Raw genomic sequence first — 52,920 nt, forward strand, 5'->3', positions numbered from 1 at the left:
GTCGAGGCAATGGCGCTGGTCAACGCAGCAGCAGGTGCGGATAAGGCGCTGATCAAGAACGTACGCGTTTTTGACGAATTCATCGGAGGATCGCTCGGAGAGGGTAAGAAATCGCTTGCCATTACAGTGCGTTTGCAACCCGTCAAAGCCACGCTGAAAGAGGCAGAGATTGAAGCCGTTAGCTCAAAGATCATCCAGAAAGTAAGCAAAGCAACCGGCGGCGTATTACGAGGATAGCTGACTAGAGACGGACCACGCCCTAACCTCATGTGGCCGTTGCGGTACTTTGATCTGCGTATTTTGTGAATAAACGAAGGGACAGGTTATGACATTGAAGGTCTACTTATCGGGCGAAATTCATACAGATTGGCGTGAACAGATCACGGACGGCGCCGCCGGTTTGGATGTGTCCTTCGGCGCCCCTGTCACGGATCATGCGGCCAGCGACGATTGCGGTGTTGCCATCCTAGGGGCAGAGCCCGACAAAAACTGGCATGACCGTAAAGGCGCGATGGTGAATGCGATCCGTACCCGTAAGGGAATTGAGGATGCAGATGTTGTGGTAGTGCGCTTTGGCGACCAGTATAAACAATGGAATGCAGCGTTTGATGCGGGATACGCCGCAGCACTGGGTAAATCATTGATTATCTTGCATGGGCCGGATCATGCCCATCCGCTCAAGGAAGTTGACGCCGCAGCGTTGGCGGTGGCGGAACATCCCGCGCAGGTGGTGCAGATACTACAGTATGTTCTGACGGGTCAGTTGCCGGACTAGACGAGCGAAACTTGCACTGCCAACTGTGACCTCCTGTATCTTTCAGGCCTTAGACGCTCTTTTGTGCATTGGACTGCCGCCAGTAAGCTCCAGCGGCTTGAGATTCTGAGATCACTCAATGAAGTGCAATCAGAAGTTGTTCTGATGGATTGCAAAATCGAGCTTGCCGAACGGGAGATATTCAGATCTGTTTGATCAGCATATTTCTTGACAGACGGCGCCACGGGGCAATTGTTTGGAGCGTCGGTTCAATTCAGCCACCCTTCTGAACGAAAAAAGCGCTGGAACTTTGGCTCGGGTGTGAATATTCAAGCCAAAGGTAATTGTGCGATACTGTTTTGCATTCGCCGACGACCGATAAAGTAGTTTATTCTTGAAAAATTATGGATCGCACCAAATTGGGGGTCCATTGGCATAAAGTAGAGGAAATCCATATGCACAAACTCATGCTGACTGCAGGCGCCGCGATCATCGCGGCAGGTACGCTTGTGACCACCGAAGCGAGAGCTGACACTTTTGAAAAATTCGGCGACGTTGAAGGCTGGAATGTCTTCATCGACAAAGAAAAGATGTCTTGCCTGATCGAAAAATCTGATGATGTCGGCAACGTTGTCCAGATGGGCCTGACGACCGATCGCGCCGTCGCATATGTTGGTGTGTTCACCAATCAGGAAACCGACGTTAAGAAAGGCGACAAAGAAGCTGTTGCTATTCTTCTTGATGACCAGCTTTATGTTGGCGAGGCAACCGGAATGCGCGGCAATATCACCAAAGGATATAGCGGTGGTTACGTCTTGTCGGACGACCCTCAATTTGTTGACGATGTGGCTCAAAAATACACAATGACTGTGTTTCCGGAAAAGGAATACGCTTTCGTCGTGGATCTGGCCGGTACAAAAAAGGCCATCGAAATGGCACGTGAATGTAATAGCGGGCTGTAGAACTGCATATTCGTCGGTTAAGACGTTATTTGGGCCGATCAATTCACCGTGAATTGATCGGCCCATTTTTTTTGTGACGCTAAACTCCTGCACCCCGGAATAGCCTGCCAACATCGGGCTGGGGTGGGCCATCATGTTAACCGGACCTCGTCCGAGCCTCGAATGTGGCTTGCGAGGCCGGGGTTGAACGCGCTTGGCCAAGCCTGCTTGTTGACCAAACCGAAATAAGTTACACTTTTGTTTCTGGTTATTATTATTCAATAATACCAATTATATACCCTCCGAGAGTCGGAGCGCAAAGGGAGATATTATGAAACAATTCCATGACAATACCATTATGAGAAATAGTCGACTTCGCTTCGCTGGAGCGCTTTTCGCTGCTGTGGCGCTGGTTGCTGGATCAGCCAATGCACAGGACGCGGACAAACCAAATATTCTGGTGATCTGGGGTGATGACATCGGCCAGTTCAACGTTAGCGCATACAACCGTGGCATGATGGGTTATCGAACGCCCAACATCGACCGACTGGCGGCAGAAGGTGCGTTGTTTACGGACTGGTATGGCCAGCAAAGTTGCACCGCTGGTCGCGCTGCCTTTATTACCGGCCAGTCTCCAATCCGCACCGGCCTCACTAAGGTTGGCTTGCCGGGCGCGCCAGAAGGCATGAAAATCGAGGACCCGACAATTGCGGGCCTTCTCAAGCCGCTTGGGTATATGACTGCACAGTACGGCAAGAACCACTTGGGCGATCGAGACGAGATGCTGCCAACGAATAACGGGTTCGACGAATTTTACGGCAATCTCTATCATCTCAACGCCGAGGAAGAGCCTGAAAACGTCGACTATCCCAAAAGCGAAGAATTTCGTGCAAACTTTGGTCCGCGCGGCGTGATCAAGTCGTCGGCTGACGGCTCTATCGAAGATACCGGACCGCTCAGCAAAAAGCGCATGGAAACGGTGGACGAGGAAGTAACGGCCGCCGCACTCGATTTTATGGACAGAGCCCACGAACAGGGAAAGCCTTTCTTTCTGTGGTGGAACTCAACACGGATGCACATTTTTACGCATCTCAAGCCTGAATCCGTCGGAGTGACCGGACAGGGCGTCTATGCTGACGGCATGGTTGAACATGATGGTATGGTTGGGCAGTTGCTCGACAAGATTGACGATCTTGGCATCGCCGACAATACAATCGTGATGTATTCCACGGATAACGGCGCCGAAACCTTCACATGGCCAGACGGAGGCACAACGATGTTCAAAGGCGAGAAGAACACCCAATGGGAGGGTGGTTTTCGCGTTCCAACGGTGATCCGCTGGCCGGGCACAATTGCACCGGGAACAGTGATCAATGATATCGGCGCGCATGAAGACATGTTGCCGACATTGCTAGCGGCCGCCGGTGCGCCGGATATCAAAGAGCAGCTTTTGCAAGGTGGCGTTCAGGCAATTGGTCGTGAGTACAAAGTGCATCTTGATGGCTATGATCTGGCACCAGCGTTGAAAGGCGAGGCCGATTGGCCGCGCAATGATTTCTTCTACTGGACTGACGACGGTTCGGTCGCAGCCTTGCGCTATAACGATTGGAAGATCACATTCCTGCGTCAGAATGCAGAGGGTATGAGAGTCTGGACCACGCCGTTCGAGGTTTTGCGGGCTCCGTCCATCACGAACTTGCGGATGGATCCTTTCGAGCGTGCCGAGGCCGAAGATGCAATGGGATATCAACGTTGGTGGGCCGAGCGCATGTTCGTTTTCGCCCCTGCAGGGGCCTATGTTGCCAACTGGCTACAAAGCTTTGCCGAATTCCCGCCGCGCCAAAAGCCGGGGAGCTTCAATCTTGATCGGGTGATGGAATCGGTGATGACTGGATCGCAGGGCAACCAGTAAAAGCCCATTCAGGCATAAATGAACAACGGAAGGCGGGTTTTGATAGCGAAATCCGCCTTCCTTTTGACTGCCCTGTTTGGGTTTGTTGTCGTGTGGGATCATCGAGCGCTCTACCGATCCACAGAGAGCGCATTTGATTGTTAGATTTAGCTGGAAGGGCCTGATCTTGACCTTTATTGCACAGGCATTTGCCATAGGGCGCATCGTGTCTACGATGGTTTTTGTCGCAGCCCCTACTTTCGCCCAAGGACAGAATACCCCGGCTTATGTCGGGTCGCAGGCCTGCGCAGATTGTCACACGGACGCAACCGAGAACTGGACCGGATCTGACCATGCCCTTGCATGGACGACGCCGACTGCCGAGAACATTGTCGCAGATTTCGACGGAACCGAATTCAGTCATGATGGCATGTTGGCCCAGTTTCGCATCGAGGACGGTCGCCATTTTGCAACGGTGACCGAGAAGGATGGCGCAACCACAGATTATCCGGTGCACTCTGTCGCTGGCATCAAGCCGTTGCAGCAGTATCTTCTGGAAACTGAACCGGGCCGTTTGCAGAGCTTTGATGTGGTTTGGGATACAGAGCAGAAAACCTGGTTTCATCTCTACCCGGACCAGGATCTGCCACCAGATGACGGGTTGCATTGGACTGGCCCTTACAAAACTTGGAATGCGCGCTGCGCCGAGTGTCACGCCACTGGTTTTGAAAAGAACTATGACCCTGAAAACCACACTTATTCCTCCACACAAGCCGAAATGGGTGTGGGATGCGAATCCTGCCACGGCCCAGCTGCGGCGCACCTTGCATGGACCAAAGATCAGGACATTTCGGGATGGGATGGACAGGTCAACGCAGTTGGTCTGACGATGGCCTTTGATGGCGCCGAGAGCACGATGCAGCAATGCGCCGGTTGTCATTCGCGGCGCGAGGCGCAGGGGCAAGGCAATCCGCTGCCCGGCACGCCATATCATGACGCCTACAATCTGGCGCAGCTCCGACCCGGGCTTTACCATGCGGATGGGCAAATCCTCGACGAGGTTTATGTTTACGGATCGTTCCTGCAGTCAAAAATGTATGCGAAAGGTGTCGGATGCACGAACTGCCACAACGCCCATTCGACGGACCTGAAAGCCGAAGGTAACGCGGTCTGCACACAGTGCCATTCTCAGGCGGGAAATGCAGAGTTTACCACCCTGAAACCAGCGCTTTATGACAGCCCGGAGCACCATTTTCACGCGGAAGGTTCTGAGGGGGCCCAGTGCAAGAACTGCCATATGATTGAGCAGTTCTACATGGGTGTGGACGGGCGACGCGACCATAGTTTCCGGATCCCGCGGCCCGATCTGGCAGCCGAGATCGGCAGCCCGGATGCCTGCACAAGTTGCCATCAGGACCAATCTGCCGACTGGGCCGCCGCCCAGATCGCTGACTGGTATCCGACTTCGCAAAACCGGGGTCCGCATTATGGGCAGACCCTCGCCAAAGGTCGGGCCAACCCGGTCGCGGCGGCAGGGGCGCTCTCGGATCTGGCGGCAGATGCCGACCAGTCGGGAATCGTCCGGGCCACCGCCTTGTGGCTGCTTGAGCAATCCGGCGATCCGGCGGTTGCCGAAAGATTTGTGCCGCTCCTGTCAGACCCGGATCCGGTTATCCGAACCGCGGCCATTGGTCTGCAGCGGCTGGCGCCGGATCAGGACAGGGTTCTTCGGTTGGTTGATTTGCTTGCTGACCCAATCAAAACCGTGCGTATCGTTGCAGCACGCCAGTTGGTGGATGCGCCGATCGCGCGGCTGCCCAAGAGAATGGCGGCAAATCTTAAAGGTGCGACGTCTGAGTGGAGACAGTCACTGGCCAACCGGTTTGATTTTCCTGAGACTCATCTGCAACTTGGCGGTATCGCACTGGCCATGCGTAACCCACCGGCGGCAACCACTGCTTTCAGAGAAGTCGTTCGTCTTGATCCTCAGCGCGTTGATGCGTGGGTGATGCTTGTGCGTATCGCCGCCGCAACTGAAGGTCTGGAGGCAACACGCTCGGTGCTGGCCGACGCACTTGAGATCAACCCCAATGATCCGAATCTGCTGCAGTTTGCCGAGGAAATTGGTACGGTTCCCGACAGTTCATCACCCTGAAAACACCCAGTTATGCGACCGCCAGCACAATCTTCCCGATATGGCTGCCGCCTACCATGCGCTCATGGGCCTCAATCGCCTCGGCCAGATCAAACTCGCTGTCGATGACGGGCGCAATCTGCCCCGCTTCCAGCAACGGCCAGACCGCCTCTCGCAGATCTGATGCGATCCGGGCCTTGGCCAGAGAGCTTTGCGGGCGCAAAGTGCTGCCGGTGACAGTCAGTCGCCGCATCATGATTTGGGCAAAGTTCAGTTTGACTTCTGGGCCTTGCAGGAATGCGATCTGAACCAGACGTCCGTCATCTGCAAGGGCACTGATATTCCGGGGGAGGTAGTCGCCGCCGACCATGTCCAGAATCAGATTGGCGCCGCCTTCGGCCTTCAGTATCGCAACAAAATCACTTTCTCGATAATTGATGGCCTGTTCGGCCCCCAAAGAAAGACAGACCTCACATTTCGTCGCGGACCCGGCAGTTGCAAACACTCGCGCGCCAAATGCATTGGCCAGTTGAATCGCGGTGGTCCCGATGCCGGACGAGCCGCCATGCACCAGGAACCGTTCCCCTGCTACAAGCTGGCCGCGAATGAAGACATTGGAAAAAACGGTAAAATATGTTTCAGGCAGGCACGCTGCCTGCTTTAGGTCCATGCCCTTGGGAATCGGCAAACAATGCGCTGCAGGGGTCGTCACGTATTCGGCATATCCACCACCGGGAAGCAGGGCACAGACCTCGTCGCCCAAGTTCCAGCCCGAAACGCCTGGTCCGATGCCGGCGATAACACCTGAGGCCTCCAGGCCCGGCAGGTCGCTGGCGGTTGGGGGCGGGGCATATGCGCCCGCACGTTGCAGTACATCTGGGCGATTGACCCCGGCATAAGCAACTTGGATCAACACGTCTTGATATCCCGGCGCAGGCACCGGTCGGCTGGTCATCTGCAAAACGTTGGGCCCTCCGGGCTCGGTGATCTCAATTGCGCGCATGGTTCGGATCATCAGAGCAGGCTCCTCGTTGTTACGCCTTGCTTAGCAGTTTGCGGGCCTGCGCGAAACTACAGATCACGCGTGCAAGTCAACCTGCAAATCGGACGCTCTGCCGGCAAAAGAAGATCGGCCGCGCTGTTCAGAGGAGTGCTTTCAAGGGTCGCCCCGATCTGGGTTCAATCATGAGGTCTGTTCCAGCGGCCCGGCAGGTCCTCATAGGGTGTTTTTGACGGGGCTTTGACTTTGCCGAGTGCCCAGATTGGCCCGGACAGAGCACGTTTCAAAAAGGGGTTTTCGTTCACCTGCGCCTTGAATTTCTCAAACTGCATCACGTTCTCGATGCGGCGATCAAGGAAGGCCCATGTGGCCTGATGGTCGATCGAATCGTCGCCAAGCCAATACAGCACTGTCGAACTGTAGACAGCGCTCAGGGTCGCTCGTTTTGTGTACCAGTTCACATCGTCCGAGGTATCACCCAACGCGTCCCAAATTTTGTCACAGGTGCCCCAAATTGCCTTGGCCCCGTCTGCGGCGTGATGTGGCAAAGCAAACAAGGAAGTGCCACGGCGCACAACCTCTTTGTCGTCCACTGCTTCGAGACGGAATCGCACGGCCGCGGCGATTTTTTCGCGAAACTTCAGGGCACTCATGTCGGTCGCCTTGATCCGCTCCAGCATGGCTTTGTCGCCCGCAGAATGAAAGGCCACCGCCAGATCAACGGCACCACGAGGACAGGCGGTACGGGCAAGTGCTGCGTCCAAGCCGCTGTCCGAAATTGCGGCCCTAAACGTCGCCTCAGACCACCCATCAAACGGGACGTGGGTCAACGCAGCCTTTAGCAAAACGGCAACTGGATCATCGTTTGGTGAGGTGGACATGGCTGTCTCCTACTGTGTCTTGTTGATACTAGACAACATAACGGGGCTTTGCTATATGGCCAATTCCTGCAAATCATTGCAACTCATACTAGAAAGGTGGTGAAAACCACATGCAGGTTAGTGTTCGTGACAACAATGTCGATCAGGCGCTCCGCGCTCTGAAGAAAAAGCTGCAGCGTGAAGGCGTCTTCCGCGAAATGAAGCTCAAGCAACATTTCGAAAAGCCGTCCGAGAAAAAAGCGCGCGAGAAAGCTGAAGCGATCCGCCGTGCCCGTAAACTGGCGCGTAAGAAAGCACAGCGCGAAGGTATGCTCTAAGCTCCTTCTATCGGCCTTTTTGGCTTCCAGTTCTTTTCTGGACACAAAGTTGATGACCCCCGCGCCATGGCTCGGGGGTTTGTCATTTCTAGCCCCCTTATCCAGACCGCCAGCTATCCCGTCTACCGCCCCTCCGCGCAGGCCGCTTAGCACCATGGAGGCACCCGCTTTGCTTGCTGAGCAAAGTCGTGACGGCCTGTCTTTTCAGCCTGTAGGCAAAAAACCCCCCACAACTAAACTTAAGCGTGTATTTTTTTCACACAGGTTCTATACTGGATGCATTGGGCGACACCTCTGGGTTTCCCCGCCCATGTGCTTGCAGCCGGATTTGGAACACCCGGCTCTACCCGAGGTGACATAGCGCACCCCCTAGTTATTAGGCGCGCCTTGCCCCCCTGCGCTCAAGGCATATGTCACCTCGGGACCTTTTCCTTCTTTCCCCAGGCCTTGCCCGTATGCTCCCCGCGACTGCCGGGTTTCAAATTGCTTACCTCTCCCCCTTGCCCGGATCCGCTCACCAGCTGGGCGCTCAGTTTGGCGGGACGGACCAGGTAACCGGAACTGAGATTGGTCCTCGAAAGGCCCAGCCGCCGAACTGGGTATCTCCTGAAAGGCGCAGATCCTGCGTCGCCTCGAACAGCATCGGCAGCGCCACTTGGCTGATGAGCGCCTTGGACAGCCAGGCCCCGGCACAGAAATGCGGCCCGGCCCCAAAAGAAATCGCGGCAGCGCAATCGCGGTGCAGATCAAAGACATCCGGCCGTTCAAAGATGCGTTCATCCCGATTGCCCGAGCCATACATCAAAAACACCCGATCCTCTGGCAGCAGGGTCGCCCCCTGCAGTTGGTATTCTTGTGCCACCCGGCGCGGCGACATCCCAATGGGAGAGATCCATCGCGCGTATTCCTCAAAGGCCTGCATCCAGGAAATCTGCCCCGACAGAACCTGTTGCAGCTGGTCGCGGTGGCGCAACAGGGCCCAGACCGTGCCGGCAATGGCATCGCGTGGTTCATTCTGACCGCCAGAGATGGCAAGCTTGATATTGGCCCGTATCGCCGCATCCTTGAGCCCTGCCCGTTGCTGCACCGCCAAAAGAGAGCGATCTTCGGGATCCAAAGGTTGCGCCAGCCTGGCGCTGATGCAGGCATCAATCCTGTCGGTGGCGGCGTGGCAGCGGCGTTCAATATCGGTATCGCCTGCATAATTGGCACAGCCATCAATCATATGCTGACTGACCTGATCCATCTCAAAAGCTGTCAAATTGGTCAGCCCGGTGATCCGCTTCAGCGCCTCACCCGAGACAACCATGGCGTAGTCGCGCACCAGATCACAACCGCCCTTGGGCACCAGCTGTTCAAGTACATCCTGCGTCAGAGCCTGAAACTGCACCAACCAGTGATCACGCACCGTTTTGGGAGAGACCGTGGGAAAAATCGCCCGGCGCTCTTGCATATGCGCGTCGCCATCTTTGCGCATCATGTTCTCACCCATCAACTGGACCATCAACCCATCCGGCTGCTCAGAGGAGAAAACCGCCACTTTCTTTTCTTGGTGAAAAATGTCGTCGCGGCGTGTGATCAAATAGGCCTGCAGCTGCGGCACATAGACCACCGCAGCCCGCTTTCGCATCTGGGCAAGGTCGGGATAGGGGTCCTTCCAAAACCGATCAAGGTCAATATCATACCGTTCAGCCCGCTCCATCTCCGCCCCCCTTGTTGTGCATGTCTTCACTGAAAGGTGAATGAGTTGTCATGTCAACACGTGAGCTCTAAGATGGGGTCATGAGTGAGAGACAATCCCTGCCTGACGATATGTTCCTGGTCACCGCCACCGGCAGCGCGGAAGATCCAGCCGCGCCAACGCTGAGCCTGCGCAACAGCCCTGTTGTGCTGGTGACCTTTGCTGGCAACCGGCTGACCCGGGAAGCCACCCGCGCCTATCAGGCCGAATTTGGCATCGGCGTGATGGACTGGCGTATGCTGGTGATGCTGACCCGCAGCCCCGGCTGCTCTGTCGCCCAGGCGGCCCGCCTTACAGGCATCGACAAGGCCGCCGTCAGCCGGTCTTTGCAGCGGCTCGAAAGCACCGGGCTGGCACAGTCTGAGGCCCAGGGCGGAGATGAGCGGCGCAAGTCCTGGAGCCTCACCCCAAAAGGCCAGGATCTTCACGGCAAAATCCTGCCCCGCGCGCTCGAACGTCAGCAGGATTTGTTAAAAGGATTCACCCCCGAAGAGACCGCCCAGTTTATCACCTACATGCAACGGTTTCTGGCCAATATCGAAACCTCACCTTAGGCGCCCCTGCGCTGTGCCCTCAGGCACAGCGCCAGGCCCAACAGTGTGGGGCCTTCGTCAGAAGGTCGCTAAGCTGGCGGGAGCCCCCCCTTTGCCTTTATGACCTTAGACCTTAGTAGATTTTTGGCACATACAGCTCATCCGGCAGCACCCGGCGTTCATAATCAGGATTATACTCCCGATCCGGCAAAGACACTTTTTCGCTGCTCACCTCTTTATAGGGGATCTTGCTCAAAAGATGCTCGATGCAGTTCAGGCGTTCGCGCTTTTTGTCGTTGCCTTCAACGATATACCAAGGCGCCTCGGGGATGTTGGTGCGCTCAAACATCTCTTCTTTGGAGGTGGTATACTGTTCCCAGCGGATGCGGCTTTCCAGATCCATCGGAGACAGTTTCCACTGTTTCATCGGGTCGTGAATGCGCATCATGAACCGCAGCTGCTGCTCTTCATCGGTGATCGAGAACCAGTATTTCAACACGATGGTGTTTGAACGCACCAACATACGTTCAAATTCCGGCACATCTCGAAAGAAGGTTTCCACCTGGTCGTCGTCGGCAAAGCCCATCACCCGTTCCACTCCGGCGCGGTTGTACCAGGAGCGGTCAAACAACACGATCTCACCGCCCGCAGGCAGATGTGGCACATAGCGCTGGAAATACCATTGGCTTTGCTCCCGTCGGCTGGGGGCCGGCAGCGCCACTACCCGCGCCACCCGCGGATTGAGCCGCTGGGTGATCCGCTTGATCACCCCGCCCTTGCCGGCACTGTCGCGCCCTTCCATGATCACCAGCACCTTGGCACCAGTCTCCACCACCCAATCCTGCAACTTGATCAGCTCTGCCTGAAGCCGCAGCAGGTTGCGGAAATAGACTTTGCGATCCAACATCTCCGGGTGCTGTTCGCGGTAGATCTTGCGCAGCTCCATGGACAACATCGGTTCGGCAAATTCAATTTCGATATCCTCGTCCAAAGTGTCCTGCAGCTCAGCCTCAAGCCAATCATAGGAGTCGGAGTCGATATCGCTGGTCACAGGCGTATTCCTTATATTGTGTTGTCTTTTGTCGATCCCACTACCAAGCCAGTGTGATCCTTTGATGTCACGCGCAAAAAAACTGCGGGATCGCGACTGTTGAGCAAAGCCGCGTCTGGTCAGTCAAATCGGGACCCGTCACGGCACTCTGCCATGGGTCAATGGAACCGCGTTTCCCCCTGGGGTGCAACCGTAATTTCTGCGGTTGCGACATCCCGGCACCACTGCATCGCCTCTCTGCTCAAAGGATCAGCAGCGCTATCCGCGCGCAGCCGCAAGGATCAGATCCGCAGCCTTTTCGCCGATCATGATACTGGGGGCATTGGTATTGCCGCTGGGAATGGTGGGCATGGCGCTGGCATCCGCCACCCGCAGCCCTGTGACCCCTCGCAGGCGCAGCTCTGCATCCAGCGGCGCCGTGTCCTCTGCCCCCATATGCACGGTGCAGGTGGGGTGAAAAATCGTGGTGCCAATTTCCCCGGCGGCCTTTACCAGATCCTCCACCGCATCCGAAGCCCCTCCGGGCTTCATCTCCTGCGGGCCATAGCCCTGCATGGCCGGCTGCGCCATAATCTGGCGCGCCTGACGGATTGCCGCCACCGCCACCTGACGATCGCCCTCGGTGGACAGGTAATTTGGCGCAATCTCAGGCGCCTGATGGGGATCGTCCGACGTGATCTGAACCGTGCCCCGGCTTTCAGGCCGCAGGTTGCAGACACTGGCGGTCAGCCCGGGGAAATCATGCAGCGGCTGGCCAAAGGCCTCCAGTGTCAGGGGCTGCACGTGATATTCCAGATCCGGAGTTGCCAGATCAGGACGCGAGCGCGAAAACGCCCCCAGCTGACTGGGCGCCATCGACATCGGCCCCGAGCGCTTCAGCGCATATTCCAAGCCAATCTTGGCCTTGCCCAGTGTTGAGTTCGCCAGAGTGTTCAGGGTCTTTCCCCGCTCCAGCCGCCAGGCACAGCGCAGTTGCAAATGGTCCTGCAGGTTGGCGCCCACCGCTGGCATATCCCGCTGCACCGCAATGCCGTGGCGCTGCAACAGCTCCCCCGGCCCCAGCCCGGACAGTTGCAGGATCTGCGGCGAGTTCACCGCCCCGGCAGACAACACCACCTCAGCACGCGCCCGCACCTGATGAGTGCTGCCGCCCTTGTCATATTCCACGCCAACCGCGCGGCCATCCTCGATCAGGATGCGACGGGTATGGGCCTTGGTCTCAACCTTCAGGGTGCTGCCAGTGACCGTGCGCAAAAAGGCCTTGGCGGTGTTCATCCGCCAGCCGCCGCTCTGATTGACCCGGAAATAGCCGACGCCTTCGTTATTGCCGGTGTTGAAATCGGTGACTTTGGGCAGGCCCCAGCTGGCGGCGGCCTGCATCCAGTCGTCCAGGACATCCCAGTGCAGCCGCTGGTTTTCCACCCGCCATTCGCCGCCAGCGCCATGCATTTCAGACGCGCCGTCCACATAGTCTTCGGACTTTTTGAAATAGGGCAGCACATCGTCCCAGCCCCAGCCCGCCAGCCCACGCTGGCGCCAGCCGTCATAATCCGCCGCCTGCCCGCGCAGATAAAGCATGCCGTTGATCGACGAACATCCCCCCAGAACCTTGCCACGGGGATACAGCAGGCTGCGCCCATTCAGCCCTGCCTCGGCAGCGGTGCGATACATCCAATCGGTGCGGGGATTGTCGATACAATAGAGATAGCCCATGGGGATATGGACCCAGTGATAATTGTCTTTGCCGCCCGCCTCCAGCAGCAGAACCTTATGGCCAGCTTCGCTCAGCCGCTTGGCGACAACACAGCCAGCGCTGCCCGCGCCCACCACGATATAGTCCCACTCCATCGCCCGTCTCCTGCCTCAGTTTTTCCGCAACAGACCACAGATGCCCCCAGCGCGACAGTGGGAAATCTGCAAAATCCACTGTCATCAAAGCCCTGGCCATTAGAGCCTTGTCCGCTGCCCCTAGACCGGCAGCGCGGTGGTTTTGAACACGGTCCGCAGGGCAAAGCTCGACTGCATCTGCGCCACCCCCGGCAGCCGGGTCAGGTGCTGGCGGTGGATGCGGGCAAAATCATCGGTATTTTCGGCAACAACCTTAAGCAGGTAGTCTGCGGTTCCGGCCATCAGATGGCACTCCAGCACGTCCGGAATACGCGCCACCGCCCGTTCAAATGCATCCAGCAGCTCATCCGCCTGGCTTTGTAATGTAATCTCGACAAAAACCGTGGTAGGCACCGCCATCTTGCGAGCATCCAGCAGGGCAACGTAGCTTTTGATATAGGCATCGCTTTCCAGCCGCTGCACCCGCCGATGGCAGGCGGAGGCCGACAGGTTGACCCGCTCGCTCAGCTCGGCATTGGAGATCCGCCCCTGCCGTTGCAGAACCTGTAGAATCCGACGATCCGTGTTATCAAGAGACATTTCTTCAAAGATCCTTGCTAGGTTCCGCCCGTTTAGGTGAAGATTCTTCGAATGTCATGTTTTTATTCCGCCCAAAAAAGCAGCATCTGTTGCCAGACCTGCGTCAGACTGACGCTAAGGAAACGGAGGATAGATAATGAAAATCGGCTGCCCCACAGAGATCAAGCCACAGGAATTCCGGGTTGGCATGACGCCTGACGCGGCCCGCGAAGCGGTCAATCATGGCCATCAGGCCCTTATTCAAAAGGGTGCCGGTCTGGGTGCCGGCTTTACCGATGAGGATTACATCGCCGCCGGGGCTATAATCCTCGACACCGCCGAAGAAATCTTTGCCAATGCCGACATGATCGTGAAGGTAAAAGAGCCACAAGCGGTTGAGCGCAAGATGCTTCGCGAAGGTCAACTGCTGTTCACCTATCTGCACCTGGCCCCCGATCCAGCGCAAACCCAGGACCTGCTGGCAAGCGGCTGCACCGCCATCGCCTATGAAACCGTCACCGACGCCTCCGGCGGCCTGCCCCTGCTGGCGCCCATGTCCGAAGTCGCGGGCCGCCTGGCGCCGCAGGTCGGCGCCTGGACGCTGCAAAAGGCCAACGGCGGTCGCGGCATTCTGATGGGCGGCGTGCCCGGCGTGGCCCCGGCCAGGGTAGTGGTCATTGGCGGCGGCGTTGTCGGCACCCACGCGGCCAAGATCGCTGCTGGCATGGGCGCGGATGTCACCATTCTGGACCGCTCTCTGCCCCGGCTGAAAAATCTTGATGATGTCTTTGGCCGCGACTTCAAAAACCAGTATGCTACCGCCGGTGCCACCGCCGAGCTGGTCCGCGAGGCCGACATGGTTATTGGCGCTGTGCTGATCCCGGGCGCCGAAGCCCCCAAGCTGGTATCGCGCGCCATGCTCAGCGATATGAAGCCCGGCGCGGCCTTGGTGGATGTGGCCATCGACCAAGGCGGCTGTTTTGAGACCTCCCGCGCCACCACCCATGCAGATCCGATTTATGAGGTCGATGGCATCATGCACTACTGTGTCGCCAATATGCCCGGCGCGGTTGCCCGCACCTCGACCCAGGCGCTTGGCAATGCGACCCTGCCCTTCATGCTGAGCCTGGCAGATAAAGGCTGGCGTCAAGCCTGCGAGGATGACCCGCATCTGTTGAACGGTCTCAATGTCCATGCCGGCAAGCTGACCTACTATGCCGTTGGTAAGGCCCTGGGGCTGGATGTGATCTCGCCGACCCTGGCGCTCAAATCCTAAAGCTCCCCGCCAAACTGATGGCCCGCCAGTTTCCACCAACCGGCGGGCCGTTTTGTGCTCAGACGGTAACACGCAGATACTGTTGCCGGGCGCGGATCATAGGCATAATTTACAGACGCAGGCCCCCAGATCACTTTGGGGGCCTTTTCTTATGGATCTCCCCTTGTCTGGATCCGCCCACCTGTGCTTCATCCGCAAAACCACATAACCGGAAGAGTGAGACTGATATGGACGACATGATTGAAAAGGGCTTTGCCTACTGGCCCATGGTGCTGAATGGCGGCAAGGCCCTGGCTGTTCTCATCATTGGTTGGATCGCTGCCGGAATGGTGAGCAGCGCCCTGCGCAAACGCATCAATGCCACCCCAGAAATCGACGCCACCCTGGGCAATTTTGTTGCCAGCATGGTGCGTTGGGTACTGATTGCCGTGGTGATGATTGCCGTACTGGGCATCTTTGGCATCGAAGCCACCAGCCTGGTGGCAATGATGGGCGCGGCCACTCTGGCGATTGGTCTGGCGCTGCAGGGCACGCTGAGCGATCTGGCCGCCGGTTTCATGCTGGTGTTGTTTCGCCCCTACAAGATTGGCCAATACGTCGATATTGGCGGCACCGCAGGCACGGTAAAAGATCTCAACCTGTTTGTGACAGAGCTGGCGACACCGGACAATGTGCAGATCATTATTCCCAATGGCCAGGCCTGGGGCGCGGTGATCACCAATTTCTCGCACCACGCAACCCGCCGGGTTGATATGGTCTTTGGCATCGACTACGGCGACAGCGCCGATGCGGCCAAAGCGATCATTCTGCAACAGGCCGCCGCAGACAGCCGTATCAAACAGGACCCCGAGCCATGGGTGCGGGTGACCAATCTGGGCGATAGCTCGGTTGATCTGACCACCCGCGTCTGGGTGGATGCAGCCGATTACTGGGAAGTGAAATTTGCCATGACCCAGGCGGTGAAAGAAGCCTTTGACACCAAGGGTATCTCGATCCCCTATCCCCACACTGTGGAAATCAAACGCGACTCCTAATTCTCCCGCCCGTCATCGGGATTTTGAAAAACCCTCTTCCCGTTGGGACCAGCACCCCGCCTTTGGCGGGGTGTTTTTACGAAAACGGAGGGCGACCACCCAGATTTGTCATGCCGTCAGCATCTGAAAAGGCCCAACGAGAGGCCAGCAGCTGGAAGCTTCTGTGGTCCCAGCCGGAAACATCCCGCTGAAACCGCGACCGCCAAGAGCCTTCGACATGTATCGGCAGCCGGATTGCATTGACCTCTGGTGGCTTGCGGCCTGCTTTTGCAGCTGCTTGGCTGGCCTGGACAAACATGGCTTTCACCCGGCTCTCGATTGGCAGGGCCTCTTTGGCACGGCGCCCCGCAAAGATCACAAAGACCTCTCTGGTGTTGTCGAGGTAGCCACGCACCACAAGGTCGCCGCGACTGCTGCGTTTGATGTGCGGCACCAAAGCAACCCGAAACTGACCCAGGTCCTTTTTGAACAGGCCCTGGTCTTCACTTGTGGCTGTAATCTCTTTCGGCGCGCGTCGTCGGTTCTGCATAGGTATCGTCCGTTGGAGCCTCAGAGCGGGGCTCACCAAGTGGTGGGATAAGAATGTGCTGCGCCACAGTCTAGACAACGCCCGTTAACGAGTGGTTTTTGCCGAGGCCAAACGCCTTAAAGAGCCGCAGGTTTTTGACGGGACATGATCAGGATCCTGTCGCCAAAATATGTGGCCTCTCCGGAGGTTTGATACCCTTGCTTTGCCGCAACCTGCTGCGAAGCCGCATGTTCAGGTGCAAAAATTGCCACCGTCTGTGCCCAGTCCTGCGTCTGGTCGGCCCAGTTGTGGATGCAGGCCACCGCTTCGCTGGCAATTCCGCGCCCATGGGCCTGTGTCGCCAGAACCCAGCCCGCCTCGGGGACATCCGGCAGCGGTGGCGCCACCGCGCGGCGATAATTGGCAAAGCCAACCTCCCCTAGGAACGCGCCGCTGTCACGATCGCAAACCACCCAATAGCCATAGCCCAAAGCCTGCCAATGGCCCATGTAGCGCAGCAGTCGCGCCCAGGACTGTTCAGGGCTGTTGGGCGTGCTGCCGATGTATTTCACCACGACCGGGTCGGTCCAGAGCGCCGCCACATCGTCAAAATCCTGCACCCCATGTGGGCGCAGGATCAGCCGCTCGGTCCACAAGGTTGGTGCGCTCATTTGGGCAGCGTGCCCTGCAACACATAGGTCAGGATCTCTACCACCTGGCGTGGCTCATCCGTCACCGCCAGGGCTGCGGCATGGACCTCTTTCAGGGCGTGCTGATGCTCAGGCTGGCTCAGCACGATGATGGATTTCCCCAGCGCCGCCGCATAACCCGCATCAAAGGCGGCGTTCCACTGTTTGTATTTCTCGCCAAAGCGCACCACCACCACATCCGCATCCTCCAGCCCCTTGCGGGTGCGAATGGCGTTGAGCTTGGCGCCCTTGTGATCGTGCCAGAATTTGTTGTCCTCAGCCCCCAGAATCGCCACGCCACAATCATCGCTGGCGGCATGGTCTGTCACCGGGCTTTGAAAGCTCACATCCAGCCCCTTGGCACCTTCGGTGATCTGCTCGCGCCAATCGGTGTGGATTTCGCCAGAAAGATAAACGTTGAGTGTCATGTTGCGCTCCTGCTCCAGTTGGTTTGCCCCAGACCTATGTCGGATCGCCCAGCCGCACCAGAGCACAAATCACAGACGGCGGGCCACGATATAGCGCCCCAGCGTCGAAACCGGGTAATTTGCGGTTTCAACCAGCTCAAAACCGGCGGCCTCAATCGCTGCTTCAAGCGAGGGTATATCGAAAAAATGCACCGGGCTGGTTGGCGCTTTGCCAAGAAGACGCATCACCGGGATCATGACCTTGAATGACCAATATTTGGCACTGCTCCGCGATTCCCTTAGGCAGGGTGTCTTGGATATGAACAAAGCGCCCTTTGGCAGGCGCGCAGAGACCAGCGCCAATGCGGCCTGCAAATCGGGCAGCAGGTGTAAAAGGTTATGCGCCAAGACCACATCATATGTGCCCTCTGGGGCCTGCGCCACGCTGCCCTGATGAAACTGCATGTTGCCCACCCCGGCGGTGGCGGCCCGCTCCCGTGCAATGGCAAGCATGCCCTGTGACAGATCTGAAACGGTGATCTCTGCCACTTGGCTCGCCAGCTCAATTGCTGTCGAGCCCGTACCGCAGCCCAATTCTAAAACCCGATCATCAGGTTTGAGGTAGCTACAGGTACGCGCCAACGCCTGACGATAGGCCGCCACATCGCGAATAGGATTTTGAGCATATTTGGGGGCAATTTTGTCCCAGAACGGTGCGTCGGTTTTCATCCAGTCTCTCCTGATTTACGCCCAGCTTATCCATACAGAAAAAACATATAAATTGCTAAAATTCGGGGATAACTTATACATATTTGCATGAACAAACCTGACTGGACCCATATTCGCGCCTTTCTCGCGACTGCCGACGCTGGCACGCTGTCAGCAGCAGCGCGCCAACTAAACCTGACCCAGCCAACCCTGTCCCGGCAGGTCTCGGCACTGGAAGAAAGTCTGGGCGTCATGCTGTTTGAGCGCCTTGGGCGCAGACTTGCCCTAACGGATGCCGGGCGGGAACTTTTGCCGCATGGGCGCAAGATGTTAGAGGGTGCCGATGGGCTCTGCCTTGCCGCCAGTGCCCAGGCGCAGTCCATCGAAGGCACAATCCGCATCACCGCCAGCGACATGATGTCAGCCTTTGTGCTGCCTCCTGTGTTGCAGATACTGCGCCAACAGGCCCCACGTCTGTCCATCGATATTGTGGCCGCAAATGACATCCGCGATTTGATGCGGCGTGAGGCTGATATTGCCATTCGCCATGTGCGCCCTGACCAACCAGAGCTAATCACCCGTCTGGTGCAAGAGGCCACGGCGCATTTCTACGCCGCGCCCAGTTACCTGGCTCGCCGGGGTCAGCCCGGCTCACTGGCCGCGCTGTCTTCCCATGAATTTGTAAACTTTGGAGATATCCAGCGTTCTATCGAATTTCTTGCACCGCTTGGCGTCCACCTGACACCAGATAATTTTCGTATCGGGTCCAACAGCGGGCTCGCGGCCTGGGAGCTGGTCCGGCAGGGCTTTGGCATTGGCGCAATGGCAGATGATGTTGTCGAACACTCCAGCGGCGTCGAACGGCTGTTGACCGATCAGCCCCCCATCCGCTTTCCCGTCTGGCTGACAACCCACCGTGAGCTACACAGCAGCCGACGCATTCGTCTGGTCTATGATCTGCTGGCCGAGTTCTTTGCAGCAAAATAAAACGCGCCCCGAAAGGCGCGTTTTACTGCGTTGGATCTAATAGCGCCAGACCGGCACTAGCCCCGCAGGGTGCCGCCTGTGGCCTTGGTCACCTTGGCAATGATCTTCTCGCTCACTGCCTCGATGTCCTTTTCCTTCAGCGTCTTGTCACTGGGTTGCAGGCGCACCGTCAGGGCCAGGCTCTTTTTGCCCTCGCCCAGCGACCCACCAATGAATTCGTCAAAGATACGCACATCGGTGATCAGCACCTTGTCGGCACCAGAAGCGGCATTGACCAGCGTCAGCGCTTCGACCTCAGCATCGACCACAAAGGCAAAATCACGCTCGACCGCCTGCAGATCGCTTTGTCCCAGAGCAGCCCGGGTGGCGCCACTTTTGCGCGGCAGCGGTACTTCATCCGGCCAGATGCTGAAGGCGACAACCGGGCCTTTGATCCCCATGGCATTGATCACCTTGGGGTGCAGCTCACCAAAGATGCCCAGCACCTTTTTGGGACCAAGGCAGATCTTGCCGTGACGGCCGGGATGCCACCAGTCCTGTGCGCCGCGCAGGATCTGCACCTTGGCAGGGGCACCGATGGCGGCCAGGATGGCTTCGATATCGGCCTTGGCGTCAAAGGTATCAACGCCGCGCGCCGCGCCATGCACATCCTTGGGGCCGGTGTTGCCCACCAGAATGCCCGAAATCAGATTGTGCTGCTCGCCCGGCTCGCCGCCGTGAAAGGCCGGACCAACCTCAAACAGCGCCAGATCCATGAAGCCACGCGCCTGATTGCGCGCTGCCGCCTGCAACAGGCCCGGCAGCAAGGCAGGGCGCATATGGGACATTTCCGACGAGATCGGGTTGGCCAGCATAGTGGCGTCATCGCCGCCGCCAAACAGGGCCGCCGAAGCCTGATCGATAAAGGTGTAGCTTACCACCTCGTTATAGCCGAGGCTGGCGGCGGTGCGCCGCGCCATCTGCTGGCGGCGCTGCTGCGGGGTCATCACGGCCTTGGGGATTCCATCAGTCATCCGTGCCAGCGGCTTGCCCTGCAATTTGGTCAGCGAGGCAATGCGCGCAACCTCTTCCACCAGGTCCGCCTCGCCCTGCACATCAGGGCGCCAGCTGGGCACATGGGCCATATTGCCTTCTAGGCGGAAACCAAGGCGGGTCAGGGTCTGGCGCTGATCGCTTTCGGGGATATCCATGCCCACCAGCGACTGCACCCGTTCCGCATCCAGCCTATAGGCGCGGGAGTGATCGGGCACATCGCCTGCAATCACCACCTCCGAGGCCTCGCCACCGCAAAGCTCCAGAATCATCTGGGTCGCCAGGTGCAGGCCCTGGATGGTGAACTCAGGATCGACGCCGCGTTCAAAGCGGTAGCGCGCATCCGAGTTGATCTTGAGCGCGCGACCGGCAAGGGCGATCTGCACGTGATCCCAAAAGGCGCTCTCGAGGAACACATCCACGGTCTCATCCGTACAGCCGGTGTCTTCGCCGCCCATGATGCCGGCAATGCTTTCGGCGCCGTTGTCATCCGAGATCACCATCTGCCCGGGCGCAAAGGTATATTCTTTCTCATCCAGCGCCTTCAGGGTCTCGCCGCCTGCGGCGCGATGCACCCGCAGATTGCCAGCGACCTTGGCCGCGTCAAAGACATGCAGCGGGCGGTTCTGGTCATAGGTGAAGAAGTTGGTGATATCGACCAGCGTCGAGATCGGGCGCAGACCAATCGCGGTCAGCCGATCCTGCAGCCACTGGGGGCTGGGGCCGTTCTTGACGCCTTTGATCAGGCGACCGGTGAACAGCGGGCAACCATCCTGGGTATCCTCATCAATACTCACCTTGATCGGGCAGGCAAAGCTGCCGGCTACGGGGGCAAAGTCTGAGGTTTTCAACGTACCAAGGCCACGGGCCGCCAGATCACGGGCAATGCCGTGAATGCCCAGCGCATCGGGGCGGTTTGGAGTGATGGCAATCTCGATCACCGGATCCACCTTGGCGGGCTGGTTTTCCGCCAACCAGTCAACAAAGCGATCCCCCACTTCGCCCGAGGGCAGCTCGATAATGCCGTCATGTTCATCCGACAGCTCCAGCTCGCGCTCAGAGGCCATCATGCCAAAGCTTTCGACACCGCGGATTTTGCCGACGCCAATGGTGATGTCGAGGCCGGGAATATACATGCCCGGCTTACAGACCACCACGGTGATGCCTTCGCGGGCGTTGGGGGCGCCACAGATGATCTGCATCTCGCCCTCATCCGTGTCCACTTTGCAGACCCGCAGCTTATCCGCATCCCGGTGCTTTTCGGCGTGTTTCACATAGCCCAGGGTAAAATCCTTGAGCCGATCGCCGGGATTGCTGATTTCTTCGACCTCAAGGCCAAGGTCAGTCAGGGTTTCAGCGATCTCATCCACTGATGCGTCAGTGTCGAGGTGATCTTTCAGCCAGGAAAGAGTGAATTTCATCGGTCAAGGGTCCTATGGCAAGCCATGCGTATACAGCCATAGGCAATGACAAAGATTGCCGCCCGGCGCAAGTCTTGCTGACCCTACCTGGCACGCTGGGCTGAGACTGCGACGTAAATGCGAGGGTAAGCCGGTCATGACCACCAAACAAGGGCGCATGGTGGTACTGTAGTGCACATTCCCAACCCAAGGCACGCTCCTGCCCGGGTGGGCGCAATGCGCCCGCCATCAAACCGCAGGTTTGCCTTTGGCAAAACGGGCGGGCAGGCGCGTGCCGAGCCGCAAGCGGCCCGGCTAGTTAGTCCCGTTTTCTTGCTTAATCTTTTCGACAAAATCCGAATTGGGGCTGAAACGAAACCTTGGCTTTATTAACCATGGAAAAAGTACTGCGGTAGCTCCCAAGTCTCTTCTCATTTCATCGTCCAAAAAGCTTCGCTTCTCCTGGATATCACTTAGGAGTTCTTCAGGTGACAGCCCACGTCTCACCCCGCGATCAACTTCGTGCTTTAATTGGCTACGCAATTCTCTAAAAGCGAAGAAGACTCCTGCGGATTCATAGAGCTTTAAGATCGACATTATGTGATCAGCTTGGCGGCTATTTTCGTTACGAAGTAAATAAACCGCGTAGTCGTCCATCTTTCCATCGATAAGATCGCGAAACAATGCGTCCGCGACTCTCAAAATCTCAGCAAAAAGCTCCCGCTTCTCTTTTTGCAGCAGGAATTGATGCTCAAGCCTGCGTTGCCAAGCATAGATCACAGTCGAAACCAACAACCCAACGATTGCCGCCGACGTGATCCAGCCTGCGCTCACCGGCTCAGACCACCATGCAGGGTTGGGACGTCAAGGCACTGGAAACCGTAGTGGCGCAGCCAGCGCAGGTCGGAATCAAAGAAAGCGCGCAGGTCGGGGATGCCGTATTTCAGCATCGCCAGACGATCGATGCCGATGCCAAAGGCAAAGCCCTGATAGATATCCGGGTCGATGCCGCCAGCGGCGATCACCTTGGGGTGCACCATGCCAGAGCCCAGGATCTCCATCCAGTCGTCGCCTTCGCCGATCTTTAGCTGGCCATTGTCCCAGCTGCAGCGAATATCGACCTCGGCCGATGGCTCGGTGAAGGGAAAGTGTGAGGCGCGGAAGCGCAGCTCGACGTCGTCCACCTCAAAGAAGCTTTTGACAAACTCTTCCAGCACCCATTTCAGGTTCGCCATCGAGATGTCTTTGTCCAGCGCCAGGCCTTCGACCTGGTGGAACATCGGCGTGTGGGTCTGGTCATAGTCGGCACGATAGACACCGCCAGGGCAGATGATGCGCAGGGGCGCGCCCATTTTTTCCATCGACCGGATTTGCACCGGGCTGGTGTGCGTGCGCAGCACATGCGGCGGGCGGTCGTCGCCTTCCGCACGGTGCATGTAAAACGTATCCATCTCGGCGCGGGCCGGGTGGTGGCCGGGGATGTTCAGCGCGTCAAAGTTATACCAGTCGGTATCAATGCGCGGCCCTTCGGCAACGGAAAAGCCCAGTTCGGCAAAGATTGCGGTCAGCTCTTCCTGGGCCTGGCTGATCGGATGCAGGCTGCCCTGACGCGAAGGGCGGACCGGCAGGGTCACATCCAGCCATTCGGTGCGCAGACGTTCGTCCAGCGCGGCATCCGCCAGACCAGCCTTTTTGGCAGCAAGGGCCGAGTTGATCTCATCCTTCAGCGCATTCAGCGCCGGGCCGGCCACCTGGCGCTCTTCGGGCGTCATCTTGCCCAGCTCGCGCATCTTCAGTGCGACTTCGCCTTTTTTACCAACGGCGGCGAGACGGATGGTCTCCAGCGCGTTTTCATCGGCAGCATCGGCGATCTGCCCTAGATATTTTGCTTTAAGATCGTCCATGACGGTCCCCTGAGTTTTGGCTTATGCTCTGCTACCACAGGTGGGCGCGAAAGCAAGACCATGGCTGCGTTCCGTACCGCCCTGACGCGGGTTGAAGCGCAACAATCGCCCCGGAAACTGGGTTGTCGCTTGCGGACCAGGGTCACGCGCCCTCCCCATGGCGCTGTTTCACAGTGCAGGGCGCAATCGGCGGCCTGTCCGGCGCGCCAAATCCTCACCTCTGACAGGTCCGGTGTTTGCCCCACATAAAAAGCCCGCTCCCGATAGGAGTCGGCTTGGTCGCCGGTGCTGTTTCAGACCTGATCTGCGTGGATTCAAATCAAGCAGGTCTAGTTCAGCAATTTGACCGCTGTGCCAGTAGACACCCGGCAAGCCCAGCTAAAGGGACAGACCTGGATATTGCCAAACCGCGCATTGATCACCGCATCCGCCTTCAGTTTACACCTTTGATGTTCATGAGATTTTACCTGCTTCCCTACTGTTCAGCGGCAAACCTATAACAACAATCGACACAAGCAGCCTGAAATTGAAATGAGCCGATCAAAAACCACCGCTCCAGCTGCACTCATCGCGCCGGTTTTTCGGGTTCAGCCATAGAAAAAGGCCGCCCCAAAGGAGCGGCCTTTCAAATCTGTAAAGCTATAAAAGCCTTAAGCTGCCAGTTCAGATTGCCAGCTTACGCTGCCAGTGCGGACTGGGCCTGGCGCACGATGGCACCAAAGGCTTCGGGCTCGTGCACGGCCAGGTCGGCCAGAACTTTACGGTCAACTTCGATGCCGGCCAGGGTCAGACCGTTGATGAAGCGGCTGTATGTCAGCGCTTCGTCGTGGCTGCGGACGGCGGCGTTGATACGCTGGATCCACAGAGCGCGGAAATTACGCTTGCGCGCCTTCCGGTCACGTGTTGCGTATTGATTTGCCTTGTCGACGGCCTGACGGGCGACTTTGAAGGTGCTCTTGCGGCGGCCATAATAACCTTTGGCTGCCTTGATGACCTTCTTGTGACGGGCGTGGGTTACGGTACCACCTTTAACGCGGGACATATCTCAAACTCCTCTTAGCGATCGTAGGGCATATAGCCCTTGACGATTTTGGCGTCGGGAGCGGAGAGCTCCGAGGTGCCGCGTGCGTTACGGATGAATTTCTTGGTGCGTTTGATCATGCCGTGCTGTTTGCCGGCCTGAGCAGCCAGGACCTTACCGGTCGCTGTCACCTTGAAGCGCTTTTTGGCGCTCGATTTGGTCTTCATTTTGGGCATTTCCGTCTCCTTCAATGCGGGTTCGGTCTATGCGCGACTCGGCATGCCACTTCCGGCCGGCCACGCGAACAGGAGGGCCATGTACGAAAGCTGCTGCCAAAGGGCAAGCGAATTATCAGAATAAACGTCCCAAAACCGAGAAAAACACATCCGGGATCTGTTCCAGGCGGTAGCCACCGGGATGAGACAGCATCGCATAGGCGATCAGCCCCGCCCCCGCGAGCAGAAACAGACTGGGCACACGCGGCGGCTGGGTCTCGCTCACGGCTGACAGGATGGAGGGGATGGATAGCCCACCAAGGGCTATCCCCAGGATCAGTGCAAGATCAGTATCCATTTCACCCTCTTTAACAGCAGACTTATAACAACTGCTGAAAGGCTACTCTGGGTCTGTGCTGTAAATCAAACGCTCATCACAGGGTGCGACCCGCAGGATATTGGTGGTGCCGGGCACATTAAAGGGCACCCCAGCAGTGACCACGATCTGATCGGTTTCATTGGCAAAGCCACCAGCGCGGGCGGCACGGGCGGCGCCAACAACAGCGCCTTTGAAACGCCCCTGTTCAGAGGTCAGCACGCAGTAGCAGCCCCAGCTCAGCGCCAGCCGCCGGGCGGTGCGTGGCAGGGGCGTTAGCGCGATAATCGGCACGCCTGGGCGTTCGCGCGCCGTCAGCAGGGCGGTGGTGCCGCTTTGGGTAAAGCAGCAGATGGCCTTGATTTCGGTCTTTTCAGCAATCTCGCGGGCGGCAGCCACAATGGCATCCGCCACGGTGTCGCCCTTGGCAGAGCGTGAGGCGGCGATGATCTGGGCATAGGTGGGGTCTGCTTCGACCTCAACCGCGACCCGGTCCATGGTCTGCACCGCCTCGATGGGATAGCTGCCAGCCGCGGATTCCGCGCTCAGCATGATGGCATCTGTGCCTTCATAGATCGCCGTGGCGACATCCGAAACCTCTGCGCGGGTTGGCATTGGGCTGTCGATCATGCTTTCCAGCATCTGGGTCGCGACAATCACCGGCTTGGCCGCAGCACGGCATTTGCGCACCAGACGTTTCTGGATCGGCGGCACCGCCGCCACGGGCAGCTCAACCCCCAGATCCCCGCGCGCCACCATGATGCCATCGGACGCATCGAGAATTTCACTAAACCGGTCCACCGCAGAAGGTTTCTCGATCTTGGAGAGCACCGCCGCGCGGCCATCCGCCAGCCCCTTGGCCTCGAACACATCCTTGGCCCGCTGCACAAAGGACAGCGCCAGCCAATCCACCCCCAGACCACAGGCAAATTCCAGATCCGCCCGGTCTTTCTCCGACAGCGCTGCCACGGGCAGGACGACATCGGGCACGTTGACGCCCTTGCGGTTGGAGATGATGCCGCCAATCACCACTTCGCAATCGGCAAAATCAGCCCCACAGCTCACAACCTTGAGACGGATCTTGCCGTCATTGACCAAAAGATGCGCACCGGGTTCCAAAGCGGCAAAAATCTCTGGATGCGGCAGGCACACCCGCGACAGATCGCCTTCGGTGGTGTCCAGATCCATCCGGAACCCCGCGCCGGGCACCAGGTTTTCTTCACCCTTGGCAAAGACACCAACCCGCAGTTTTGGCCCCTGAAGATCCGCCAGAATTCCGATAGAGCGGTCCAGGTCCTGTTCAACCTGGCGAATGATGGCATGTTTTTCCGCGATCTCGGCCTGGGTGCCGTGGGACATGTTCAGACGGAACACATCTGCTCCGGCCTCAAACAGCGCCCGGATGGTATCATAGGTTTCCGACGCGGGCCCGAGGGTGGCAACAATCTTTACATTGCGCGAGCGTTTCATCAGGTTTCTCCTTCAGGGCATATCATGGGCCACCGTGCGGCCATGTGACTATAGAGCAAATGTTACCGCAAACGATCTTTGGGGAGCTTATCACCCAATTCCCATTCTGCTGCAACTGCAGTAAAGCTATTCCCAACAACAGGCGACAAATCCATGACATACAGCCCATTTATTACCGAAGGGGTAAACCGCCCCGGCCGCTGGCTGATCACCTGCGATCATGCCAGCAATGTGGTGCCGCCCTTTGTTGGCAACGGTGACCTCGGGCTGCCCGCGGCCGATATGCAACGTCACATCGCCTATGACCCCGGCGCGCTGGCGCTGTGTAAACTGCTGGGGGAACGCCTGAACGCCCCGGTTGTGGCCTCGAACTTTTCCCGGCTGGTGATCGACCCCAATCGGGGCGAAGATGATCCCACCCTGGTGATGCAGCTGTATGACGGGACAATCATCCCCGCCAATCGCCACGTCGATGCCGCCGAACGCGAGAGGCGCCTTGCGCGCTGCTATCGCCCCTATCATGGGGCTTTGGCCGAATTGGCCGCGCGCCGCCCTGATACCGTGCTCGTCTCGGTGCATTCCTTTACGCCGCAGCTGCGGGGGCGCGCACCGCGCCCCTGGGAGGTCGGCATCCTGCAGCCAGAGGCTGAGCGGTTCTCGCCCCATCTGATCGCAACCCTGCAGGCCCCGGGGGATCTCTGCGTCGGGATCAACGAGCCCTATACTGGCTACCTGCCCGGTGATACAATTGACACCCATGGCACCAAGATGGGCCGCCCCAATACCTTGATTGAGCTGCGCAACGATCTGATTGCCGATGACGCCGGACAACAGCTCTGGGCCGATCGGCTGGCCACATCCCTGTCGCAGGCCCTGATCGCTTCGGGGCTGTAGGGCGCTTTCACCGCATTGTGTGGCGACGTTGTGCCCTTTGGGCGGGGTTGCTAGAACATCACAGAACGCCAGCACAAATCAGGAGCCCCCAATGGATAAGCAGATCGACCCACAGATCGACCCACAGACCGAGATCGAACTCCAGGCCGCCGCCTTTCGCCGCCTGCAAAAGCACCTGATGGAAGACCGTACCGATGTTCAGAACATCGACATGATGAACCTGACAGGGTTTTGTCGCAATTGCCTCAGCCGCTGGTATCAGGAAGCCGCCAATGAGCGCGGCATCGAAATGGACAAAGCACAAGCCCGCGAGATCTACTACGGCATGACCATGGATGAGTGGAAAACCAACTACCAGACCGAAGCCAGCCCGGAAAAACAGGCCGAATTTCAAACCGCCTTCAAAGAAAACGTGACTGATAAGAGCTAGGGGAAGCCCCCCTCCCTCTCTGCACCAATAGACTGGCGCGGTCGCACACAGGTGCTGTGCGGCCAGAGAGATGTAAACGGGCTGCGGCGGGGCCTAGGGTATCGGCACATATCGCTCGCCCCGGAGAATAACTATGGTCCAGTCTGCCGCCAGAATGCCCGCCTATTTCATCTCTCACGGTGGGGGCCCCTGGCCCTGGCTGCCCGATTGGCGGGCCGAGTTTGCGCCTTTGGAAGCCTCCCTCGCGCAAATGCCTGCCCAGTTGCCGCAGCGCCCCAAGGCGGTTCTGATGATCTCTGGCCATTGGGAAAGTGATTGTTTTGCAGTCATGTCGGCAGCCAAGCCGCCGATGGTTTATGACTATTCCGGCTTCCCGGCTGAAACCTATGACATCACATACCCTGCCTCCGGCGCCCCAGATCTCGCCAGGCGCGTCGCAGATCTGATCGAACAGGCGGGGCTGCCCAGCAGATTGGACCCAGAGATGGGGTTTGACCATGGCTGTTTTGTGCCCATGGCCGTCATGTACCCAGAGGCCGACATCCCCCTGTTTCAGGTCTCCCTGCGCCATGGCTATGACCCGGACCAGCATTTCAGGTTGGGCCGCGCCCTGGCGCCGCTGCGCGACGCAGGTGTTCTGATCGTGGGTTCCGGGCTCAGCTACCACAACCTCGGCCTTTTTGGTCCTGCAGCCAAACAGCCGTCGCAACAGTTCGATGCCTGGCTCGACGCGTCTTTGGCCCTGCCGCAACCAGCGCGCACAGCGGCGTTGCTGAACTGGGAACAAGCGCCCGCCGCCCGCACCTGTCATGCAAAGGAAGATCACTTTGCGCCAATCTTTGCCGCACTGGGTGCCGCCGAAGATGAGACCGCGACGCGGATCTACCACCAAACTGGTATTTTTGGCGGCGTGACGGCCTCTGGCTATCGCTTTGGTTAGGGGCGCGCGGCGCAGCCCCCGGTGAAAATCGCCCCAGTGACTCTGGTCATATCTTATGGTCGAATAAATGTGACCCTGCATGACGCGGCCGCAGCCCTGCCAGCAACTGACACGGCATAGGGCCCGCCCTGAGCTCCAGAAGACCAAGAAACGGACCCATCCCAGATGACCCGCAATGACGCCCTGACCCAAGCAACCGAGTATTTTGAAAGCGGGCGCCTTCAGTCCGACCTGGCTGCACTGGTGGCCTATCGCAGTGAAAGCCAGAACCCCGATCAGGCTCCGGTGCTGCAGCAGTATCTGCAAGAGGCCATGCAACCCCGGCTCGAGGCGATGGGCTTTGCCTGTTCGATCCACGAAAACCCACATTCACAGATGCACGCAGGCCCCTTTTTGCTGGGCACACGGATCGAAGATCCGGCCCTGCCAACGGTGCTGACCTATGGCCATGGCGATGTGATCTGGGGGCAGGACAGCGAATGGCGTGACGGGCTCACTCCGTTTGAGCTGATTGAAGTGGAGGACCGTCTGTATGGCCGCGGCGCGGCGGACAACAAGGTGCAGCATTTGATCAATATCGCGGCGCTTGAATCTGTGCTGGCCGTGCGCGGCACGCTTGGCTTCAACGTCAAAATCGTTCTGGAAATGGGCGAAGAAATTGGCTCACCCGGCCTGGCAGACATGATGGACAGGCACCGCGACACCCTGGCGGCGGATGTTTTGATCGCCTCTGACGGACCACGGCTCAGCGCCGAAACTCCCACGATGTTCATGGGGTCACGTGGTGGGCTGGGCTTTGATCTGGTGGTGGATCTGCGCAAAAGCGCGCATCACTCGGGCAATTGGGGTGGGCTGCTGGCCGACCCCGCGATCATTCTGGCCCAGGCCTTGGCCAGTATCACAGATGCACGCGGCCAGCTGCAAATTCCCGAATGGCGCCCCACCAGCCTGACCCCAAAAATACGCGCGGCGTTGCGGGATTTGCCCGTGGGCACCGACGGAGGATCCACAGTCGACAGCGATTGGGGCGAAAAAAGCCTCACCCCTGCAGAACGCGCCTATGGCTGGAACAGTTTTACGATCCTGGCAATGAAAGCGGGGCTCCCCGAAGCCCCGGTCAACGCCATCGCCCCAATGGCCTGGGCCCGGTGCCAGTTGCGCTATGTGGTTGGCACCGACATTGAACAGACGTTGCCGGCCCTGCGCCGCCACCTGGACGCAAAAGGCTTCGACAAGGTCCAGATCAAACCTTTGGACGAAGCTGTGTTCGCCGCCACCCGACTAGATCCCGACCATCCTTGGGTGACCTATGTGCAGGCCTCTCTGCAGCAGACAACGGGCAAGCCCCCCCATGTTCTGCCCAACCTGGCCGGATCCCTGCCCAATGACTGCTTTGCCGAGGTGCTGGGCCTGCCGACCATCTGGATCCCGCACAGCTATCTGGGGTGCAATCAACACGCCCCGGATGAGCACGTCCTGAAATCGGTGTGCCGAGAAGCCATGCAGGTTATGGCAGGCCTGTTCTGGGATATCGGGATCCACGCCCCTGGGGGCGCAACGACTTAGCAGGTGATGCAGGCCCCTATACCCAGGCTGCGCAGCTGGGAGCGCAGACCTGCGCACCCAGGGATCCTGACAGCCCTAGAATTTTGAAAGCGCCGAAACAACCCGGTGGTCAGCTGACAAAGCCTCCCCTCCGTTTTACCGCGTAAAGCCTAAGCATCAGGAGCTTGGCGGCTGTTTCAAGCCTGTTGTCACCGCCTTGAAAACCGCCGCCAGCAAGTCACGGCGCTGGACCGGTTTCATCAGGCGTATGTCCTCGGAGCGCAGACCATTGCCATGAATCGTTGACTCACTGGCATACCCAGACATGAAGACAACAGGGAGCTCTGGCGCGAGCTCTCTCAGACGTCGGCTCAGTGTCGTCCCCTGCAGCTTGCCAGGCATCACGATATCCGTCAGCAGCATGTCAAATCCGTCTGGGTCACGTGTAAAGATCTCCAAGGCCTGATCCCCTGATGCGGCCTCAACAACCTCGTAGCCCGCCTTTTCAAGAACGGTTACCAAGATCGCCAGCACTTCAGCCTCATCTTCAACCGCAAGAATTCGGCCACTTTGGGTATGATCCGCTTCGCTGCGCTCAATTGGGGGCGCGACAATGGCGTCAGGCTCATCTGCACTTACCGGGAAATACAGCTTGAAAGTTGTTCCGACATCGGGCTCGGAATACACTTGGACTGTGCCCCCTGATTGCTGCATGAAGCCTTCGACCATCGACAGCCCAAGCCCAGATCCAGCCCCCGGCGCCTTGGTTGAATAGAAGGGATCAAAAACATGCTGAACTGTGTCTTCTGACATGCCATGCCCGGTATCCGACACCGCCAACATGACATAGCGACCCGGCTCCAATTCCGCCAAGCGGCTGTCTACATAGGTTTGGTCAATGCGCATATTGGCTGTTTCGATCGTCAAACTACCCCCTTCGGGCATCGCATCCCGGGCATTCACAATCAAATTCAACAAGGCGCTTTCCGTTGAGCTTGGATCCGCTGTGATCTTCCACAATCCAGCCAAAAGCGTGGTTTCGACTGAAATGCGTGCTGACAAGGTGCGCCCGATCCAATTGCGCGCGTCACTCACCAAACGGTTGAGATCAATGATTTCGGGTTCCAGTCTGGCCTTGCGGGCAAAGGCCAGCATATTGCCGGTCAGATCCGCCCCGCGTTTTGTAGCGTTGATACTGCCGGTGATCAGCTGCCGGTGCTCTTCTTGTTCAATGTCATCCAGCAACAGTTCAAGATTGCCCATGATCACCGCAAGCAAGTTGTTAAAGTCATGGGCCACCCCACCGGTCATTTGACCAATGGCCTCGTTCTTTTGCGCACGGCTAGAGACCTCGCGTTCGTGTTCAAACCGGTGCTGCGCCTCGATCTCTCGTGTCACATCCAAGAAGAACGCTTCGACGACTTTTGCGCCATCGCTTTTACTGCGGGGTTGACTGCCAAAGAAATCCAGCCAGCGGGTCACTCCGCTTCGAGAGGTGATCTTGTACCGATGCTGGAATTGCGCACCTGTCTCGAGCGCCTGACGTCTGAGCTCTCTAAATTGTGCCAGGTCGTCGGGATCATGGGCACGGCTCAAAATGCCAGGGTCCGCCAGGATTTCCTCGGCGCTGGCCTCCCAGATCGCCTCGCACTTCGGGCTGACATAGGTGATCTTCGCCTGCCCCTCTGCGGAATACTCACTTTGGATAACGGCACCGGGCAAATTACGAATGATCAGGTCCAGCCGCTCTTCGGCAGCCCGTTGCATCATTTCAGCTTCGTGTCGGTCTGAAATATTTCGAACGACAAAAATCGTCTCCTTCCTATCGGAAACCGGGCAGACCCGAGCCTCGAAATGTTGGGTCTTTCCAGCGACGCCCAAAGTGTACTCCCAGGCCGGAACCCCGCCGGTTTCAACAACCTTCAGACGGATTTCTTCAAATTTCGCCCCAAGATCCGCGGGCAGAATATCAATGAACTTACTGCCCAGAAACGTTTCAGGCGACAAATAGAGATCGGCCTCGTTATAGGCCCGGTAGTCGAGTATTTCCCCTTCGGGCCCAACGCGGAAATATGTATCAGGCAAGGCCTCCAGCAGCGCGGACATCGTTTCAACCCGGTGCTGCCTATCGGCTTCTGCCTCTTGGCGTTCGTTTGAAATGCCCCGGATACTTTGGGTCAGGGCATCTATTTCAGTCACCGACGACGCGCTGAGCGGCGGCGCGGCAGAGTCAGATCCACCCTGGCGATCCACCAGGCGAACTACCTCTCGATGGAGGGCATTAAAGGGTTTGTAGACAGTGCGCTCCATCACCCTGGCGGCAAGCCTCCAAAGCAAGACGACCACGGCAGTTATCAGGGCCAAATGGAGCAAAATGCGGTTGCGGGCCCCCTGCAACGCCTCATCACCTGCAAGCCCCAAGCTGAGAAACAGCTTTTGATCGCCCCCTCCATCGTAGAAAACGCGATGAGAATAGACACGACGAACGCCGTCCCCGGCATCAAAGGTTTCAGCCGTTTCGGTCCTTTGCCAGTCTTTGCCCCCGCCAAAGTTTTTGGCGGCTCGGCCGTGCAGGTCCTCCTGTTTGGGAAAGGTGGCAACCATTTGATTATGAGAATCAATAATGTAGGCCACGGAATTTTCTGGCAAACTCTCCTCTGCCAGCCTGTCGCTCCACCAGTCCAAAGCCACAAAGGCAATGAGCACCCCGGCAATGTCACCCGTGTCTTTTGTTCGAACCGGGTAGGAAAAGCCAATGCTCGCCTGTTGCAGACCCCTATCAAACATATATGTCCCGGCGTTAAAGCCTCCCTCTTGCATTGTGTTTTGGAAATAGCCCTGATCGCCGAGATCAACAGGCTCGGCACCTGCTGCCCCGGCACAGACCATTTCACCCGATGCATCTGACACCCCAAGGTTCAGGTAATTCGGAACAAGAGGCAGCACCCCTGCTAAAAACGCCCCGCATTCTGGCGATCCGGGATCTTGCAGCGCAGGCGCCTGTGCAAGCTCAATCAAAAACGCACGGGTTTCATCTATTCGCCGCGCCTGCGCCCGCTCTATCCGCGCGGTGATCGCATCTGTTTTTGCAGCTCGTTCTTCCAGGAGCCTAGCGCGTTCCATAACCCCCATTTGGATCATGATGGCAATCGCCGGCACGGCAATGATCAACAAGAGAATTTCCAACCGAAACCGAAGGGACTTAACGATTTCAGAGCCTTTCACAGCTGCTTTGATTGGCACATCTTCTAGTGGCTGATCATTCATTTACTTTCTCAACATGGCGGGAAGCGCAGGATATTTTATGAAATCCGCACAGCTGCTAAATACCTTTCAGCAGCGGTTCACCCTCGACATGAAACTTTTATCTTTGCCAGACGGGGCTTTAGACAAAAACAGGGGGTGAGGCAGGCTTTCTAAAAACAGTAAGCCGCCAGCGGACAATGATGCAAGGACAATCCGTGCCCCCAAAAGCTGGCGCATCCGCCGAATGTGATCTGCCCCAGCCCACAAACACCAATGCACCAGCAGGGCAAAAACAAGGCCCCCGCCAAGCGTTGGCAGGGGCCTGTTCAAAAATACAAAATTCACTGCCCGTCGGCGCGGGATCTCTAAAGGAGCGTCAGCTCTTCAGATTTAGATCGCCGCCTTCAGGCTTTCATCCAGGTAGATCTCCCGCAGACGCTTGGCAATCGGCCCGGGCGTGCCATCCCCCAGCGCCACACCGTCGATTTCAACCACTGGCATCACAAAGGCGCTGGCAGAGGTGGTGAAAGCCTCATCCGCCTCTTTCGCCTCGTCAATGGTGAACAGACGCTCTTCCACTTCCATCTGCGCCTCAGCCGCCATGCGCAGAACCGCCTTGCGGGTGATGCCATGCAGGATATCGGTGCTCAGCGGGCGGGTCACGATTTTGCCATTCTTGACAAAGTAGGCGTTGTTCGAGGTGCCTTCGGTGACATAGCCGTCCTCGACCAGCCAGGCGTCATCCGCGCCGGCTTTCTTGGCCATCATCTTGCCCATCGATGGGTACAGCAGCTGCACGGTCTTGATGTCGCGACGGCCCCAGCGGATGTCCTCAATCGAAATGATCTTGGCGCCTTTCTTGGCAGCCGGGTTGTCCGCCAGACCGGGCTTGTTCTGGGTGAACAAAACGATGGTTGGTTTTGTCGTCTCGGGGTCGGGAAAAACAAAATCGCGGTCGCCATCAGATCCACGGGTGATCTGCAGATAGACCATCCCCTCAACGATGCCGTTGCGGGCAACCAGCTCCCGGTGAATCTCCAGCAGCTCATCCTTGGTACAGGCCGCAGCCATGTCCAGCTCGTTGAGCGACCGCTCCAGCCGCGCAGCGTGGCCTTCAAAATCGATCAGCTTGCCATCCAGAACGGATGTCACCTCATAGACGCCATCGGCCATCAGAAATCCGCGGTCAAAGATCGAAACGGTTGCTTCGGTCTCGGGCAGGTATTCGCCATTCACATAAACAGTACGGGTCATCGTGGTCTCCTCAACCCCAGAGCGCGGCCTTCGGCGGATGCACCCCGGCGGCGTCAAATTTCAATGGTTCATCGCGGTCTTCGGCCAGCAGAAGCGGCCCGTCAAGGTCTGTTACCAAAACACCCTGCGCCAGCAATGTCGCAGGGGCCATCGCCAGGGACGAGCCAACCATGCAGCCAACCATGACATCATAGCCCAGCGCCAGCGCCTCCTGGCGCAGTTTCAACGCCTCGGTGAGACCACCAGTCTTGTCCAGCTTGATGTTCACCACATCATATTTACCTTTGAGTTTTGGCAGGCTGGCGCGATCATGGCAACTCTCATCCGCGCAAACCGGCACCGGACGCTCCATGCCAATCAGCGCGTCGTCCTCACCGGCAGGCAGCGGCTGCTCCACCAATTCCACGCCCAACCGCACCAGATGTGGCGCCAGCTCGGCGTAGACCTCCGCAGACCAGCCTTCATTGGCATCAATGATGATCTTCGCCTCTGGTGCACCCGCACGCACGGCCTCAAGTCGGGGCATATCATCTGGTGTACCCAGCTTGATCTTCAACAGGGGACGATGGGCATTTTCCGCCGCCTGTTTTTGCATCTCTTCGGGGCTGGCCAGCGACAGGGTATAGGCGGTGATCTCAGGCCCCGGCGCAGGCAGCCCGGCCAGTTCCCAAACCCGCTTACCGGCTTGTTTTGCCTCCAGATCCCACAGCGCGCAATCCACCGCATTGCGAGCCGCCCCGGCAGGCAACAGATCTTGCAATTCTGCACGGGTAAACGCCGCCGGCAGGCCGGCTATCTCAGCGGTGACGCTTTCCAGGGTCTCATTGTAACGCGCATATGGCACACATTCGCCCCAGCCCACAAACCCTGATTTTTCCACCTTTACCGTCAGCACCTTGGCTTCGGTCCGCGATCCCCGCGAGATGGTAAAAACCTGCGCCAGCTTAAATACATCCGCAGTCACTGTGATTTTCATAAAGCAGCCCTTTGTTCATGCCCCCTGAAATCACCAAAGAGCCATGGATAGAGCCGCTGTAGAACGCGGCCCCATCTTTTCATCTTGCCAAAAATACCTCCGCCGGAGGCTCCAGCCCTAAAGGACAAGCACCTCCGGCGGGGATAGTTAGATCAGATCGCAGCCAAAGCGTCTACCAGACGGCCAGCCCCGTGACGGTAGGGGTCAACCGCAGGCAGACCCATACGCGCTTCGGTCTCTGCCAGATATTTTGTCGCTTCATCTTCAGACAGATGTTGCGTGTTCACAGAGATCCCAACGATCTTGCAAGCCGAATTGGCCCGCAGCGCCAGCGGCAGGGCCACATCACGCAGCTCTTCCAGCGAAGGAACCGAATAATCGGGCAGACCGCGCATATGCGACCGGGTCGGCTCGTGACACAGGATCAGCGCATCTGGCTGACCGCCATGAACCAAGGCCATGGTCACACCGGAATAGGACACATGGAACAACGATCCCTGACCCTCGATCAGGTCCCAGTGGTCGTCGTCATTGTCAGGGGTCAGATACTCAACCGAGCCCGCCATAAAATCAGCGATGACCGCATCCAGCGGCACACCGTGACCGGTGATCAGAATACCGGTCTGGCCGGTGGCCCGGAAGGTCGATTTCATCCCACGCTTTTGCATTTCGGCGTCCATCGCCAGGGCGGTGTACATCTTGCCAACCGAACAATCAGTGCCAACCGCCAGGCAGCGCTTGCCGGTGCGGTTCACGCCATTGGCAATCGGATAGCCATCGGTGGGCACCCGCACGTCATGCAAGGTGCCGCCATGGGTCTGCGCCGCTGCCACCAGATCGCCTTCGTCGCGCAACAGGTTATGCAGGCCCGAGGCCAGATCATAGCCCATCTCGAGCGCCTGAATCAGCACTTCTTTCCAGGCGTCGGAAATGACGCCCCCGCGGTTGGCCACGCCAATCACCAGCGTCTTGGCCCCCGCCGCCTTGGCCTCAGCCAGGGTCATTTCGGTCAGGCCAAGATCCGCGCCACAGCCAGGCAAGCGAATTTGGCCCACCGCGTGTTCCGGACGCCAGTCACGGATGCCAATGGCAACCTTGGCTGCCAGCATGTCAGGCGCATCGCCCAGGAACAACAGGTATGGTGTCTCGATCATCTCGGGCCCTCCATCAATTTACGTTTCCTCGCGACTCTAGTTGACTCGGCAAGCGATGCTGTCCCGTTTTTGCTTTTTCACGATCAGGATTTCGAAACATCCACCCCAAAAACTCTAAACCATCGAAGATTCTTCGTCAGGACGCCAACACACCGCCGATCCTTGCGCTGCAACGCCGCAAGTGACGCATATGCCGCGATAGCAATGCTGCAGATGCAAAGTTGCCCTTGCAAGCCTTCGCGCAATTTCTTACCACTTCCAGAGACAAAATCGTAATTTCCTTACTCAAAGGATTGCCGCTATGAGCTTTCGCCTCCAACCCACCGCCCCTGCCCGCCCCAACCGTTGCCAGTTGTTTGGCCCTGGCTCCAATACCAAACTCTTCGCCAAAATGGCCGCCTCAGCTGCCGATGTGATCAACCTTGATCTCGAAGATTCCGTGGCGCCCTCAGACAAAGACATCGCCCGCGCCAATGTCATAGAGGCGCTCAACACCGTGGAGTGGGGCAACAAATACATGTCCGTGCGCATCAACGGGCTGGACACCCCCTATTGGTACCGGGACGTGGTGGATCTGCTGGAACAGGCCGGTGATCGCATTGACCAGATCATGATCCCCAAGGTCGGCTGCGCCGAAGACGTCTATGCGGTTGACGCGCTGGTCACCGCCATCGAGCGCGCCAAGGGCCGCAGCAAACCAATTTCCTTTGAGGTCATCATCGAATCGGCTGCTGGCATCGCCCATGTAGAAGAGATCGCCGCGTCCTCTCCACGACTGCAGGCCATGTCCCTGGGCGCGGCCGATTTTGCCGCCTCCATGGGCATGCAGACCACCGGCATCGGCGGCACTCAGGAAAACTACTACATGCTGCGCGACGGCGAAAAGCATTGGTCCGATCCCTGGCACTGGGCCCAGACCGCCATTGTTGCCGCCTGCCGCACCCACGGTGTGCTGCCGGTCGATGGCCCCTTTGGCGACTTTTCCGATGACGAAGGCTATATCGCCCAGGCCAAACGCTCTGCCACCCTGGGCATGGTGGGCAAATGGGCCATCCACCCGAAACAAATCGGTCTGGCCAACGAGGTCTTCACCCCCTCAGAGGCGGCTGTGGCTGAAGCCCGCGAGATCCTCGCCGCTATGGAACAGGCCAAGGCCAATGGCGAAGGCGCCACCGTCTACAAAGGCCGCCTGGTCGATATCGCCTCGATCAAACAGGCCGAGGTCATCGTCGCCCAGTCCGAACTGATCGCCAGGGGTTAATCCTATCGCAAGGGCTAACCCTATCGACGACGTCTGATATGTGACTAGAGTGAAAGGAGCGCCAATCCGGCGCTCCTTATTCCGTTTGGAGGCGCCCCTTGACCGCACTCACCCTGTTTCACACCGCCGATGTGCACGTAGCGACCTTTGACCGTCTGGCCCCAAAGGCGGACCTGACCCATGTGGTGCGCCCAGACTGGCTGGAGCGTGCCCAGGGCGGCATGGATACAGACCTGAGACAAGAGATCACCCAGGCCATCAAGGCTGTGCCGGGGGCAAGCCTGTGCACCTGCACCACCATCGGCGCGGTGGCCGAAGAGGCAGGCGCCACCCGCATCGACTGGCCAATGATGCAAAAGGCTGCCGAAATCGGCGGCCCGGTGATGCTGGCCTACTGCCTGGAAACCACGCTCGCGCCCTCCACCGCGCTACTGGAGCGTGCGTTCCTGGACCAGGGCATAAGCCCCGAAATCCGCAGCCTCCCGCTGACAGGCCTTTGGCATCACTTCGCGGGTGGAGAAAGCGACAGGTTTCATAGGCAAATCGCCGAATGGATCACAACATCGCTGACCCTTGTATCCGATACCAAATGCGTGGTGCTCGCGCAGGCCTCCATGGCGGGGGCAGCGCAATACATCGACAGTGACGTGCCGGTGCTGGCATCGCCCGAGATCGCAGCACGCGCCCTGCTGGCGAACGCCTAAGCGCGCATGTCCTTGGGCGAGCCCATGACAACATAGGTGGTGATCGCTGTGACATAGGGCGAGGTGCCCAGAATATCCGTGTGAAACCGTTTGTAGCTGGATAGATCAGCGCATTCGACCCGCAACAGATATTCGATGGTGCCGGTGATATTGTGGCATTCCACCACCTCGGGTGCTTCATCCATGGCCCGTTCAAAGGCCTGTTGCGCCTCTTTGGTGTGCTCCCCCAAACCGACGCCGATATAGGTGACAAACCCCACCCCCATGGCGTCGCGATCCAGCACCGCCCGGTAGCCGGTGATCACCCCTGCCTGCTCCAGATCCTGCACCCGGCGCAGACAGGCAGAGGGAGACAGCCCAACCCGATCGGCCAGCTCCAGATTGCTGATCCGACCATCGCGGGACAGCTCCTGCAATATTTGCTGGTTTATGCGATCATTTTTAGCCATTCATTGCAAAAATAGACACAGAGCGCACAAAAACGCAATTTCATTCCGGGCAAAACGCGTCACTTTCACCAAATGACATATGACCTCTTCCTCGCCCTCGCGCTTTTTGCCTTTGTTTCCTCAATCACACCTGGCCCCAACAATCTGATGTTGATGGCCTCGGGCGCCAATTTTGGTTTTCGCCGCACCATTCCGCATATGCTGGGGGTGGCGCTTGGCTTTGTCTTTATGGTGGTGCTGGTTGGCGCTGGCTTGGTGCAGGTCTTTGATGCCTTCCCGATCAGCTACACGGTGCTGAAAGTGGCCTCGGTGCTCTACCTGCTCTACCTCGCCTGGAAGATCGCCAATGCCGGCCCGGCAGAGGCCTCGGGGAGCGGTGGCACGCCGATGACATTCCTGCAGGCGGCGGCCTTTCAATGGGTCAACCCAAAGGCCTGGGCCATGGCCCTTACCGCGATCAGCGTCTACACCCCGGATCAAACGCTCTGGGCGATCTTTCTGGTCGGGGCGGTCTTTGGCGCCATCAACCTGCCCTCGGTTGGCTCCTGGACCATTCTGGGACAGCAAATGGCGCGTTTTCTCACCAATCCGCAGCGCCTGACCCAGTTCAACTGGCTGATGGCCGCGCTGTTGGTGGCCTCGCTCTATCCGGTGATCTGGCCGCAGTGACGGCGGCCAGACCCTGTCGCCCAAACAGGTAACGGATATTACTTCAAAGGCAGGCAGATTTCGGTCAACAACTCCTCCGGCGCCACCGCGCGGGGATTGTTAAGGTAAAGCTCATAGCAAGGCGCCTCTGCCGGCTCTTCGCCTGACCCAGGCAGCCAGTTGCCAAACAGACTGTGATAGGCCGCCGAAATACCGGCATAGGGGCCTTTATAGGTCAACACCGCCACCTTACCCCATGCCAGATGCCGCTCTTCCATACCCTCCGGGGTCTCGGCTCCAAAGAACTCGCTCCCCGCATAGCTGCGCAGATCTGCGGCGGGAACACTGTCTGGATCATCGTAATAAATTGCCGCCATGGCCCCCAGATGCGGCCAGAGATTACGGGTTTCACAAAGCGCGCCAAAAGCTTCGAACTTTTTGCCAATCAGGTGGTAGTCGCCGCTATGAGCCAGGCCGATCAGACGGCGGGCGGGTTCTTGGCGCAGGGTAACAGGATACATGGGATAGACTCCGGTTTTGAAATCAGGGCGCGAGGGCACATGGCACCCCGCTTTGCGAAAGGCCGCAGGGCTTGCGCCATAGGCCTCGGTGAACGCCCGATTGAAGGAGCCCTGATTGGCATAGCCAACTGAACGCGATATCCGCGCAACAGCATCTTCCGTCATCACCAATGCGCTGGCGGCACGATGTAGACGAATGCGACGCACCGCTTGGGCGCAGGTCTCGCCGGTCACCGCATGAAATACACGGTGCCAGTGAAAGCGCGACATCGCCGCGACATCCGCCAACTGATCCAGCGACAGGTCCCCGGCAGGGTTATCGTGAATGTAGTCGAGGACACGCAGGATGCGCTTTTCATAGGGGGCAGACATTGCTGTTGGGCTCCTTCTCTCTGGCCTGTTCAGATCTGCCACGAAGCGGATTCACAAATCTTGCTGATCAGTGCCACTGCCATTGCTGCTTTGATTTTCCACACCGGAAACCAGACTATTGGGAATTTGGTTGACCCGAGGCAAGCCACAGAGTTGCATCTGGGCGCACAGAAGGCCATATACGGCAAAACCGCGTGAGCGAGGCGATATGACTCAGTACCTGGAATTTGAAAAACCGCTGGCCGAAATCGAAGGCAAAGCAGAAGAACTCCGCGCCCTGGCACGGGCCAACGAAGAGATGGACATCGCCGACGAGGCCGCGGCGCTGGACGCCAAGGCCGATCAGCTGCTGAAAGATCTCTACAAGGAGCTCACCCCCTGGCGCAAATGTCAGGTGGCACGGCACCCGGAGCGGCCCCATTGCCGCGACTACATCGACGCGCTGTTCACCGAATACACCCCGCTGGCAGGGGATCGAAATTTTGCCGATGACCTCGCAGTGATGGGTGGGCTGGCACGGTTCAACGACCAGCCGGTGATGGTAATCGGCCATGAAAAGGGCTCCAACACCAAGGCCCGCATCCTGCATAACTTTGGCATGGCCCGCCCCGAAGGCTATCGCAAAGCCGTGCGCCTGATGGAAATGGCCGGGCGGTTTGGCCTGCCGGTGGTAACACTGGTCGACACCACGGGCGCCTATCCCGGCAAAGGTGCCGAGGAACGCGGCCAATCCGAAGCCATTGCCCGCTCTACCGAGATGAGCCTGAAGATCGGCGTGCCGGTCATTTCCGTCATCATCGGCGAAGGCGGTTCTGGTGGCGCGGTTGCCTTTGCCACCGCCAACCGCGTGGCGATGCTGGAACATGCGGTCTATTCGGTGATCTCCCCTGAAGGCTGTGCCTCGATCCTGTGGAAAGACGCCGAAAAAATGCGCGAGGCCGCCGAGGCCCTGCGTCTGACGGCGCAAAACCTGCGTGAGCTGGCGGTGATCGACCGGATTATCCCCGAACCGCTTGGCGGCGCCCATCGCGACGCCAAGGCGGCCATGGCATCCGTGGCCACCGCCATTCAGGACATGCTGGATGAGCTGAAAGACAAAGACGGCGCCGAGCTGATCAAGGACCGCCGCCAAAAATTCCTCGACATCGGCTCCAAGGGCCTCGCCGCCTAAACGGTTTCAAAGACCCCAGTGACAACAAACAAAACCCCGGCTGTTGCAGCTGGGGTTTTGCTTTTCAGGGAGATATTAAACCACCAGCAACCGCAAACCCTGTGTCACGTCAGACCGCACCGCCAGACGCAGGCCCGGTTCATCCCCCGCCTTGAGCGCCGCAATGATCAGGCGGTGGTTTTGCGGTGGATCGGTACGCCGTAGACGCCCATAAAGCGCCCGCATCGTCGGCCCCAGCTGCAGCCAGACGGTTTCTGCCATGGCCAGCATCGCCGGGGCCTGGGCCCGCAGATAGAGGGTGCGGTGAAATTCCAGGTTGCTGCGGATATAGCCAACCGCATCGCGCTTGGAGACCATCTCGGCGATGGTGACATTGATGCTGTGCAGCCGGTCAATCAGCGCCATATGCGCCCGTGGCAGGGCGCGGCTGGACAGCTCTACCTCCAACAACGCCCGCAGGGCGGCCAGTTCTTCGATCCGTTCGTTGCTCAGCTCGGGCGTTGTGACCCGCCCGGAAGAAGACAGCGACAAGGCGCCCTCGGCCACCAGGCGGCGCAGGGATTCGCGCGCAGGGGTCATCGACACGCCGTATTCGCGACCAATGCCGCGCAGGGTCAGGGCCTCGCCGGGGGCGATATCGCCATACATGATCCGCGCCCGCAACGCCCGGTAAACCCGGTCATGCGCCGAAGCCGTGGTATCTGACGTGGATGAAGCGGTGGGTTTGGCAGAAATGGACATGGCCTATGCTGTGATCACAAATCAGCCCCTGGTCAACCTCCGAATACGCCGTGCTATCGAAATTGGCGCCTCTGACGCTAGCCAAACCGATAGCGGTGCAATCCAGCCCCCTCGCTCCGCAGCCACTGGCGGGGCGCGGCGCTATCACCATAGAGCTGCGCCACCACAGCCCAGAAATCCGCAGAGTGGTTCATCTCGACCAGATGCGCCACCTCATGCGCCGCCACGTAGGACAACACCTCGGACGGGGCCAGGATCAGGCGCCAGGAATACATCAATGTCCCGGCAGAAGAGCAAGACCCCCAACGCGAACGGGTGTCCCGCAGGCTCAGCTTACCGTAGGACCGCCCCACCTGGGCGGCATAGTGGTCCGATGCCGCCGCCAACCGGTCCCGTGCCAGTTCCTTGAGGTAGCGTTCAATCGACCTGGCCGGGTTATCGCCGCCGACCACAACCGCCTCCGGCTCCAGCCGCACACCGCGTTTGCCACCGGCGACAACCTGCCGCTGCTGCCCCTCAACGGGAAGCAGGGTCCCAAAGCCCACCTCAACCACCTCTGGGTGGCGCGCCAGGTGGGCGCGGATCCAGTCTTCTTTTTCGGCGGCAAAGTCCAGAGCCTCGCGGGCTGGCACACGGCTGGGCAGTGTCAGGGTCACCCTGCTATCCAGGGCAGAAATCCGCAGACTGATGCGCTTGGCCCGCGCTGAGCGGCGCAGGACAAGAGGAACCGGCGGGTTTCCTGGCAGGTGATATGCGCTCATGGCGGCGCCCCTTCACGGCAAAGGCTTTGACAGTGCTCACCTCATATGGCAAGGCAACTGAATCGTCGATACGACTCACCAGTAAATCAAGGGGACCCACATGCCCAACGAAGAATGGGGCGTAAAGCGCGTCTGCCCAACCACCGGCAAACGGTTTTATGACCTGAATAAAAACCCGATCGTCAGCCCCTACACGGGCGAAGTTGTCGAGCTGAGCACTGGCAAAAGCCGGATGATCGAAGCTGACGCCGCAGATGCTGCCAGCGCCAAGGCAAAAGAAAACGACGCGGATGATACAGACGTTCTGGAAGATGACGAAGATGTCGATCTGGATCTGGGCGATGATGTTCTGGACGATGATGACGATGATTCCGATACCGTGCCTCTCGAAGAGATCGCGGACGTCGCCTCAGAAGACGACGATTCCTAAGATCACCTGATGTGATTTTGCTCTCCCAAGCAGCCAGTAGGCTGCCTGGGGATCCAAGTGAGCAAATGCAGGCAGCCTTGCAAAACACCTGCAGGGGCGCCCGGCAAAAAAACTCTCGACGATGGTGCATTTTCCACTTGCGGCCTGCTGCATCGTCCCTTAAATCACCCTCACACCGCAAGACGGAGCGGCCAAATGGCCAGGATGTTCTAACGGTGTGATTTGGGGCCTTAGCTCAGCTGGGAGAGCGCCTGCATGGCATGCAGGAGGTCAGGAGTTCGATCCTCCTAGGCTCCACCAAATCCCTCTTAATAGCATCAGACAAGTCTCGCCGCCGCTTCAGAGTATTTGTATCTGCCGTGCAGATGGGTGCTGTTTTCCTACAAAAATTCATGCTGCTTCGATCCGCGCCCTTCGACGTGTTGATCCCGTCGCAGCCTTTCCCCTGTCACACCCGAGGATAGCCCATGAGCGACCAGTTCTTTGTCGTGACGGGCGGGCCAGGTGCGGGCAAAACCAGCCTGATCACCGAACTCGCCCGCCGCGGCTTTCACACAGTTCCCGAATCCGGCCGCGCGATCATCCGCGATGAAGTCCAGAGCGGCGGAGATGCCCTTCCCTGGGCCGATCGCCCGGCCTTTGCCCAGAAGATGCTAGAGCGCGACCTGGATGCCTATTCCGCCGCACAGGCGCTCACAGGCCCGGTGATCTTTGACCGTGGCCTTCCCGACACCCTTGGCTACCTGACCCTCTGCGGCCTCACCGTGCCGCCTCACGTCGCCGCAACGGCCAAAGCAACCCGGTACAACCGTCGCGTCTTCCTGGCGCCGTTCTGGGATGCCATTTTCCAACAAGATGCCGAGCGCAAGCAGTCCCGCGCCGAAGCTGAAGCAACCTGCACAGTCATGTGAGAGACCTACACCGCGCTCGGATACAAAATCACGGAGCTGCCGCGTATCGCCATACAGCCGCGCGCTGACGTGCTAGCGAGACAAGTGGTCTGCTGACGGGCCACAAGCGCCACCGCAAAGCCCAAGCGCGCCGGAGAAAGTGGCCTGCCCTTTGGGAACGGCTCTTTACCAGTGCCCATCATTGTTTTGTAGCGCGGCACCCGTAAGCCTGAAACAGAAAAACCCCCGCCGATTTCTCGGCGGGGGTTTCTATTTTTTCCGATGACCGGGCTTACCAGTCTTCGCGAACCACGACGCGGGTTTTCACCGGAAGCTTCATCGCGGCCAGGCGCAGGGCCTCACGGGCGATGTCTTCGTTGACGCCGTCGATTTCGAACATCACACGGCCAGGTTTGACCTTGCATGCCCAATAATCCACGGAACCTTTACCCTTACCCATACGAACTTCGACGGGCTTGGAGGTCACTGGGGTATCTGGGAAGATACGGATCCAGACACGACCCTGACGTTTCATGTGACGGGTCATGGCACGACGGGCAGCTTCGATCTGACGCGCGGTGACGCGCTCAGGTGTGGTTGCCTTGAGGCCGAAAGTGCCAAAGTTCAGATCGGAGCCGCCTTTGGCGTCGCCTTTGATCCGGCCTTTGTGCATTTTACGGAATTTGGTACGCTTTGGTTGAAGCATCTATTCTCTCCTTAGCGACGACCGCCACCAGCACCACGAGGTGCAGGGCCGTCCTGGAGTTCCTGTGCTTTACGGTCACGTGCCTGAGGATCGTGTTCCATGATCTCGCCTTTGAAGATCCAGGTTTTGATCCCGATGATACCGTAAGGTGTCATGGCTTCGTTGTGAGCGTAATCGATGTCGGCGCGCAGAGTGTGCAGAGGCACACGACCTTCGCGGTACCATTCGGTACGGGCGATTTCAGCGCCACCCAGACGGCCAGCAACGTTCACCCGGATACCCAGGGCGCCCATGCGCATGGCAGACTGTACGGCACGCTTCATCGCGCGACGGAAGGATACACGACGTTCCAGCTGCTGAGCAATGGACTCACCAACCAGCTGCGCGTCCAGCTCGGGCTTGCGCACTTCAACGATGTTGAGGTGCAGTTCCGAGTCTGTCATCGAGGCCAGCTTCTTGCGAAGCACTTCGATGTCAGCGCCTTTTTTGCCGATGATCACGCCAGGACGTGCAGTGTGGATTGTCACACGGCATTTCTTGTGAGGGCGTTCAATGATCACGCGAGCGATGCCAGCCTGCTTGCACTCATCCTTGATGAAATCGCGCAGCTTGATGTCTTCCAGCAGCAGATCACCAAAATCTTTGGTGTCGGCGTACCAGCGGCTGTCCCAGGTGCGGTTAATCTGCAGGCGCATGCCAACCGGATTGACTTTATGTCCCATTAGGCTTGCTCCTCAACTTGACGCACCTTGATGGTGATCTCAGCGAACGGTTTCAAGATCTTGCCGAAACGACCACGCGCCCGTGGACGACCACGCTTGAGGGTCATGTTCTTACCAACCCAGGCCTCGGCAACGATCAGCTCGTCAACGTCCAGGTTGTGGTTGTTTTCAGCATTGGCAATCGCGGACTGAAGGCATTTCTTCACGTCCTGCGCCACGCGCTTGTTCGAGAAAGTCAGGTCGATCAGAGCCTTGTCGACTTTCTTGCCGCGGATCATTTGCGCAACCAAGTTCAGCTTTTGCGGGGAGGTACGCAGCATGCGAGTTTTCGCCATTGCTTCGTTGTCTGCCACGCGGCGGGGATTTTGTACCTTACCCATGACTTATTTCCGCTTCGCTTTTTTGTCAGCGGCGTGACCATAATAGGTGCGCGTTGGCGAATACTCACCAAACTTCTGACCAATCATGTCTTCCGAGACGTTTACGGGAATGTGCTTGTGGCCGTTGTAAACACCAAATGTCAGACCCACGAACTGGGGCAGAATGGTGGAACGACGAGACCAGATTTTGATGACATCATTACGGCCCGACTCGCGCGCAGCTTCGGCTTTTTTAAGCACGTAGCTGTCGACAAAAGGACCTTTCCATACAGAGCGAGACATAAATTAACGTCCCTTCTTCTTGGCGTGACGCGAGCGGATAATCAGCTTTTGCGACGCTTTGTTTTTGTTACGGGTGCGCTTACCTTTGGTCGGCTTACCCCATGGGGTTACCGGGTGACGACCACCAGAGGTACGACCTTCACCACCACCGTGTGGGTGATCGATCGGGTTCATGACAACACCACGTACCGAAGGGCGGATGCCCTTGTGACGCATGCGGCCCGCTTTACCAAAGTTCTGGTTGGAGTTGTCGGGGTTCGACACGGCACCAACTGTGGCCAGGCATTCCTGACGCACCAGACGCAGCTCGCCCGAGGACAGGCGGATCTGAGCGTAGCCACCGTCACGACCAACGAACTGAGCGTATGTACCGGCTGCACGGGCGATCTGGCCGCCTTTGCCGGGCTTCATTTCGATGTTGTGAATGATGGTACCAATCGGCATGCCAGAGAAAGGCATTGTGTTGCCGGGCTTGATGTCTGCCTTTGCCGAAGCAATGACCTTGTCACCAACGCCAAGACGCTGAGGCGCCAGGATATAGGCCTGCTCACCATCTTCGTATTTGATCAGAGCGATAAACGCGGTCCGGTTCGGGTCATACTCGATCCGTTCAACGGTTGCCGCAATATCGAATTTGTTACGTTTGAAATCGACGATACGATAGAGGCGTTTTGCCCCGCCACCTTTGCGGCGCATCGTAATCCGTCCGGTGTTGTTCCGGCCGCCCTTTTTGGTCAAACCCTCAGTGAGAGATTTAACCGGACGCCCTTTCCAAAGCTCCGAACGGTCGATCAGAACCAGCCCACGCTGGCCCGGCGTCGTCGGCTTATACGACTTAAGTGCCATGCTTTCTGTCTTCCGTTTAGCTACGATGGGTTTCCCCATCGCTGCGGATCCTTAGGTTTTTGTCTTTGGACCCGCTATGTGTAAGCCCCCCGTCCGCCTGTCCCTATTGGACAATGACTACTAAGGTGGCCAGTCTTTAGGGCCCCGAAGGTCCCCAGCTCAAAGTATCCCACAAAGAATACGGCCCCAGAACGAATCTGAGGCCAGTAGGATTGGGCGGATGTAGCAGGGTTGGGGGTGGGTGGCAATGGGTAAGGCAAGAAACCTCATAAAGCCACTGTCAACGAAAGCCGTTACATGCAGTGTTAGCTGCAGTCCATTCTATCTCTCTATCTTAGCGCATAGGCCAATTATGAAAAAAGTCCAATGTACTCTCCCGCTGTGAGCTTTTTGGCTTCACAGAAGCACCATCGTAATAAGGTTCGGGAGCAATTCAAAAGCGCAGCCGACGAGTTCCTAATCGCCCATGAAATGTCGGTGAGCGCGAAAACTTCTTGCCTAGGTCGCTTCCAAGGAAAAAATGGCCTGACAACCTCGACCAAGAAACAAGAGTAAAAGCTGCGCAAAGCGCGCAGCTATCGGTCTTCTTTGTCCAAGGTATCGACCCCTGCGAGGTGCTTGTTGCCGAAGGATTGTACGGTCAAGCCGCGTCCTTAATTCGTCAGCATATGGAAATCATAGGAGCGATAGATGAGATTTGGGCAGGAAAACGTAGATCTAATCAGACCCCCAAAATTTCAAGCCTCCCTCATCGCCTTCGGCAGCACCACGGGGGCCTATCAGAACTCTCTCAAGCAGCCGTCCCCAAATATCTTGAAAATATTCATACCAGTAAGAGCGGCGAACTTGTTGGCGCATCGACAGAGCCGGGCTTCAAAACAGAAATAGCGCTTTTTCTATATAGGCTCGAACTTGGTCTCATTTTGCTCTTCGCCACCAAACAAGACGAAATTCTTCAAAGGATTTACGGAAAAGGTCTCGACGCTGATGAGGTTCGCTTTCTAGCAACGGCCGTAAATGTCGCCGACAAAATGGCCAAAACTGTTGACGAACAAACAAAAGGCTAACCAAGACCAGCTCGGCCGAAGGCCGGGCAGCGCCTGACCCTCCCCACGGGAGGGCGCTTTCGCACCCACCCAGGGTCAGGCGCCGCCCTCCCGATAGCACGCCCTCAACAAAAAAGGCCCCCGCTTCGCAGCGAGGGCCTCTCTATTAGTTCAAAAGAACCTGATCTCAGAGTCCGGTGGACACGTCGATTGTGTTGCCCTCTTCGAGCGTCACATAGGCCTTTTTCACGTCTTTGCGACGGCCAATCTGGCCGCGGAACCGCTTTTGCTTACCCTTGGTGATGGTGGTGTTGACCGCCTTCACTTTCACACCAAAGAGGGTCTCAACCGCTTCTTTGATCTGGGGTTTGTTGCTGTCGATCGCAACTTCAAAAACAACCGCACCGTTTTCGGATGCCATGGTGGTTTTCTCGGTGATGATCGGCTTGCGGATCACGTCGTAGTGTTCTGCTTTAGCGTTCATTTCAAACGAGCCTCCAGTGCTTCGAGACCAGCCTTGGTGATAACCAGGGTGTCACGCTTCAGGATGTCGTAAACGTTTGCACCCATTGTTGGCAGGATATCCAGACCTTCAATGTTGCGCGAGGCTTTCAGAAAGCCTGCGTTTACTTCGGCACCGTCGATGACCAGCGCGCGCTTCCAGCCCAGGTTTGCAACCTGTTTGGCCAGAGCACCGGTTTTGCCTTCGGCAGCAGCGTCAGAGATCACCACCAGTTCACCGGCTTTCGCCTTGGCGGAGAGTGCGTGACGCAGACCCAGCTTACGGAACTTTTTGGTCAGCTCGTGGCCGTGCGAACGCACAACGGGGCCTTTGTAGATACCACCACCGCGGAAGATCGGAGCAGAACGTGCGCCGTGACGTGCGCCGCCGGTGCCTTTCTGACGATAGATCTTCTTGGTCGAGTATTTGACTTCCGAACGGGTCTTTACCTTGTGGGTACCGGCCTGTGCGTTGTTACGCTGCCAGCGGACCACACGGTGCAGAATGTCCGCACGTGGCTCCAGACCAAAGAGGTCAGCGTTCAGCTCGATGTCGCCAGCTTTGCTGCCGTCGAGATTCATCACATCAAGTTTCATGCTTCACCACCTTCCGCAGGGGCTTCGCTCGCAGCGGCTTTGATACCAGCTGGGAAGGGAAGACCTTCAGGAGCTTTCTTCTTCACGGCATCCTTGACGGTGACCCAGCCAGACTTTGGACCAGGTACGGCGCCTTTGATGAAGACCAGACCACGGTCGGCGTCAGTTTTGACGACTTCCAGGTTCTGTGTGGTTACGCGGGCGGCGCCCATGTGACCAGCCATCTTCTTGCCTTTGAAAACCTTACCGGGATCCTGACACTGGCCGGTGGAACCGTGCGAACGGTGCGAAATCGAAACACCGTGTGTCGCGCGCAGACCACCAAAGTTCCAGCGCTTCATCGCACCGGCAAAACCTTTACCGATGGATGTACCGGTCACGTCAACTTTTTGACCTGCCAGGAAGTGCTCGGCCGAGATTTCGGCGCCGACTTCGATGAGAGCATCAGCAGGCACGCGGAATTCCACGAGCTTACGCTTGGGCTCTACCTTGGAGGCCGCAAAGTGACCGCGCATTGCCTTGGAGACACGCTTGACCTTAGCGGAACCCGCACCGAGCTGAACAGCTGTGTAGCCGTCTTTGTCATCGGTACGCTGAGACACAACCTGCAGCCCGTCCAGGTGAAGAACGGTCACAGGGATCTGCTGACCATCTTCCATGAACAAACGAGTCATGCCGACTTTTTTTGCAATAATACCAGAGCGCATTATTTATACCCTCCGTTCTTAAGATTGCAGTTTGATCTCGACGTCCACACCAGCGGCCAGGTCGAGCTTCATCAGCGCGTCCACGGTCTGGGGGGTCGGATCAACGATGTCGAGCATACGCTTGTGCGTACGGATCTCGAACTGGTCACGAGATTTCTTGTCAACGTGGGGACCACGCAGAACGGTGAATTTCTCGATCTTGTTTGGCAGTGGGATCGGGCCGCGAACAGTCGCGCCGGTCCGCTTGGCAGTGTTGACGATCTCTTGTGTGCTGGCGTCCAGTACACGATAGTCAAATGCCTTGAGCCGAATACGGATATTTTGGCTTTGCATTAGTCAGCCTTTATCTAGGCGTGGGGGTTGAGAGGAGGGGCAGCGACCACCGCTTACCCTCATCGAACCCAAAAGGCGGGAATCACCCCGCCTTGTTGTTCCACCAGGGAACTAGCGCCCTATACGCCTGAATGGCCCATGGGGCAAGACGTTTCGCGCGCGAAACAGTTGCATGAGGGGCGGACGGTGGGTTTGGGGTTTGTTACGGTCGACCAATGCAAACAAATACACGCCTCATACAAGTTTGGCACAAGTCTCAATTGAACGGCACGCCAACTCCAAAGCCAGCTTGGTTTTGTCTGAGATCGTCTTGTCTGAGTACCTTTTAGGCTTCACAAGATCCATGATGCAGAACCTAGAATTCCCCAATGCTGTTCCCTTGAAGGAATCAAGCAAGATTAGAGAGCCTATGTTTGCAATTCTTTGAGCGAGTTCCGGTTTTTGTGTCGCCCAAACTAGGTGCAGGTGACTCTGCCCCTTTTCGAAGGTACGAAACCAAGGGTCAACTTTTAACTCGATGTCAAAGTTAGGTACAGAGTAGACCCGCTCTTGATCAACTACTTCTATATGTTTGGCCTTCCCAAACTTTGCTATGAAGTGCTCAAAAGCAGCTTTGTTGTACTTACGTTCTGCTTCTTTAGTCGGTGTCTCCAAGATCCCTTCGATTTCTTTAGGGGAAGCACCTTCAATATGTTGATGAATGGCTTTTTTCAAAGACCAATGAAAGTTGTGACCAACACCTGGACTATTCAGCATGGTGTCAAGTGCACCTGCCAACTCGACTTGATCGAAATGGCAAAGCTTGATGAAAGTTTGCAGGCGCATTTTGAGCATTTGGCTCTCCTAATAGGTGCAACTACACAAAATCCCAAACAACGCGACAAGTAAAGGAAACTCAGTTTCTCTCCCACAAAGGCCAAAGTGGAACCTGCTGTTTTGCTTCATATGGACGTCTGGCCTCCCTCCTTCCTCACCCCAGCATTAAACTCCCCTAAACCCTGTATTATGCGCTACCATTCAACCCTAATGAGTCTCCAGCCATGACTCATCGTAAATTTTTGGAGAATTACATATGAGCAAAACACTTAAACCGGGACAAAAAGCTCCTGGCTCAGGCCAAGTTGAAATCGTTGGCCCTCGCGGAGGGAAGACAGGCCAAGAGCGCACTACGACAAAAGGCAACCCTCTGCCGCCCACGCCCAAACCCGGGCAGCGGTACGTACCTGTGGATGGCACAAAAAATAAAAGCGGCTTTAAAAAATAGCATTCGTCAGCAGTTCTACTTGACGCCTTTCCGGCTTGGAAAGGTGCCCGTGTAGGATTGAAAACTTGGGCTTTCTCGCAAGAAAAAGGGCGCCCCTTGGGGCGCCCTTTTGTAGAATTCACCTGTGTGGTTTTCGGGACATTCGCGCCTTGGCGCGAATACCCTGTCACCACCGGCCAGAACCCCAGCAAGCTGGGCTTCGACCTTACTCAGTGATTTTGGAAACGACGCCAGCGCCAACGGTGCGGCCGCCTTCGCGGATGGCGAAGCGCAGACCGGCTTCCATCGCGATGGGGGCGATCAGTTCAACGTCGAACTTCAGGTTGTCGCCTGGCATAACCATTTCGGTGCCTTCGGGCAGGGTCACGGTGCCGGTGACGTCAGTAGTCCGGAAGTAGAACTGAGGACGGTAGTTGGCGAAGAACGGCGTGTGACGACCACCTTCATCCTTGGTCAGGATATAGGCTTCGGCT

General features: G+C 57.8%; 56 protein-coding genes, 1 tRNA gene and 1 pseudogene. 22 read left to right on the forward strand and 36 right to left on the reverse strand.

Translation table 11 applies throughout. The features are described 5' to 3' along the window. The 5 genes from QZ268_RS10785 to QZ268_RS10805 form a co-directional block, all read left to right on the forward strand. The coding region (locus tag QZ268_RS10785; protein WP_295452180.1) for a hypothetical protein at positions 1–237 on the forward strand (237 nt) is incomplete at its 5' end. Between the two features lie 88 nt (positions 238–325). Then, positions 326–775, forward strand: a complete 450-nt coding sequence (locus tag QZ268_RS10790; RefSeq protein ID WP_295452182.1) for a YtoQ family protein — start codon at positions 326–328, stop codon at positions 773–775. Between the two features lie 434 nt (positions 776–1,209). After that, entirely contained in the window at positions 1,210–1,716 is a 507-nt protein-coding gene (locus tag QZ268_RS10795) for a hypothetical protein (protein WP_295452185.1), read from the forward strand. A gap of 310 nt (positions 1,717–2,026) precedes the next feature. Continuing rightward, a complete protein-coding gene (locus QZ268_RS10800; protein WP_295452188.1) occupies positions 2,027–3,607 on the forward strand; it encodes an arylsulfatase in 1,581 nt (526 codons plus the stop codon). A gap of 166 nt (positions 3,608–3,773) precedes the next feature. Then, positions 3,774–5,741, forward strand: a complete 1,968-nt coding sequence (locus QZ268_RS10805) for a multiheme c-type cytochrome (RefSeq protein ID WP_365321997.1) — start codon at positions 3,774–3,776, stop codon at positions 5,739–5,741. Positions 5,742–5,751: 10 nt separating this feature from the next. Here QZ268_RS10805 and QZ268_RS10810 read toward each other — a convergent pair whose 3' ends face one another. Both QZ268_RS10810 and QZ268_RS10815 read right to left on the reverse strand, forming a co-directional pair. Then, positions 5,752–6,735, reverse strand: coding sequence for an NAD(P)H-quinone oxidoreductase (locus QZ268_RS10810; RefSeq protein ID WP_295452190.1), 984 nt, complete (start codon positions 6,733–6,735; stop codon positions 5,752–5,754). 164 nt (positions 6,736–6,899) lie between these two features. Beyond that, complete coding sequence (locus QZ268_RS10815; RefSeq protein WP_295452193.1) at positions 6,900–7,601, reverse strand: COQ9 family protein; 702 nt, start codon at positions 7,599–7,601, stop codon at positions 6,900–6,902. 110 nt (positions 7,602–7,711) lie between these two features. On the opposite strand from QZ268_RS10815, the gene rpsU reads away from it, so the two are divergent. Further along, on the forward strand, positions 7,712–7,918 hold the full coding sequence (gene rpsU, locus QZ268_RS10820) for a 30S ribosomal protein S21 (protein WP_008207378.1): 207 nt from the start codon (positions 7,712–7,714) through the stop codon (positions 7,916–7,918). 529 nt (positions 7,919–8,447) lie between these two features. Here rpsU and QZ268_RS10825 read toward each other — a convergent pair. Further along, positions 8,448–9,620, reverse strand: coding sequence for a cytochrome P450 (locus tag QZ268_RS10825; RefSeq protein WP_295452197.1), 1,173 nt, complete (start codon positions 9,618–9,620; stop codon positions 8,448–8,450). 80 nt (positions 9,621–9,700) lie between these two features. On the opposite strand from QZ268_RS10825, the gene QZ268_RS10830 reads away from it, so the two are divergent. Beyond that, on the forward strand, positions 9,701–10,213 hold the full coding sequence (locus tag QZ268_RS10830; protein WP_295452200.1) for a MarR family transcriptional regulator: 513 nt from the start codon (positions 9,701–9,703) through the stop codon (positions 10,211–10,213). Positions 10,214–10,325: 112 nt separating this feature from the next. On the opposite strand, the gene ppk2 is transcribed toward QZ268_RS10830, so the two are convergent. From ppk2 to QZ268_RS10845, 3 genes are all read right to left on the reverse strand, one after another. Continuing rightward, positions 10,326–11,243, reverse strand: a complete 918-nt coding sequence (gene ppk2 / locus QZ268_RS10835; RefSeq protein WP_295452202.1) for a polyphosphate kinase 2 — start codon at positions 11,241–11,243, stop codon at positions 10,326–10,328. 258 nt (positions 11,244–11,501) lie between these two features. Continuing rightward, positions 11,502–13,091, reverse strand: coding sequence for a GMC family oxidoreductase N-terminal domain-containing protein (locus QZ268_RS10840; protein WP_295452205.1), 1,590 nt, complete (start codon positions 13,089–13,091; stop codon positions 11,502–11,504). Positions 13,092–13,211: 120 nt separating this feature from the next. Then, positions 13,212–13,670, reverse strand: coding sequence for an Lrp/AsnC family transcriptional regulator (locus QZ268_RS10845; RefSeq protein WP_295452208.1), 459 nt, complete (start codon positions 13,668–13,670; stop codon positions 13,212–13,214). Positions 13,671–13,806: 136 nt separating this feature from the next. Here QZ268_RS10845 and ald point away from each other — a divergent pair, with 136 nt between their 5' ends. Then, on the forward strand, positions 13,807–14,925 hold the full coding sequence (ald, locus tag QZ268_RS10850; protein ID WP_295452210.1) for an alanine dehydrogenase: 1,119 nt from the start codon (positions 13,807–13,809) through the stop codon (positions 14,923–14,925). A gap of 227 nt (positions 14,926–15,152) precedes the next feature. Further along, complete coding sequence (locus QZ268_RS10855; RefSeq protein ID WP_295452213.1) at positions 15,153–15,959, forward strand: mechanosensitive ion channel domain-containing protein; 807 nt, start codon at positions 15,153–15,155, stop codon at positions 15,957–15,959. Between the two features lie 76 nt (positions 15,960–16,035). Here the strand turns inward: QZ268_RS10855 and QZ268_RS10860 are convergent, their stop codons facing one another. The 4 genes from QZ268_RS10860 to QZ268_RS10875 all read right to left on the reverse strand — a co-directional run bounded on the left by QZ268_RS10860 (position 16,036) and on the right by QZ268_RS10875 (position 18,292). Then, entirely contained in the window at positions 16,036–16,488 is a 453-nt protein-coding gene (locus QZ268_RS10860) for a hypothetical protein (RefSeq protein ID WP_295452216.1), read from the reverse strand. Positions 16,489–16,604: 116 nt separating this feature from the next. Further along, positions 16,605–17,138 (reverse strand): GNAT family N-acetyltransferase, encoded by a 534-nt coding sequence (locus QZ268_RS10865; RefSeq protein WP_295452218.1) that lies wholly within the window; start codon positions 17,136–17,138, stop codon positions 16,605–16,607. Further along, the gene (locus QZ268_RS10870) at positions 17,135–17,584 is read right to left on the reverse strand and encodes a YtoQ family protein (RefSeq protein WP_295452221.1); all 450 of its coding nucleotides are present in this window, start codon (positions 17,582–17,584) and stop codon (positions 17,135–17,137) included. The genes QZ268_RS10865 and QZ268_RS10870 overlap by 4 nt, the downstream gene beginning before the upstream one ends. A gap of 69 nt (positions 17,585–17,653) precedes the next feature. Continuing rightward, positions 17,654–18,292, reverse strand: a complete 639-nt coding sequence (locus QZ268_RS10875) for a class I SAM-dependent methyltransferase (protein WP_295452223.1) — start codon at positions 18,290–18,292, stop codon at positions 17,654–17,656. An 87-nt stretch (positions 18,293–18,379) separates the two neighbouring features. Between QZ268_RS10875 and QZ268_RS10880 the strand changes: the two genes are divergently transcribed. After that, positions 18,380–19,258 (forward strand): LysR family transcriptional regulator, encoded by an 879-nt coding sequence (locus QZ268_RS10880; RefSeq protein ID WP_295452226.1) that lies wholly within the window; start codon positions 18,380–18,382, stop codon positions 19,256–19,258. 56 nt (positions 19,259–19,314) lie between these two features. On the opposite strand, the gene pheT is transcribed toward QZ268_RS10880, so the two are convergent. The 7 genes from pheT to pyk form a co-directional block, all read right to left on the reverse strand. After that, entirely contained in the window at positions 19,315–21,711 is a 2,397-nt protein-coding gene (pheT, locus tag QZ268_RS10885; RefSeq protein ID WP_295452228.1) for a phenylalanine--tRNA ligase subunit beta, read from the reverse strand. Positions 21,712–22,005: 294 nt separating this feature from the next. Continuing rightward, entirely contained in the window at positions 22,006–22,524 is a 519-nt protein-coding gene (locus QZ268_RS10890; RefSeq protein WP_295452231.1) for a hypothetical protein, read from the reverse strand. Then, a complete protein-coding gene (pheS, locus tag QZ268_RS10895; protein WP_295452232.1) occupies positions 22,521–23,594 on the reverse strand; it encodes a phenylalanine--tRNA ligase subunit alpha in 1,074 nt (357 codons plus the stop codon). Before pheS ends, QZ268_RS10890 begins: the two co-directional genes overlap by 4 nt. Before the next feature lie 676 nt (positions 23,595–24,270). Then, entirely contained in the window at positions 24,271–24,636 is a 366-nt protein-coding gene (rplT, locus tag QZ268_RS10900; protein WP_295452234.1) for a 50S ribosomal protein L20, read from the reverse strand. A 14-nt stretch (positions 24,637–24,650) separates the two neighbouring features. Then, a complete protein-coding gene (gene rpmI / locus QZ268_RS10905; protein ID WP_009809912.1) occupies positions 24,651–24,851 on the reverse strand; it encodes a 50S ribosomal protein L35 in 201 nt (66 codons plus the stop codon). 115 nt (positions 24,852–24,966) lie between these two features. Beyond that, a complete protein-coding gene (locus QZ268_RS10910) occupies positions 24,967–25,188 on the reverse strand; it encodes a hypothetical protein (RefSeq protein WP_295452238.1) in 222 nt (73 codons plus the stop codon). A gap of 42 nt (positions 25,189–25,230) precedes the next feature. Further along, on the reverse strand, positions 25,231–26,676 hold the full coding sequence (gene pyk, locus QZ268_RS10915) for a pyruvate kinase (RefSeq protein ID WP_295452240.1): 1,446 nt from the start codon (positions 26,674–26,676) through the stop codon (positions 25,231–25,233). A gap of 153 nt (positions 26,677–26,829) precedes the next feature. On the opposite strand from pyk, the gene QZ268_RS10920 reads away from it, so the two are divergent. The 4 genes from QZ268_RS10920 (at position 26,830) to QZ268_RS10935 (ending at position 30,506) form a co-directional block, all read left to right on the forward strand. Beyond that, a complete protein-coding gene (locus QZ268_RS10920) occupies positions 26,830–27,570 on the forward strand; it encodes an N-formylglutamate amidohydrolase (protein WP_295452242.1) in 741 nt (246 codons plus the stop codon). 115 nt (positions 27,571–27,685) lie between these two features. Next, a complete protein-coding gene (locus QZ268_RS10925) occupies positions 27,686–28,000 on the forward strand; it encodes a DUF1244 domain-containing protein (RefSeq protein WP_295452314.1) in 315 nt (104 codons plus the stop codon). Positions 28,001–28,133: 133 nt separating this feature from the next. Next, a complete protein-coding gene (locus tag QZ268_RS10930; RefSeq protein WP_295452244.1) occupies positions 28,134–28,940 on the forward strand; it encodes a class III extradiol ring-cleavage dioxygenase in 807 nt (268 codons plus the stop codon). A gap of 165 nt (positions 28,941–29,105) precedes the next feature. Then, positions 29,106–30,506 carry a M20 family metallopeptidase gene (locus tag QZ268_RS10935; RefSeq protein WP_295452247.1) on the forward strand — a complete coding sequence of 467 codons (1,401 nt, stop codon included), beginning with the start codon at positions 29,106–29,108 and terminating at the stop codon, positions 30,504–30,506. 156 nt (positions 30,507–30,662) lie between these two features. Here QZ268_RS10935 and QZ268_RS10940 read toward each other — a convergent pair whose 3' ends face one another. The 4 genes from QZ268_RS10940 to dgcN form a co-directional block, all read right to left on the reverse strand. Next, a complete protein-coding gene (locus QZ268_RS10940) occupies positions 30,663–33,752 on the reverse strand; it encodes an ATP-binding protein (RefSeq protein ID WP_295452249.1) in 3,090 nt (1,029 codons plus the stop codon). A gap of 369 nt (positions 33,753–34,121) precedes the next feature. Beyond that, positions 34,122–34,985, reverse strand: coding sequence for a D-amino-acid transaminase (locus QZ268_RS10945; protein WP_295452251.1), 864 nt, complete (start codon positions 34,983–34,985; stop codon positions 34,122–34,124). Between the two features lie 10 nt (positions 34,986–34,995). Beyond that, a complete protein-coding gene (gene dgcA / locus QZ268_RS10950) occupies positions 34,996–35,961 on the reverse strand; it encodes an N-acetyl-D-Glu racemase DgcA (RefSeq protein ID WP_295452254.1) in 966 nt (321 codons plus the stop codon). Between the two features lie 152 nt (positions 35,962–36,113). Then, positions 36,114–37,115 carry an N-acetyltransferase DgcN gene (gene dgcN / locus QZ268_RS10955; protein ID WP_295452256.1) on the reverse strand — a complete coding sequence of 334 codons (1,002 nt, stop codon included), beginning with the start codon at positions 37,113–37,115 and terminating at the stop codon, positions 36,114–36,116. Between the two features lie 301 nt (positions 37,116–37,416). On the opposite strand from dgcN, the gene QZ268_RS10960 reads away from it, so the two are divergent. Beyond that, complete coding sequence (locus tag QZ268_RS10960) at positions 37,417–38,376, forward strand: L-malyl-CoA/beta-methylmalyl-CoA lyase (protein ID WP_295452259.1); 960 nt, start codon at positions 37,417–37,419, stop codon at positions 38,374–38,376. Positions 38,377–38,474: 98 nt separating this feature from the next. Continuing rightward, positions 38,475–39,080 (forward strand): hypothetical protein, encoded by a 606-nt coding sequence (locus tag QZ268_RS10965; RefSeq protein ID WP_295452263.1) that lies wholly within the window; start codon positions 38,475–38,477, stop codon positions 39,078–39,080. Here the strand turns inward: QZ268_RS10965 and QZ268_RS10970 are convergent. Further along, on the reverse strand, positions 39,077–39,529 hold the full coding sequence (locus tag QZ268_RS10970) for an Lrp/AsnC family transcriptional regulator (RefSeq protein WP_295452265.1): 453 nt from the start codon (positions 39,527–39,529) through the stop codon (positions 39,077–39,079). The genes QZ268_RS10965 and QZ268_RS10970 overlap by 4 nt on opposite strands. 72 nt (positions 39,530–39,601) lie before the next feature. On the opposite strand from QZ268_RS10970, the gene QZ268_RS10975 reads away from it, so the two are divergent. Then, positions 39,602–40,198: a LysE family translocator gene (locus QZ268_RS10975; RefSeq protein ID WP_295452267.1), complete on the forward strand. Its 597-nt coding sequence runs from the start codon at positions 39,602–39,604 to the stop codon at positions 40,196–40,198. Positions 40,199–40,236: 38 nt separating this feature from the next. On the opposite strand, the gene QZ268_RS10980 is transcribed toward QZ268_RS10975, so the two are convergent. Continuing rightward, positions 40,237–41,070: an AraC family transcriptional regulator gene (locus QZ268_RS10980; protein WP_295452270.1), complete on the reverse strand. Its 834-nt coding sequence runs from the start codon at positions 41,068–41,070 to the stop codon at positions 40,237–40,239. A 208-nt stretch (positions 41,071–41,278) separates the two neighbouring features. Between QZ268_RS10980 and QZ268_RS10985 the strand changes: the two genes are divergently transcribed. Continuing rightward, complete coding sequence (locus QZ268_RS10985; protein WP_295452272.1) at positions 41,279–42,241, forward strand: acetyl-CoA carboxylase carboxyltransferase subunit alpha; 963 nt, start codon at positions 41,279–41,281, stop codon at positions 42,239–42,241. A gap of 75 nt (positions 42,242–42,316) precedes the next feature. Here QZ268_RS10985 and QZ268_RS10990 read toward each other — a convergent pair whose 3' ends face one another. Together QZ268_RS10990 and QZ268_RS10995 are read right to left on the reverse strand one after the other, a co-directional pair. Further along, complete coding sequence (locus QZ268_RS10990) at positions 42,317–42,982, reverse strand: GntR family transcriptional regulator (RefSeq protein WP_295452276.1); 666 nt, start codon at positions 42,980–42,982, stop codon at positions 42,317–42,319. 77 nt (positions 42,983–43,059) lie between these two features. Beyond that, complete coding sequence (locus QZ268_RS10995) at positions 43,060–43,743, reverse strand: SprT family zinc-dependent metalloprotease (RefSeq protein WP_295452278.1); 684 nt, start codon at positions 43,741–43,743, stop codon at positions 43,060–43,062. A gap of 100 nt (positions 43,744–43,843) precedes the next feature. On the opposite strand from QZ268_RS10995, the gene QZ268_RS11000 reads away from it, so the two are divergent. From QZ268_RS11000 to QZ268_RS11010, 3 genes are all read left to right on the forward strand, one after another. Beyond that, entirely contained in the window at positions 43,844–44,173 is a 330-nt protein-coding gene (locus QZ268_RS11000; RefSeq protein WP_295452281.1) for a TIGR02300 family protein, read from the forward strand. 224 nt (positions 44,174–44,397) lie between these two features. Continuing rightward, positions 44,398–44,473, forward strand: a tRNA-Ala gene (locus QZ268_RS11005). Between the two features lie 167 nt (positions 44,474–44,640). Beyond that, on the forward strand, positions 44,641–45,084 hold the full coding sequence (locus QZ268_RS11010) for an AAA family ATPase (protein ID WP_295452283.1): 444 nt from the start codon (positions 44,641–44,643) through the stop codon (positions 45,082–45,084). 271 nt (positions 45,085–45,355) lie between these two features. Here QZ268_RS11010 and rplP read toward each other — a convergent pair whose 3' ends face one another. Genes rplP through rplB form a run of 5 tightly spaced genes read right to left on the reverse strand, consistent with a single transcriptional unit; the run spans position 45,356 to position 47,999 of the window. Further along, positions 45,356–45,769, reverse strand: a complete 414-nt coding sequence (gene rplP, locus QZ268_RS11015; RefSeq protein WP_295452286.1) for a 50S ribosomal protein L16 — start codon at positions 45,767–45,769, stop codon at positions 45,356–45,358. Positions 45,770–45,780: 11 nt separating this feature from the next. Beyond that, positions 45,781–46,491 carry a 30S ribosomal protein S3 gene (gene rpsC, locus QZ268_RS11020; protein ID WP_009810821.1) on the reverse strand — a complete coding sequence of 237 codons (711 nt, stop codon included), beginning with the start codon at positions 46,489–46,491 and terminating at the stop codon, positions 45,781–45,783. After that, positions 46,491–46,871 (reverse strand): 50S ribosomal protein L22, encoded by a 381-nt coding sequence (gene rplV, locus QZ268_RS11025; protein ID WP_295452290.1) that lies wholly within the window; start codon positions 46,869–46,871, stop codon positions 46,491–46,493. The genes rpsC and rplV overlap by 1 nt, the downstream gene beginning before the upstream one ends. 3 nt (positions 46,872–46,874) lie before the next feature. Next, on the reverse strand, positions 46,875–47,153 hold the full coding sequence (gene rpsS / locus QZ268_RS11030) for a 30S ribosomal protein S19 (protein WP_122071995.1): 279 nt from the start codon (positions 47,151–47,153) through the stop codon (positions 46,875–46,877). A 3-nt stretch (positions 47,154–47,156) separates the two neighbouring features. Continuing rightward, positions 47,157–47,999, reverse strand: coding sequence for a 50S ribosomal protein L2 (gene rplB / locus QZ268_RS11035; RefSeq protein WP_295452295.1), 843 nt, complete (start codon positions 47,997–47,999; stop codon positions 47,157–47,159). Positions 48,000–48,493: 494 nt separating this feature from the next. Between rplB and QZ268_RS11040 the strand changes: the two genes are divergently transcribed. Beyond that, positions 48,494–49,066 (forward strand): hypothetical protein, encoded by a 573-nt coding sequence (locus QZ268_RS11040; RefSeq protein WP_295452298.1) that lies wholly within the window; start codon positions 48,494–48,496, stop codon positions 49,064–49,066. Positions 49,067–49,232: 166 nt separating this feature from the next. Here QZ268_RS11040 and QZ268_RS11045 read toward each other — a convergent pair whose 3' ends face one another. The 6 genes and pseudogenes from QZ268_RS11045 to tuf all read right to left on the reverse strand — a co-directional run. Further along, on the reverse strand, positions 49,233–49,529 hold the full coding sequence (locus tag QZ268_RS11045; RefSeq protein WP_295452300.1) for a 50S ribosomal protein L23: 297 nt from the start codon (positions 49,527–49,529) through the stop codon (positions 49,233–49,235). Further along, complete coding sequence (gene rplD, locus QZ268_RS11050; RefSeq protein WP_027238994.1) at positions 49,526–50,143, reverse strand: 50S ribosomal protein L4; 618 nt, start codon at positions 50,141–50,143, stop codon at positions 49,526–49,528. The genes QZ268_RS11045 and rplD overlap by 4 nt, the downstream gene beginning before the upstream one ends. Continuing rightward, positions 50,140–50,850 carry a 50S ribosomal protein L3 gene (rplC, locus tag QZ268_RS11055; protein WP_295452305.1) on the reverse strand — a complete coding sequence of 237 codons (711 nt, stop codon included), beginning with the start codon at positions 50,848–50,850 and terminating at the stop codon, positions 50,140–50,142. The genes rplD and rplC overlap by 4 nt, the downstream gene beginning before the upstream one ends. 18 nt (positions 50,851–50,868) lie before the next feature. Then, positions 50,869–51,183, reverse strand: coding sequence for a 30S ribosomal protein S10 (gene rpsJ, locus QZ268_RS11060; protein ID WP_008207555.1), 315 nt, complete (start codon positions 51,181–51,183; stop codon positions 50,869–50,871). Between the two features lie 234 nt (positions 51,184–51,417). Beyond that, entirely contained in the window at positions 51,418–52,017 is a 600-nt protein-coding gene (locus QZ268_RS11065) for a hypothetical protein (RefSeq protein WP_295452309.1), read from the reverse strand. 635 nt (positions 52,018–52,652) lie between these two features. Next, positions 52,653–52,920, reverse strand: a pseudogene (gene tuf, locus QZ268_RS11070) (elongation factor Tu); the annotation flags it as partial.

The sequence above is a fragment of the uncultured Pseudophaeobacter sp. genome (assembly GCA_905479575.1).
Lineage (GTDB): Bacteria > Pseudomonadota > Alphaproteobacteria > Rhodobacterales > Rhodobacteraceae > Pseudophaeobacter.

What these genes read in the sequence shown, in the direction of transcription:
- pheT (WP_295452228.1), bottom strand. Translation starts at nt 21,711, where the DNA reads ATGAAATTCACTCTTTCCTGGCTGAAAGATCACCTCGACACTGACGCA.
- rplT (WP_295452234.1), bottom strand. Translation starts at nt 24,636, where the DNA reads ATGTCCCGCGTTAAAGGTGGTACCGTAACCCACGCCCGTCACAAGAAG.
- rpsS (WP_122071995.1), bottom strand. Translation starts at nt 47,153, where the DNA reads ATGTCTCGCTCTGTATGGAAAGGTCCTTTTGTCGACAGCTACGTGCTT.
- rpsU (WP_008207378.1), top strand. Translation starts at nt 7,712, where the DNA reads ATGCAGGTTAGTGTTCGTGACAACAATGTCGATCAGGCGCTCCGCGCT.
- QZ268_RS10920 (WP_295452242.1), top strand. Translation starts at nt 26,830, where the DNA reads ATGACATACAGCCCATTTATTACCGAAGGGGTAAACCGCCCCGGCCGC.
- QZ268_RS10815 (WP_295452193.1), bottom strand. Translation starts at nt 7,601, where the DNA reads ATGTCCACCTCACCAAACGATGATCCAGTTGCCGTTTTGCTAAAGGCT.
- QZ268_RS10830 (WP_295452200.1), top strand. Translation starts at nt 9,701, where the DNA reads ATGAGTGAGAGACAATCCCTGCCTGACGATATGTTCCTGGTCACCGCC.
- QZ268_RS10880 (WP_295452226.1), top strand. Translation starts at nt 18,380, where the DNA reads ATGAACAAACCTGACTGGACCCATATTCGCGCCTTTCTCGCGACTGCC.
- pyk (WP_295452240.1), bottom strand. Translation starts at nt 26,676, where the DNA reads ATGAAACGCTCGCGCAATGTAAAGATTGTTGCCACCCTCGGGCCCGCG.
- QZ268_RS10945 (WP_295452251.1), bottom strand. Translation starts at nt 34,985, where the DNA reads ATGACCCGTACTGTTTATGTGAATGGCGAATACCTGCCCGAGACCGAA.
- QZ268_RS10940 (WP_295452249.1), bottom strand. Translation starts at nt 33,752, where the DNA reads ATGAATGATCAGCCACTAGAAGATGTGCCAATCAAAGCAGCTGTGAAA.
- pheS (WP_295452232.1), bottom strand. Translation starts at nt 23,594, where the DNA reads ATGGACGATCTTAAAGCAAAATATCTAGGGCAGATCGCCGATGCTGCC.
- rplV (WP_295452290.1), bottom strand. Translation starts at nt 46,871, where the DNA reads ATGGGTAAGGTACAAAATCCCCGCCGCGTGGCAGACAACGAAGCAATG.
- QZ268_RS10795 (WP_295452185.1), top strand. Translation starts at nt 1,210, where the DNA reads ATGCACAAACTCATGCTGACTGCAGGCGCCGCGATCATCGCGGCAGGT.
- QZ268_RS10825 (WP_295452197.1), bottom strand. Translation starts at nt 9,620, where the DNA reads ATGGAGCGGGCTGAACGGTATGATATTGACCTTGATCGGTTTTGGAAG.
- QZ268_RS11045 (WP_295452300.1), bottom strand. Translation starts at nt 49,529, where the DNA reads ATGAACGCTAAAGCAGAACACTACGACGTGATCCGCAAGCCGATCATC.
- QZ268_RS10875 (WP_295452223.1), bottom strand. Translation starts at nt 18,292, where the DNA reads ATGAAAACCGACGCACCGTTCTGGGACAAAATTGCCCCCAAATATGCT.
- QZ268_RS10935 (WP_295452247.1), top strand. Translation starts at nt 29,106, where the DNA reads ATGACCCGCAATGACGCCCTGACCCAAGCAACCGAGTATTTTGAAAGC.
- QZ268_RS10985 (WP_295452272.1), top strand. Translation starts at nt 41,279, where the DNA reads ATGACTCAGTACCTGGAATTTGAAAAACCGCTGGCCGAAATCGAAGGC.
- QZ268_RS10800 (WP_295452188.1), top strand. Translation starts at nt 2,027, where the DNA reads ATGAAACAATTCCATGACAATACCATTATGAGAAATAGTCGACTTCGC.
- QZ268_RS10860 (WP_295452216.1), bottom strand. Translation starts at nt 16,488, where the DNA reads ATGCAGAACCGACGACGCGCGCCGAAAGAGATTACAGCCACAAGTGAA.
- QZ268_RS10865 (WP_295452218.1), bottom strand. Translation starts at nt 17,138, where the DNA reads ATGAGCGCACCAACCTTGTGGACCGAGCGGCTGATCCTGCGCCCACAT.
- QZ268_RS10790 (WP_295452182.1), top strand. Translation starts at nt 326, where the DNA reads ATGACATTGAAGGTCTACTTATCGGGCGAAATTCATACAGATTGGCGT.
- QZ268_RS10960 (WP_295452259.1), top strand. Translation starts at nt 37,417, where the DNA reads ATGAGCTTTCGCCTCCAACCCACCGCCCCTGCCCGCCCCAACCGTTGC.
- rplB (WP_295452295.1), bottom strand. Translation starts at nt 47,999, where the DNA reads ATGGCACTTAAGTCGTATAAGCCGACGACGCCGGGCCAGCGTGGGCTG.
- QZ268_RS11010 (WP_295452283.1), top strand. Translation starts at nt 44,641, where the DNA reads ATGAGCGACCAGTTCTTTGTCGTGACGGGCGGGCCAGGTGCGGGCAAA.
- rplD (WP_027238994.1), bottom strand. Translation starts at nt 50,143, where the DNA reads ATGAAACTTGATGTGATGAATCTCGACGGCAGCAAAGCTGGCGACATC.
- QZ268_RS10980 (WP_295452270.1), bottom strand. Translation starts at nt 41,070, where the DNA reads ATGTCTGCCCCCTATGAAAAGCGCATCCTGCGTGTCCTCGACTACATT.
- rpsC (WP_009810821.1), bottom strand. Translation starts at nt 46,491, where the DNA reads ATGGGACATAAAGTCAATCCGGTTGGCATGCGCCTGCAGATTAACCGC.
- rplP (WP_295452286.1), bottom strand. Translation starts at nt 45,769, where the DNA reads ATGCTTCAACCAAAGCGTACCAAATTCCGTAAAATGCACAAAGGCCGG.
- QZ268_RS10975 (WP_295452267.1), top strand. Translation starts at nt 39,602, where the DNA reads ATGACATATGACCTCTTCCTCGCCCTCGCGCTTTTTGCCTTTGTTTCC.
- QZ268_RS10970 (WP_295452265.1), bottom strand. Translation starts at nt 39,529, where the DNA reads ATGGCTAAAAATGATCGCATAAACCAGCAAATATTGCAGGAGCTGTCC.
- QZ268_RS10840 (WP_295452205.1), bottom strand. Translation starts at nt 13,091, where the DNA reads ATGGAGTGGGACTATATCGTGGTGGGCGCGGGCAGCGCTGGCTGTGTT.
- QZ268_RS10995 (WP_295452278.1), bottom strand. Translation starts at nt 43,743, where the DNA reads ATGAGCGCATATCACCTGCCAGGAAACCCGCCGGTTCCTCTTGTCCTG.
- dgcA (WP_295452254.1), bottom strand. Translation starts at nt 35,961, where the DNA reads ATGAAAATCACAGTGACTGCGGATGTATTTAAGCTGGCGCAGGTTTTT.
- QZ268_RS11000 (WP_295452281.1), top strand. Translation starts at nt 43,844, where the DNA reads ATGCCCAACGAAGAATGGGGCGTAAAGCGCGTCTGCCCAACCACCGGC.
- QZ268_RS10870 (WP_295452221.1), bottom strand. Translation starts at nt 17,584, where the DNA reads ATGACACTCAACGTTTATCTTTCTGGCGAAATCCACACCGATTGGCGC.
- QZ268_RS10930 (WP_295452244.1), top strand. Translation starts at nt 28,134, where the DNA reads ATGGTCCAGTCTGCCGCCAGAATGCCCGCCTATTTCATCTCTCACGGT.
- QZ268_RS10810 (WP_295452190.1), bottom strand. Translation starts at nt 6,735, where the DNA reads ATGATCCGAACCATGCGCGCAATTGAGATCACCGAGCCCGGAGGGCCC.
- QZ268_RS10990 (WP_295452276.1), bottom strand. Translation starts at nt 42,982, where the DNA reads ATGTCCATTTCTGCCAAACCCACCGCTTCATCCACGTCAGATACCACG.
- QZ268_RS10910 (WP_295452238.1), bottom strand. Translation starts at nt 25,188, where the DNA reads ATGGATACTGATCTTGCACTGATCCTGGGGATAGCCCTTGGTGGGCTA.
- QZ268_RS10845 (WP_295452208.1), bottom strand. Translation starts at nt 13,670, where the DNA reads ATGTCTCTTGATAACACGGATCGTCGGATTCTACAGGTTCTGCAACGG.
- rpsJ (WP_008207555.1), bottom strand. Translation starts at nt 51,183, where the DNA reads ATGCAAAGCCAAAATATCCGTATTCGGCTCAAGGCATTTGACTATCGT.
- QZ268_RS11065 (WP_295452309.1), bottom strand. Translation starts at nt 52,017, where the DNA reads ATGCTCAAAATGCGCCTGCAAACTTTCATCAAGCTTTGCCATTTCGAT.
- dgcN (WP_295452256.1), bottom strand. Translation starts at nt 37,115, where the DNA reads ATGATCGAGACACCATACCTGTTGTTCCTGGGCGATGCGCCTGACATG.
- ald (WP_295452210.1), top strand. Translation starts at nt 13,807, where the DNA reads ATGAAAATCGGCTGCCCCACAGAGATCAAGCCACAGGAATTCCGGGTT.
- QZ268_RS10855 (WP_295452213.1), top strand. Translation starts at nt 15,153, where the DNA reads ATGGACGACATGATTGAAAAGGGCTTTGCCTACTGGCCCATGGTGCTG.
- rplC (WP_295452305.1), bottom strand. Translation starts at nt 50,850, where the DNA reads ATGCGCTCTGGTATTATTGCAAAAAAAGTCGGCATGACTCGTTTGTTC.
- rpmI (WP_009809912.1), bottom strand. Translation starts at nt 24,851, where the DNA reads ATGCCCAAAATGAAGACCAAATCGAGCGCCAAAAAGCGCTTCAAGGTG.